Origin of the sequence: Geodermatophilus sabuli (assembly GCF_900215145.1) — a bacterium.
Taxonomy (GTDB): domain Bacteria; phylum Actinomycetota; class Actinomycetes; order Mycobacteriales; family Geodermatophilaceae; genus Geodermatophilus; species Geodermatophilus sabuli.
Map to the genome: position 1 here is coordinate 1 of NZ_OBDO01000012.1, position 57,399 is coordinate 57,399.

General features: G+C 69.2%; 51 protein-coding genes and 2 pseudogenes. 27 read left to right on the top strand and 26 right to left on the bottom strand.

Annotated elements, in window-relative coordinates:
• Positions 1-563: pseudogene (locus tag CRP39_RS22490) on the bottom strand (UDP-glucose/GDP-mannose dehydrogenase family protein); the annotation flags it as partial.
• 277 nt (positions 564-840) lie between these two features.
• Between CRP39_RS22490 and CRP39_RS22495 the strand changes: the two are divergent.
• Together CRP39_RS22495 and CRP39_RS22500 are read left to right on the top strand one after the other, a co-directional pair.
• Complete coding sequence (locus CRP39_RS22495) at positions 841-1,026, top strand: hypothetical protein (protein ID WP_097208634.1); 186 nt, start codon at positions 841-843, stop codon at positions 1,024-1,026.
• A 116-nt stretch (positions 1,027-1,142) separates the two neighbouring features.
• The gene (locus tag CRP39_RS22500) at positions 1,143-2,216 is read left to right on the top strand and encodes an LCP family protein (protein ID WP_097208635.1); all 1,074 of its coding nucleotides are present in this window, start codon (positions 1,143-1,145) and stop codon (positions 2,214-2,216) included.
• A 76-nt stretch (positions 2,217-2,292) separates the two neighbouring features.
• On the opposite strand, the gene CRP39_RS27055 is transcribed toward CRP39_RS22500, so the two are convergent.
• Positions 2,293-3,021 (bottom strand): PP2C family protein-serine/threonine phosphatase, encoded by a 729-nt coding sequence (locus CRP39_RS27055; protein WP_172442579.1) that lies wholly within the window; start codon positions 3,019-3,021, stop codon positions 2,293-2,295.
• Between the two features lie 264 nt (positions 3,022-3,285).
• Here CRP39_RS27055 and CRP39_RS27060 point away from each other — a divergent pair, with 264 nt between their 5' ends.
• Positions 3,286-3,498: a hypothetical protein gene (locus tag CRP39_RS27060; RefSeq protein WP_172442580.1), complete on the top strand. Its 213-nt coding sequence runs from the start codon at positions 3,286-3,288 to the stop codon at positions 3,496-3,498.
• A 388-nt stretch (positions 3,499-3,886) separates the two neighbouring features.
• Positions 3,887-4,492 carry an arsenate reductase/protein-tyrosine-phosphatase family protein gene (locus CRP39_RS22510; protein ID WP_172442581.1) on the top strand — a complete coding sequence of 202 codons (606 nt, stop codon included), beginning with the start codon at positions 3,887-3,889 and terminating at the stop codon, positions 4,490-4,492.
• Between the two features lie 68 nt (positions 4,493-4,560).
• Here the strand turns inward: CRP39_RS22510 and rfbG are convergent, their stop codons facing one another.
• The gene (rfbG, locus tag CRP39_RS22515) at positions 4,561-5,679 is read right to left on the bottom strand and encodes a CDP-glucose 4,6-dehydratase (RefSeq protein WP_097208808.1); all 1,119 of its coding nucleotides are present in this window, start codon (positions 5,677-5,679) and stop codon (positions 4,561-4,563) included.
• 54 nt (positions 5,680-5,733) lie between these two features.
• On the opposite strand from rfbG, the gene CRP39_RS22520 reads away from it, so the two are divergent.
• Both CRP39_RS22520 and CRP39_RS22525 read left to right on the top strand, forming a co-directional pair.
• The gene (locus CRP39_RS22520; RefSeq protein ID WP_245854044.1) at positions 5,734-6,954 is read left to right on the top strand and encodes a class I SAM-dependent methyltransferase; all 1,221 of its coding nucleotides are present in this window, start codon (positions 5,734-5,736) and stop codon (positions 6,952-6,954) included.
• A complete protein-coding gene (locus CRP39_RS22525) occupies positions 6,951-7,907 on the top strand; it encodes a TIGR03621 family F420-dependent LLM class oxidoreductase (protein WP_172442583.1) in 957 nt (318 codons plus the stop codon). Before CRP39_RS22520 ends, CRP39_RS22525 begins: the two co-directional genes overlap by 4 nt.
• On the opposite strand, the gene CRP39_RS22530 is transcribed toward CRP39_RS22525, so the two are convergent.
• The 7 genes from CRP39_RS22530 to CRP39_RS22565 all read right to left on the bottom strand — a co-directional run bounded on the left by CRP39_RS22530 (position 7,908) and on the right by CRP39_RS22565 (position 16,633).
• The gene (locus CRP39_RS22530) at positions 7,908-9,272 is read right to left on the bottom strand and encodes a protoporphyrinogen/coproporphyrinogen oxidase (protein WP_216359882.1); all 1,365 of its coding nucleotides are present in this window, start codon (positions 9,270-9,272) and stop codon (positions 7,908-7,910) included.
• Positions 9,269-10,291 (bottom strand): hypothetical protein, encoded by a 1,023-nt coding sequence (locus tag CRP39_RS22535; protein ID WP_097208641.1) that lies wholly within the window; start codon positions 10,289-10,291, stop codon positions 9,269-9,271. The genes CRP39_RS22530 and CRP39_RS22535 overlap by 4 nt, the downstream gene beginning before the upstream one ends.
• Positions 10,288-10,956, bottom strand: a complete 669-nt coding sequence (locus CRP39_RS22540) for a PIG-L deacetylase family protein (protein WP_216359883.1) — start codon at positions 10,954-10,956, stop codon at positions 10,288-10,290. Before CRP39_RS22540 ends, CRP39_RS22535 begins: the two co-directional genes overlap by 4 nt.
• Before the next feature lie 3 nt (positions 10,957-10,959).
• Positions 10,960-11,841 carry a sugar phosphate nucleotidyltransferase gene (locus CRP39_RS22545; protein WP_216359884.1) on the bottom strand — a complete coding sequence of 294 codons (882 nt, stop codon included), beginning with the start codon at positions 11,839-11,841 and terminating at the stop codon, positions 10,960-10,962.
• A gap of 9 nt (positions 11,842-11,850) precedes the next feature.
• Positions 11,851-13,089 carry a class I SAM-dependent methyltransferase gene (locus tag CRP39_RS22550; RefSeq protein ID WP_097208810.1) on the bottom strand — a complete coding sequence of 413 codons (1,239 nt, stop codon included), beginning with the start codon at positions 13,087-13,089 and terminating at the stop codon, positions 11,851-11,853.
• 65 nt (positions 13,090-13,154) lie between these two features.
• Positions 13,155-14,171 carry a glycosyltransferase family 2 protein gene (locus CRP39_RS22555; protein WP_097208642.1) on the bottom strand — a complete coding sequence of 339 codons (1,017 nt, stop codon included), beginning with the start codon at positions 14,169-14,171 and terminating at the stop codon, positions 13,155-13,157.
• 1,046 nt (positions 14,172-15,217) lie between these two features.
• A complete protein-coding gene (locus CRP39_RS22565; protein ID WP_097208644.1) occupies positions 15,218-16,633 on the bottom strand; it encodes a tyrosine-protein kinase domain-containing protein in 1,416 nt (471 codons plus the stop codon).
• A 313-nt stretch (positions 16,634-16,946) separates the two neighbouring features.
• Between CRP39_RS22565 and CRP39_RS22570 the strand changes: the two genes are divergently transcribed.
• Complete coding sequence (locus tag CRP39_RS22570) at positions 16,947-18,086, top strand: glycosyltransferase family 4 protein (RefSeq protein WP_097208645.1); 1,140 nt, start codon at positions 16,947-16,949, stop codon at positions 18,084-18,086.
• Between the two features lie 10 nt (positions 18,087-18,096).
• The gene (locus CRP39_RS22575; RefSeq protein WP_172442584.1) at positions 18,097-19,380 is read left to right on the top strand and encodes a lipopolysaccharide biosynthesis protein; all 1,284 of its coding nucleotides are present in this window, start codon (positions 18,097-18,099) and stop codon (positions 19,378-19,380) included.
• An 81-nt stretch (positions 19,381-19,461) separates the two neighbouring features.
• Here CRP39_RS22575 and CRP39_RS28170 read toward each other — a convergent pair whose 3' ends face one another.
• Positions 19,462-20,523, bottom strand: a complete 1,062-nt coding sequence (locus CRP39_RS28170; protein ID WP_097208647.1) for a glycosyltransferase — start codon at positions 20,521-20,523, stop codon at positions 19,462-19,464.
• Positions 20,524-20,840: 317 nt separating this feature from the next.
• Here CRP39_RS28170 and CRP39_RS22585 point away from each other — a divergent pair, with 317 nt between their 5' ends.
• Positions 20,841-22,292, top strand: coding sequence for an O-antigen ligase family protein (locus CRP39_RS22585; protein WP_172442586.1), 1,452 nt, complete (start codon positions 20,841-20,843; stop codon positions 22,290-22,292).
• On the opposite strand, the gene CRP39_RS22590 is transcribed toward CRP39_RS22585, so the two are convergent.
• The gene (locus tag CRP39_RS22590) at positions 22,267-23,373 is read right to left on the bottom strand and encodes a glycosyltransferase family 4 protein (RefSeq protein ID WP_097208649.1); all 1,107 of its coding nucleotides are present in this window, start codon (positions 23,371-23,373) and stop codon (positions 22,267-22,269) included. The genes CRP39_RS22585 and CRP39_RS22590 overlap by 26 nt on opposite strands.
• Positions 23,374-23,965: 592 nt before the next feature.
• On the opposite strand from CRP39_RS22590, the gene CRP39_RS28175 reads away from it, so the two are divergent.
• The 8 genes from CRP39_RS28175 to CRP39_RS22630 all read left to right on the top strand — a co-directional run bounded on the left by CRP39_RS28175 (position 23,966) and on the right by CRP39_RS22630 (position 32,306).
• On the top strand, positions 23,966-24,100 hold the full coding sequence (locus tag CRP39_RS28175) for a hypothetical protein (protein ID WP_260180712.1): 135 nt from the start codon (positions 23,966-23,968) through the stop codon (positions 24,098-24,100).
• Positions 24,101-24,336: 236 nt separating this feature from the next.
• Positions 24,337-25,560, top strand: a complete 1,224-nt coding sequence (locus CRP39_RS22600; RefSeq protein ID WP_097208651.1) for a right-handed parallel beta-helix repeat-containing protein — start codon at positions 24,337-24,339, stop codon at positions 25,558-25,560.
• A 505-nt stretch (positions 25,561-26,065) separates the two neighbouring features.
• The gene (locus CRP39_RS22605; RefSeq protein ID WP_172442587.1) at positions 26,066-27,253 is read left to right on the top strand and encodes a CDP-glycerol glycerophosphotransferase family protein; all 1,188 of its coding nucleotides are present in this window, start codon (positions 26,066-26,068) and stop codon (positions 27,251-27,253) included.
• A 97-nt stretch (positions 27,254-27,350) separates the two neighbouring features.
• Entirely contained in the window at positions 27,351-28,100 is a 750-nt protein-coding gene (locus CRP39_RS22610; RefSeq protein WP_143426732.1) for an IspD/TarI family cytidylyltransferase, read from the top strand.
• The gene (locus CRP39_RS22615; protein ID WP_097208654.1) at positions 28,097-29,167 is read left to right on the top strand and encodes an NAD-dependent epimerase/dehydratase family protein; all 1,071 of its coding nucleotides are present in this window, start codon (positions 28,097-28,099) and stop codon (positions 29,165-29,167) included. Before CRP39_RS22610 ends, CRP39_RS22615 begins: the two co-directional genes overlap by 4 nt.
• Before the next feature lie 919 nt (positions 29,168-30,086).
• On the top strand, positions 30,087-30,473 hold the full coding sequence (locus tag CRP39_RS26505; protein WP_143426733.1) for a nucleoside/nucleotide kinase family protein: 387 nt from the start codon (positions 30,087-30,089) through the stop codon (positions 30,471-30,473).
• Between the two features lie 107 nt (positions 30,474-30,580).
• On the top strand, positions 30,581-31,537 hold the full coding sequence (locus tag CRP39_RS22625) for a phosphotransferase (protein WP_143426734.1): 957 nt from the start codon (positions 30,581-30,583) through the stop codon (positions 31,535-31,537).
• A 25-nt stretch (positions 31,538-31,562) separates the two neighbouring features.
• Complete coding sequence (locus CRP39_RS22630; RefSeq protein WP_143426735.1) at positions 31,563-32,306, top strand: hypothetical protein; 744 nt, start codon at positions 31,563-31,565, stop codon at positions 32,304-32,306.
• A 15-nt stretch (positions 32,307-32,321) separates the two neighbouring features.
• On the opposite strand, the gene CRP39_RS22635 is transcribed toward CRP39_RS22630, so the two are convergent.
• Positions 32,322-33,500, bottom strand: a complete 1,179-nt coding sequence (locus CRP39_RS22635) for a glycosyltransferase (protein WP_143426736.1) — start codon at positions 33,498-33,500, stop codon at positions 32,322-32,324.
• 226 nt (positions 33,501-33,726) lie between these two features.
• On the opposite strand from CRP39_RS22635, the gene CRP39_RS22640 reads away from it, so the two are divergent.
• Positions 33,727-34,824, top strand: coding sequence for a glycosyltransferase family 4 protein (locus tag CRP39_RS22640; protein WP_143426737.1), 1,098 nt, complete (start codon positions 33,727-33,729; stop codon positions 34,822-34,824).
• A 199-nt stretch (positions 34,825-35,023) separates the two neighbouring features.
• Here CRP39_RS22640 and CRP39_RS22645 read toward each other — a convergent pair whose 3' ends face one another.
• Complete coding sequence (locus CRP39_RS22645; protein WP_097208660.1) at positions 35,024-35,221, bottom strand: hypothetical protein; 198 nt, start codon at positions 35,219-35,221, stop codon at positions 35,024-35,026.
• A 240-nt stretch (positions 35,222-35,461) separates the two neighbouring features.
• Between CRP39_RS22645 and CRP39_RS22650 the strand changes: the two genes are divergently transcribed.
• From CRP39_RS22650 to CRP39_RS22670, 6 genes are all read left to right on the top strand, one after another.
• Positions 35,462-36,454 (top strand): protein kinase family protein, encoded by a 993-nt coding sequence (locus CRP39_RS22650; protein ID WP_143426738.1) that lies wholly within the window; start codon positions 35,462-35,464, stop codon positions 36,452-36,454.
• Positions 36,455-36,757: 303 nt separating this feature from the next.
• Positions 36,758-37,288, top strand: a complete 531-nt coding sequence (locus CRP39_RS26510) for an IS110 family transposase (protein WP_143426739.1) — start codon at positions 36,758-36,760, stop codon at positions 37,286-37,288.
• 52 nt (positions 37,289-37,340) lie between these two features.
• Complete coding sequence (locus CRP39_RS28415; RefSeq protein WP_425432567.1) at positions 37,341-37,844, top strand: transposase; 504 nt, start codon at positions 37,341-37,343, stop codon at positions 37,842-37,844.
• A gap of 9 nt (positions 37,845-37,853) precedes the next feature.
• Positions 37,854-38,567 carry a class I SAM-dependent DNA methyltransferase gene (locus CRP39_RS22660; protein WP_097208663.1) on the top strand — a complete coding sequence of 238 codons (714 nt, stop codon included), beginning with the start codon at positions 37,854-37,856 and terminating at the stop codon, positions 38,565-38,567.
• Positions 38,564-39,571 (top strand): hypothetical protein, encoded by a 1,008-nt coding sequence (locus tag CRP39_RS22665; protein ID WP_143426740.1) that lies wholly within the window; start codon positions 38,564-38,566, stop codon positions 39,569-39,571. The genes CRP39_RS22660 and CRP39_RS22665 overlap by 4 nt, the downstream gene beginning before the upstream one ends.
• Before the next feature lie 140 nt (positions 39,572-39,711).
• Positions 39,712-40,407: a hypothetical protein gene (locus tag CRP39_RS22670; RefSeq protein WP_143426741.1), complete on the top strand. Its 696-nt coding sequence runs from the start codon at positions 39,712-39,714 to the stop codon at positions 40,405-40,407.
• A gap of 209 nt (positions 40,408-40,616) precedes the next feature.
• Here CRP39_RS22670 and CRP39_RS22675 read toward each other — a convergent pair whose 3' ends face one another.
• The 5 genes from CRP39_RS22675 to CRP39_RS22695 form a co-directional block, all read right to left on the bottom strand.
• A complete protein-coding gene (locus tag CRP39_RS22675; RefSeq protein ID WP_097208666.1) occupies positions 40,617-41,603 on the bottom strand; it encodes a glycosyltransferase in 987 nt (328 codons plus the stop codon).
• Entirely contained in the window at positions 41,600-42,895 is a 1,296-nt protein-coding gene (locus CRP39_RS22680) for a DegT/DnrJ/EryC1/StrS family aminotransferase (protein WP_216359885.1), read from the bottom strand. The genes CRP39_RS22675 and CRP39_RS22680 overlap by 4 nt, the downstream gene beginning before the upstream one ends.
• A complete protein-coding gene (locus tag CRP39_RS28420; RefSeq protein ID WP_097208667.1) occupies positions 42,892-43,257 on the bottom strand; it encodes a GNAT family N-acetyltransferase in 366 nt (121 codons plus the stop codon). Before CRP39_RS28420 ends, CRP39_RS22680 begins: the two co-directional genes overlap by 4 nt.
• A 493-nt stretch (positions 43,258-43,750) precedes the next feature.
• Positions 43,751-45,052, bottom strand: a complete 1,302-nt coding sequence (locus CRP39_RS22690; RefSeq protein ID WP_097208668.1) for an ABC transporter ATP-binding protein — start codon at positions 45,050-45,052, stop codon at positions 43,751-43,753.
• Positions 45,042-45,878, bottom strand: coding sequence for an ABC transporter permease (locus tag CRP39_RS22695; protein WP_097208669.1), 837 nt, complete (start codon positions 45,876-45,878; stop codon positions 45,042-45,044). The genes CRP39_RS22690 and CRP39_RS22695 overlap by 11 nt, the downstream gene beginning before the upstream one ends.
• Before the next feature lie 617 nt (positions 45,879-46,495).
• Here CRP39_RS22695 and CRP39_RS22700 point away from each other — a divergent pair.
• A complete protein-coding gene (locus CRP39_RS22700) occupies positions 46,496-48,001 on the top strand; it encodes a sugar transferase (RefSeq protein WP_097208670.1) in 1,506 nt (501 codons plus the stop codon).
• Positions 48,002-48,377: 376 nt separating this feature from the next.
• Positions 48,378-49,271, top strand: coding sequence for a glycosyltransferase family 2 protein (locus tag CRP39_RS22705; protein ID WP_172442588.1), 894 nt, complete (start codon positions 48,378-48,380; stop codon positions 49,269-49,271).
• Between the two features lie 40 nt (positions 49,272-49,311).
• On the opposite strand, the gene CRP39_RS22710 is transcribed toward CRP39_RS22705, so the two are convergent.
• Together CRP39_RS22710 and CRP39_RS22715 are read right to left on the bottom strand one after the other, a co-directional pair.
• The gene (locus CRP39_RS22710) at positions 49,312-49,650 is read right to left on the bottom strand and encodes a hypothetical protein (protein ID WP_097208672.1); all 339 of its coding nucleotides are present in this window, start codon (positions 49,648-49,650) and stop codon (positions 49,312-49,314) included.
• A 519-nt stretch (positions 49,651-50,169) separates the two neighbouring features.
• Positions 50,170-50,688, bottom strand: a complete 519-nt coding sequence (locus CRP39_RS22715; protein WP_097208673.1) for a hypothetical protein — start codon at positions 50,686-50,688, stop codon at positions 50,170-50,172.
• A gap of 194 nt (positions 50,689-50,882) precedes the next feature.
• Here CRP39_RS22715 and CRP39_RS22720 point away from each other — a divergent pair, with 194 nt between their 5' ends.
• Positions 50,883-51,377 (top strand): nucleotidyl cyclase domain-containing protein, encoded by a 495-nt coding sequence (locus tag CRP39_RS22720; RefSeq protein WP_097208674.1) that lies wholly within the window; start codon positions 50,883-50,885, stop codon positions 51,375-51,377.
• 36 nt (positions 51,378-51,413) lie between these two features.
• Here CRP39_RS22720 and CRP39_RS22725 read toward each other — a convergent pair whose 3' ends face one another.
• From CRP39_RS22725 to CRP39_RS28460, 5 genes and pseudogenes are all read right to left on the bottom strand, one after another.
• The gene (locus CRP39_RS22725; RefSeq protein WP_097208675.1) at positions 51,414-51,599 is read right to left on the bottom strand and encodes a hypothetical protein; all 186 of its coding nucleotides are present in this window, start codon (positions 51,597-51,599) and stop codon (positions 51,414-51,416) included.
• Positions 51,600-51,636: 37 nt separating this feature from the next.
• The gene (gene nrfD, locus CRP39_RS22730; RefSeq protein WP_097208676.1) at positions 51,637-52,668 is read right to left on the bottom strand and encodes an NrfD/PsrC family molybdoenzyme membrane anchor subunit; all 1,032 of its coding nucleotides are present in this window, start codon (positions 52,666-52,668) and stop codon (positions 51,637-51,639) included.
• 120 nt (positions 52,669-52,788) lie between these two features.
• Positions 52,789-53,877 carry a 4Fe-4S dicluster domain-containing protein gene (locus CRP39_RS22735; protein WP_097208677.1) on the bottom strand — a complete coding sequence of 363 codons (1,089 nt, stop codon included), beginning with the start codon at positions 53,875-53,877 and terminating at the stop codon, positions 52,789-52,791.
• A gap of 121 nt (positions 53,878-53,998) precedes the next feature.
• Positions 53,999-56,719 (bottom strand): annotated as a pseudogene (gene fdh, locus CRP39_RS22740) (formate dehydrogenase); the annotation flags it as partial.
• Between the two features lie 12 nt (positions 56,720-56,731).
• A complete protein-coding gene (locus CRP39_RS28460) occupies positions 56,732-57,292 on the bottom strand; it encodes a dehydrogenase (protein WP_097208679.1) in 561 nt (186 codons plus the stop codon).
• Positions 57,293-57,399 lie beyond the last annotated feature (107 nt).

Below are 57,399 nucleotides of genomic sequence, written 5' to 3' on the forward strand. Positions count from 1 at the left end.
GGCGCGTACACCTCGTCCAGCAGCCGCTGCGCGGTGCCGCCGTCCGGGCCGGCCGGCAGGCCGTACACCAGCCGGTCGGGGTGCAGGGTGTCGGCGACGGCGAACCCCTCGCGGAGGAACTCCGGGTTCCAGGCCAGCAGCGCGCCGGGCACCTTGTCCCCGAACATGGCTGCGAGGTCCGCAGCGGTCCCGACCGGCACGGTGGACTTCCCGACGACGAGCTCGCCTGCGCCGAGGACCTGCAGCAGTGACTCGGCAGCGACTTGGACGAAGTGCAGGTCGGCGCCGTACTCGCCGTGCCTCTGCGGCGTCCCGACACAGATGAAGTGGACCTGCGCGCCCGCTGCGTCGGCGATGTCGGTACTGAAGCCCAGGCGCCCCGAGGCGAGCGCGTGGCCGAGGAGGTCGCCGAAGTCCGGCTCGTAGAACGGTGCGCGTCCCTTGCAGAGGGACGCCACCTTGCGATCGTCCACGTCGATGCCGACGACCTCATGGCCCAGTTCCACCATGGAAGCGGCATGGACGGCCCCGAGGTACCCGCAGCCGATGACGGAGATCCGCATGACCGCTGTTCCCCTTCGCCATCCCGTCGAGCCTTCGATTCGAAGTGGATCACGCGGAACGCGGCAGCGCCTGCCGAGGTGTCGACCGGCCGGCCGGCAGTCCTGACCGACGCGGGGCCAGGGGTCGCCGCCGCGGCGCGGACTCGCGCTGCCCCCCAGCAATGGGGGTGGGGACCGGCGAGCGCCCGTGGTTCAGTGGGCTCCGGGAAGGGCGCTCGGTGCGCCCGTCGCCCGCCGGGGGCTACGAGTCGTGCCGGACAGCTCGCCGGGAGGGCACATGAGCTGGGTGTGGGGCCTCGGGGCCGCCTGGCTGCTGGTCGCCGTCACCGGAGCCGTCGGCATCGGCCGGTCGATCCGTCTGGCCGAGCGTCGCGAGGTCAGGTCTGCCCCGTCCCGCACCGTCTTGCACGACGTCACGCCGAGCCGCCGGTGGCCTCAGTCGCGGGAGGCCGGGACCACGTGAGCCATCGGGGGCGACCCCGACCTGGGTCGATGCCTCACTCGCAGGAGTGGTGAGGAATCGTCTCCGCAGGCCTGTGCCCCTAGCGTCGGCCCTGTTGCCTGTCCGACGGGGGTCCCATGAGCGCTGACACGACTACCGAACCAGAGCAGCACACCGACGGGGACGTCGAGCCGGCGCCGCGGCGGCGTCGTCCGCTGCACCGTGCGCTCATCGGCCTGGGCGTCCTCGCTCTGGTGCTGGCGCTGCTCATCGGCGGCGGCCTGTGGTTCCTCACCGAGCGGTACGCCGGGAACATCGATCGCCTCTCCGACGTCTTCGCCGGCCTCGACGAGGAGGCGCGCCCGGCGCCGGCGACGCCGGCCCAGGAGGCCGCCGGCGCACCCGTGACCTTCCTGCTCGTCGGCTCCGACACCCGGGCGACGGCGGAGGTGGGCGTGGCCGCGGGCGGGCGCTCCGACGCGATCATGGTCGCCCGCCTGTCCGCCGACCGGCAGCACGCCCAGGTGATCTCCATCCCGCGCGACTCGTGGGTGGAGATCCCCGGCCACGGCAGGAACAAGATCAACGCGGCCTACGCGTTCGGCGGGCCGACCCTGCTCATCCAGACCGTGGAGCAGCTCACCGACGTCCGCATCGACCACTACGTGGCCATCGACTTCCAGGGGATCATCCAGGTCACCGACGACCTGGGCGGCGTGGACGTCGTCGTCGCCGAGACGACGAGCAACGGTCCGCACACCTTCCCGGCCGGCATGAACCACCTCGACGGCGACCAGGCCCGCTGGTACCTGGGCCAGCGCTACGGCCTCCCCGGCGGCGACTTCGACCGGGTGCGCCGGCAGCAGCAGTACCTGCAGGCTGTGTTCGGCAAGCTGTTCAGCTCCGACACCTTCACCGACCCGGCCCGGCTCGACGCCGCGCTCCTGGCGGTCACCAGCGCCGTGGCCGTGGACGACGGCCTGGGCAACGGCGAGATGCTGTCGCTGGCCTACTCCCTGCGTGGGCTGACGCCGGACAGCGTCGACTTCTTCACCACGCCGGTGCTCGGCACGGGCATGGAGGGGCCGGCGAGCGTGGTCTACCTCGACACGGTGTCCTGCGAGCGCATGTGGGCGTACCTGCAGAGCGACTCGCTGTCGCAGAACGCCGGGGAGTTCGCGGACGAGGCGCTGCCCGACGTCCCCCGCTGACCCGCTCCCCGGGTGGACCACCCTGTGGAGTCGGACAGCCCCTCAACTCTGCGGAGCACACCGCGTGGACGGGCGCTCAGGGGCGCTGCGGCTCCACGGTCACCAGGACGACCGTCGAGTTGTCGCGGGCTCCAGTCGTGTCCGCTGCAGCGACGAGGCCCTCGGCGAGGTCAGCCGGCCTCCCTGCCACGGCCACCAGCTCCGCGATGCGCTCGTCGCCGAGTTCCCCGGTCAGCCCGTCGGAACAGGCCAGGAGCCGGTCCCCGGGGAGCACGGGCAACAGCGCGATGTCTGCCTCGTTGCGGGCGCCCACGCCCAGGGCGCGGGTGATGATGTGCCGCTGCGGGTGGGTGGCGGCGATCTCGTCGGAGATGTACCCGGCGTCGATGAGCTCCTGCACGACCGAGTGATCCGTGCTGATCTGCTCCAGCTGGCCGTCGTGCCAGCGGTAGACCCGCGAGTCCCCCACGTGGAAGACCGCCCACTGCGGCCCGTTCCCCTCGTCAACGAGGGCCACGCCAGCCACCGTCGTCCCGGCGCCGCCGAGCCCCGGGCCCTTGAAGGCCCGGATCTCACCGTCGGCTCGCTGCAGGGCCAGCCGGATCCGCTGCACGGTCGTGGTCTTGCTACCGGTCAGGGCCTTGAGCGCCTGCACCACGACCTCCGCGGCGGCGGCACCGCCGGCGTGCCCGCCCATGCCGTCGGCCACGGCGAAGATCGGCGGCTCGGCCAGAAACCGATCCTGGTTGTCCTCGCGTTGACCTGTCGCGGTCGCCGCACCCCACGTCAGCTCGACCGGCGCCATCCACTCTCCACAACACGCATCGACGACAGGGCAACCCGCGGGGAAGGCAGGCGCGACGAGCGTAGAAGGTGTCCGGCCCGGCGGCAGGTTTCGCACAGACGGACGGAGACGCGTCGCCTCCGACTCGAGGCCGTCATTGCTCGCGAGGCGGAGGATCCGACGTTCGCTGCCCGGGTCGACGCCGCGATCCGCACGGCGCTGACGGCGAAGGCGTAGGCCGGGCTCCTCCCCCGGCGTGACCGGCACCCCCGCTACGGTCCCCTCGTGATCCGCTGGGGCTGCGCGCTCGTCGTCGCCGGGGTGCTGTCGGCGTTCGCGTTCCTGCTCGTGACGGGGGAGTACATCACCGACGGTCCGGTGCTCATCCAGTTCAGCGAGAGCCACGGGGTCCACCGCGGCGACGTCTTCGTCCTGTGCGGCTGGGTTGCAGCCATCCTGTCGGAGGTCGCCCTCCTGGGCACCTCTCGGAGACGCTGAGCTCAGCGGCGTCGCAGACGATCCGGAGGGACCGGCCCGACGGAAGTTCCCGGGGGTGCACAGCGCGCAGTCCGTGCCGCGCCGGTGGTGCTCGTGCGCCGTCCGCCCCTGACCGCAGCGGGCGTCACCATGTCGTCCACGCCCGGACGGAGGCGACCGCTCGGGCCGCGAGTTGGCGACGACGACCGGGGGGTGGTCCGAACGTCGACCCACGCTGCTGGACATGCGCGGCGGTGTCGGGCGCCGGGTGAGCAGCATGACGTCGACGTCAGTGGACCCGGTCGTCCAGTTCTCCGCACTCTGCGACGGGCGTCGATGAGTCCTCCCACGGAGTGACTGTGAGGGCTCAAGAAAATACGTTCCGTATGAGAATCCGTACCTTGTGTACGTGCACCTTCTCTTCGTATGCACCGGCAACGTCTGCCGCTCGCCGATCGCGGAGCGGCTGGCGACCACGTGGCTCGGCGAGACCACTGGGTGTCCCCGTCACGGTGACGAGGTGCGCATCTCCAGCGCAGGCGTGCGTGCGACAGATGGTGACCCGATGGACCCTCGGTCGGCCGCCGCTCTGGTCGAACTCGGTGGTGCTCCGCGTGACTTTCGTTCACAGCGGTTGACCCCCGAGTTGGCGGTCTCGGCCGACCTGGTCCTCACCATGACCCGGCGACACCGGCGGTCGACACTGGAGCTGACGCCGCGCGGCCTGCGGCGGACGTTCACCGTGAACGAGGCGGCCGATCTCCTCAGGAGCGCCGACCTGAGTGGACTGGACCGGCTGCCTCCTGAGGCGCGGACGCGCGAGCTGGGGATCCGCCTCGATGCCCAGCGCAAGTGGCGCGCCTCTTCCGGCGACGACGACATCGAGGACCCGATCGGTCGCCGCCTGCCGGTGCACCAGCAGGTGGCGAACACGATCGCCGCGGCCCTGCGCCCGCTGACCGACGTCCTCTTCGGCTGCGCTCACACCGGACCCAGCTTGCTGGCCAGGGACTGACCGGGAGAGCACCGCCCGTCCTCACAGCGCACGAGCACGCCACTGCCTCCGGATCGCCGCCGGCCCCGTCAGGGGTCGCCGCGTTCCCGGCCGTACGCGCGGATGTCCACCAGGCAGCCGGCACGGGCACTGTCCGGATCGGATTCATAGGCCCGATACCACCGGGCCGTCCGCGCGACCGCCTCGTCGAGGCGCCACCGCGGCCGCCAGCACAGGTCCGTGGCCGCTCTGCCGATGCCGAGCCTGAGCACCCCGGCCTCCGGCGCATGCCCCGTGCTGACCTCACCGCGCCAGCGTCCCTCACGCGGGGACTCGGGATCCCAGGCGCTCAGGAGACTGTCGACGAGCTGTCCCACCGTGGCGTCATCCGCCGGGTCGGGGCCGAAGTTGTACGCCGAGCCGACGTCGTCACCGGCCGGACCAGCAAGATGAGCGGCCAGCGTCAGATAGCCCGACAGCGGCTCGAGCACGTGCTGCCATGGGCGGACAGCGGAGGGATGACGCAGCACGGTCGGCTCACGCCGCGCTCGTGCCCTCGCCAGATCGGCGACCAAGCCGTCAGCGGTCCAGTCTCCACCTCCGATGACGTTGCCCGCGCGTCCAGTCGCCAAGCGACGTACCGGACCTCCTTCATCCCGAGCGGTGCGGTCGAAGAACGAACACCGGTAGGACTGGGCGACCATTTCCTGCGCCGCCTTGCTGGCACTGTAGGGATCGCGTCCGCCGAGCCGGTCGTCCTCGATGAACGGACGCCCCGACTCGTCGTTGGCGTAGCACTTGTCGCTCGTCACCACGACGACTGCGCAGTCACGGTCCAAGGTCCTGACGGCGTCCAACAGCGCCGTCGTGCCATCGACGTTCACCGCGAACGTCTCAGCGGGACGCATGTACCCCTCGCGCACGACCGTCCTGGCAGCGAGGTGCAGCACGACGTCGGGTGCGGCCTGCTGGAGGGCGTCAGCGACCGATTCACGGTCTCGGATGTCGCCCACCACGTGTCGCTCGAGGTCCCTGACCACATCAGCCACCTCGAACAGGGAGGGCTCGGTCTCCGGCGACAGCGCATAGCCCGTGACGCGGGCGCCCATGTCTGCCAACCACAGCGACAGCCACGACCCCTTGAAGCCGGTGTGGCCAGTGACGAACACCGATCGGCCGGCGAACGCGGCAGCCAGGTCCTCCGTCATGGTCCCTGCCTGCCCCATGCTGCCACGATAGGGCCGTAGGGGATGAGGTGGCGGATGAGGAACTCGCGGTCGAGCGGTTGCCGTGCCTGTGGGACCGCCTCCGTGGTCACGGTGCTCGACCTCGGGACTCAACCCGTCGCCGACGACCTGTTCGACGACGCCGGTCAGGCTGCAGCGGCGCCGCGGCACCGGTTGGCTCTCGGATGTTGCCAGGAGTGTGGCCTGGTCCAGCTGGATGCCTCGACCCCCGTACTCGCCAACGCCGCGCACGGACACGGGAGCGTGTACTCGGGAACCGTCCTGCAGCACGAGCGGGCGTGGGTCGCAGAGCTGCTGGAGGTGTCATCCCTACGCGACGGAGGATCGGTCCTCGATGTGAGCAGCGGAGCCGGAGGCCTGTTGCGCGTGTTCGCGGACGCCGGCCACGTGGTGAGGGGGTGGGAGCGGGACGCCGCACTCGCCCGACAGGCCTCAGCGGCAGGCCTGCCGACCGACCACGACGACGGCATGGACCTGGGGCCGGGTGAGACGTTCGACCTCGTGGTGGTCAACCACAGCCTCAGTCACGCCGACGACCTGGATGCGGCGGTGGAGCGATGTGTCGGCGCCGTCGCGCCCACGGGCACCTTGGCCGTCGAGTTCCACTCGGTGTCGGGCGTCCTCGGCGGCGGACAGTTCGACGTCATCTGTCACGCCCACCGCAGCTATCTGTCTCTGGGTGTGCTGGCCGGCGTGCTCGCCCGCCATGGCATGACCATCACCGATGCGCGGTCCCTACCCCTGCACGGCGGGGTGGTGCGCCTCCAGGCGCGTCACACCACACCTGGTCTCACCCCCGCTCCTGGCGCAGTCGAGATCATGGCCGCTGAGGCCACCCAGAGGAGCGACCGACCGGAAGCCTGGGCTTCGGCAGCGATACATGCCGACCGGGTCCGCAGCCGACTCCGCACCTTCATCGCTGAGAGCCGTTCAGCCGGTCACACCGTGGCTGCCTACGGCGCGCCCAGCCGGGGAGCCACCCTGCTCAACTTCTGTGGTCTGCGAGCCGACCAGATCCCCTGGACGGCTGACCGCGCACCGGCCAAGCAGGGCCGTTTCCTGCCAGGTGTCGCCACCGCGGTGATCCCACCAGAGGAGCTCCTGGCGCGACGGCCGGACGTCGTCGTCGTGCTGGTGTGGCCGCTGCGCTCGGAGGTGCTCGCTCAGCTCGACGACCTCCGCCGGGCCGGGACACGGTTCGTGTTCCCGCTGCCGGAGCCCGAGGTGGTCGCGTGACCCGGCCCTTCCGCTTCATCGCCCCCGCACCTCGGCTCACCGGCGACCCGGCTCGGTGGAGAGCCGAGGTGCGCCGCATCGAGGATCTCGGCTTCTCCACGCTGTCGATCGGGGACCACGTCAGCCGGGGATGGGCTCTCGAACCGGTCACCGCGATGACCGTGGCCGCCGAGGCCACGAGCCGGCTACGGGTGCTGTCCCTGGCTCTGGCGAACGACTACCGCCATCCGGTCATCCTCCACAAGGCCCTCGCCACCCTGGACGTGTTCAGCAGCGGGCGGGTCGAGCTGGGCATCGGCGCTGGGTGGATGCAGTCCGACTACGACTCTGCGGGCATCCCGATGGACCCCGCTGCGACGAGGATCGAACGGCTCGAGGAGTCCCTACGCATCCTGACCGGGCTGTTCGGCCCCGCACCAGTGAACGTCACCGGCCGGTACTACCGGATCCGCGATCTCGACGGACTGCCGAAACCGGTGCAACGACCTCGGCCTCCCCTACTGGTCGGCGGAGGTGGCCGACGGATGCTGTCGCTGGCGGCCCGGGTGGCCGACATCGTCGGTGTCCACTGCACCCTGCCCTCTGGCGTGCAGGACGCGGCGGCCGTGGCCGACCTGGCTGCCGATCGCATCGCCGAGAAGGTGCGCTGGGTACAGGAGGCGGCGGAGGCGGTAGGACGCCGCGTCTCCGACCTCGAGCTGCAGTTCAGCGTCTACCACTGTCTCATCACGCGGCCCGGACACATCGGCGCGCCCAACCGCTCGAGCTTCGCCGCCTTGATCGCCGCCGCGCCGGAGCTGCTCGCGGACTCACCGGCGGTTCTCGTCGGTGACGTAGAGAGGTGCGTCGACACGCTCATCGAGCGACGGGAGCGTTATGGCTTCAGCTACCTCAACCTCGGAGGCGACGTGGAATCCGTGGCGCCGATCGTCGCACGACTCGCCGGCACCTGATCATCCCGCTCCCGCGACCAGTGCCTCCGCCGCCGCCCCCAGACGGACTCCGGCCAGGACGTGCCGTCCGGCGCGCTCGCCGCTGAGGAAGGCCTCGTCCGTCCACGAGTGGTCCCAGTCGCCGTAGCGACCGCACCAGACCACGCCGACACTCGCCAGGAAGCTGTGCACCATGTCGACGGCATCAGCTCGTTGGTGGTCCCAGATCACGTTGGCGTAGCGGATGGGACGTGCTTCCGCGACGAGTAACCGATCGTCGCTCCGCAGCACACCGCACCGACGGAGGTCGGTGAGCACTCGCTCGACGAGTTGTGCCGAGGTCATCCCCAGCGGTCGATAGCGATCCGAGTGGTAGACCTCGGCCTGGATGGACCCAGCACCGGCCGGTGCCACGTGCGGAGTGAACATGTGCGGGAAGTTCAAACGGGCGAAGAGGACGTCCGGGTCGTAGTAGTAGGTGATGTGCGCCGGGGACAGGTCATCCCGCTCGACGCCTATGTTCACCACTGTGGCGGAGCTGTAGGACAACGCTCGTGCCGCGGCCAACACGTCGGGGGGCGCTCCCTCGATCATGGGTACGAGATCCGGGAGCGGTATCGAGGAGATGACCGCTTCCGCCTGCGTCTCCTTGCCATCGGCGAAGCGCAGGAGCCGACGCTCCGGGTCCAACCCCACCACCCGGCGACCCACCCGCACGTCGAGGCCACGTCTCAGACCGACCAGATAGGCACCGAAGCCGCCACGCTCGGGGTAGCGGAACTCCGTCACGTAGTGCTTGTGCGGGCGGGTGGCATCGAGCGCCCCTCTCAGCATCTCCTCGAGGTCCGGGCGGTACATGCGGGGGCCGAGCCATTCGGTCGTCAGGTTCTCCGGCTCGGTGGTGTGGTACTTCCGGCCGTACACCATGGGGAAGGCCTCAGCGAACGTGCGGCCGTAGGCGGCGACGAGCCAGTCGGCGTAGTTGTTCACCGCTCGGGGCGGTGCGGACGTCTCCGCCACGAAATCGGTGAGAACGGACACCGCCAGGTCCTTCGGGAGACCGTGCAGGTTCAACTGCACCGGGTGCCGGACACGGTGGCCCTGCCACACGTTGTCGATGACCGCCTCCACCGTCCGGTAACGGCCGTCGACGGCGTCGGCCAGCAGAGCCGCGATGCGCTCGTGCTTGGTGAACGAGACATGGGGTCCGTCGTCGAACAGGAAGCCGCTGCCGACCTCGAACGTCGTCGTGTGGCCACCAGCCCGGTCCCGCGCCTCGAGGCACACAGCTGGGATGCCGGCGTCGCGCAGCACATGAGCTGCCCCCATCGCCGCCATACCGGACCCGAGAACGGCGACCGGCAGTGGTCCTCCTGTCTCCGTCATCCGTGGGCCTCGGCTTCGTCGACCCGACCCCCGTCACGCGCGAGCCACGCCTCACGCCAGTAGGTCTCGGTCTGGCGAGTACAGAGACCGTGGTAAAGGCCGCGGCACACCGCTCCCTCGAGCACGAGACAATCCGCGCCCATCGTCAGCATGCGACCGGTCACATCATCGATGATCTTGTGGATCCGCCGGTCCACCCGCCGACTCGTTCCGCAGTACGGCAGCATCTCCGGGTCGAAGGAGAGGCCACGGTTGTAGCCACGGCGATCCAGAGTGGCTCGGATCTCCTTGCGGGTGCGCACCCGGACCCGCTCCCCGGGCTGGAGGTCGAGAGTGACCTTGGGCGTCCGATCCAGTTTCCCGTGCACCCAGGGGAAAGGCGCCCCCCCGTGGACCAGGAGCCACGACGGCAGGCGACGACTGTGCCCCTGGTAGGTGTTGAAGAGGTACGGGAGGAGGTGGCGCAACACGGTTCGCCAACCGAGGTTCCCGTTGCGGACGTCCTGAGCGAAGTGCCGCAGGTCCCAGTGATGGACCTTGCTCGTGGCGGCGACGACCTCCGTGGCTTGACACGACCAGCGCTCTTCGCCGTCCTCGGCCGCCGGCGCGTGCGTGGCACGCAGGAGATCCTCAGAGGAGGCCCCTCCCCGCTGTCTTGGCGGAGTCGCCTGGACGACCGCTCCATCGCTCGACTCATCGACCGGCTTGAGCCACTCCTCCTTCCAGAAGATCAGACAGCCGGCCTGGCAACCCCCGTGGGCAGAGCCGTCACAGCGAACCCCGTCCAGGTGGACGCTGTCCTCGAGCTTGCGCAGTCCCCCCCAGAAGCAGGTGGTGTCGGCGCGACTGACCACGGTGAACCGGGACCCGCACGACGCCAGCATCTCGGGCATGAACGGCATCCGGTCGAGCGTGCCGTCCCTCTCGAGGGTCGCGAGCACCTCCGCCTCACTCCGCACCTCGACGACGTCCCCCGTGCGGAGGCGCCGGAGCGGCGGAGCGGCATTCGATCGGGTCATGTCGGGCCTCCAGCCGTGAACGTCATGACGGACTTCGAGCAGGTGAACGCCTCGGCGTATCGGGACCCGCACTCGGCGCCGCGTAATCGGGCCAGTCCCAGGAAGACGTCGCGGTCGAACCAGTGCCGTCCTCGCTGGGACGGGAAATGGCGCATCAGGAGTTCGGCTTTGCGGTCGGCCACCTCGTCGGTCATCGGGACGTAGAGGGTCCGCCGGATCAGATCCCCGTCCCACTTCGGGATCTCGTAGCAGAGGGTGAGGACGTCGCGGAACACGGTCGGCAGGATCTCAGCGACGACCCGGTGGTCCTGGTGCGCCTCGTCCCGGCTCGGGCCGATGAGCAGGTCCGGTGCCGGGCCGGTCAGGGCGCGGCTCTCCAACAACTCCTTCACCTCAGCCCATGCGGCCGGGAGGCGCCCGTCCGGCAGGTCATGGACGAAGACGGCGTGCTCGGCGCCAGCCAGGAAGTCGTCCGCGCTGGCGCGCGCCTCGTCGGCCCGCGTGGGCGTACCGGTGAGCACCAGGACGTCGACGCACAGGTCGGGCACCGCCCGGACCAGTTCCAGCAACGCGCCCCCGGCCCCGATCTCCACGTCGTCCGGATGCGCACCGACGGCGAGCACGCGCAACTGACGCGACGGAACTCGCGGCACGAGGGGCAGCACGCGCTAACTCCGCCCCTGGACGGCAGGCGCCGGCTCGAATCGGGGATTGGGCAGAGAGCCCATCAGGTCCTCCGCCGGTGCGAGCACGGGGGTCGGACCGAGGGCGGCGCTCGCTTCCCAGACCGCCCAGGGACGGACACCGGACTGGTAGAGCTCCTCGAGTCGTACCCGTTCCTTGATGGTGTCGGCCGGCACCCAGAAACCCTCGTGCCGGTAGGCGGCCAGTTGCCCCTTCTCCGCCAGGCGGACCAGAGCGCCGTCGACCAGGTCCTCCCCCGGCAGCAGCACGTCGAAGATGTCCCGGCGGAACACGAAGAACCCGCCGTTCTCCCAGATCGGGAACTGGCTGACCGGACGGATGCCGGCAACCCTCTCGCACTCGTCGATCTCGAGGACGTGGAAGGACGATTGAGGCGGAACGGCCGTCAGCGACGCGACAGCCCCGCTGGCACGGAAACGGTCGATCACCTCGGGAAGTGGGATGTCGCTCAGCACGTCGGCGTAGTTGGCCAGGAAGTAGTCCTCGCCCTCCAGATGCGGACGGACGCGACGGAGCCGCTCCCCGATGCTGCTGTGCAACCCGGTGTCCAGGAAGGTGATGCGCCAGTCCGCGAGGTCGCTCCTCAGCAGGTTCACCTCCTGCCCGCCGCCGGTCAGCACGAAGTCGTTCGTGGCGGTCTCGTCGTAGTGCAGGAAGTAGTCCTTGATGTCTCTGGCGCCGTATCCCAGACAGAGGATGAAGTCGGTGTGGCCGTAGTGTGCGTAGTAGCGCATGACGTGCCAGAGCAGGGGACGGTCACCGATCATGACCATCGGCTTCGGCGCGGCGGACGAGCCATCCCGCATGCGCATGCCGTGGCCTCCGCAGAAGAGGACGACCTTCATCTCTGCTCCTCAGTCGATGTCCAGTGAGGGGATGGGGACGACCAGGCGGCAGCCCCACTCGCGGACGTAGTCCAGTTGGGTGGCGATCTCGCGCCGCAGGTTCCACGGCAGGAGCAGGATGAAATCCGGCCGGTCCCTGGCTATCTCCTCGGGCGCGAGGATCGGGATGTGCGTGCCGGGGAGGTACTTCCCCTGCTTGAACGGGTTCCTGTCGACGGTGTAAGGGAGCAGGTCCGCCCGTATCCCGCAGTGGTTGAGGAGCGTGTTGCCCTTGCCCGGAGCACCGTAGCCGACCACACGCTTGCCGTCGTTGGCTGCTGAAGCGAGAAAGGTGAGCAAGTCGCGCTTGACCCTCGAGACGGCCTCGGCGAAGCCGAGGTGTCCCGCGAGTGTGTGCAGCCCTCGACGCGCCTCCTCTGCGAGGAGGTCGTCCACCGCCCTGGTCCGTGTCGTCGCGTGCCGGCCCTGACGTGCCCAGATGCGCAGGGACCCGCCGTGCGAGGCCAACTCCTCGACGTCCACCACGTCCAGCCCCGCAGTCGCCAGCACTCGCTGCGCGGTCAGCAGCGTGTAGTACGAGAAGTGCTCGTGGTAGATCGTGTCGTACTGCGACCTCTCGATCAGGCGCATGAGGTGCGGGACCTCGATGCTCAACCAGCCGTCGTCGGCGAGGAGGGCGGCGAGTCCTCGGCTGAAGTCCTGGACGTCGGGTACGTGGGCGAAGACGTTGTTGGCGACGACGAGGCGAGCCGGCCCGTACCGCGAACGCAGGCGGTGTCCCTCCTCCTCGCCGAGGAAGGCGATGTGCGTCGGCACGCCTCTCTCCCGGGCGACGGTGGCGATGTTGGCCGCCGGTTCCACCCCGAGTACCGGGATCCCCCGCGCCACGAGGTGCTGGAGCAGGTAGCCATCGTTGCTGGCGACCTCCACCACGAGGCTCGAGGCGTCCAGGGCCAGCCGCTCGACCGCGTCGTCGGTGAACACCCGCGCGTGTTCGACCCAGGACGACGAGTACGAGGAGAAGTAGGCGTAGTCCGAGAAGATGTCCTCGGCGGGGATGTGCGGGGGCAACTGCACGAGGAGACAGTCGGCGCAGATCCACACACGCAAGGGGTAGAAGACCTCCGGCGCCTCGAGCCGCTCACGTGGGACGTAGCTCTCGCACGGCGGGGACATCCCCAGGTCCACGAAGACATCGGTGAGCCGCCTCCCGCAGAGGCGACACGGACCACCACCCTGAGGCGCCAGCGCCGCCGGACCGCCGTCGGATGGGAGCTGGCGCGTGCGGCCTCCTCGGTCGGCCGCCCCGATGCTCACGCGGCGCCCCGGGAGGACGAGCTCTTGAGAGAGCGCCGCCGCGCACGAGCTGCTCTGAGCCTGTCGATGCTCGAAGCGCGGGCCCGCGGGGGCAGCAGGGAGAGCGCCAGCCCGACGGAGGCACTCAGGCGGGCGCCGTGCGTCAGCGCTCTCAGCAGGTGACGCCGCGCCTCGTCGGCACTCCCGTCAGCGAGGAGGCTCAATCCGAGGCTCGCCCTGAAGGGAGCGCTGGAGCGGAGGAGTTCCTCCCTCAGATCGCTCACCCGGGGGTCGGCGAGGATGCGGTCATAGGTGTAGACGTGCGCTCTCTCGAGTCGGCTGGACCGCGTGGCCGTCTCGTCGTGCAGCCGGTAGCGCATGAGCCGCTGCGGCACGTAGTAGGCGGCCCCCCCGTCACGACAAGCGAGATACGTCATCCACACCTCATAGGGTGGCGCCACTTCTGGGGGCACCTCATCCCAGTCGATGAGGCCGTTGCGGAAGACCGTTGCGGCCACGAAGAACACGGCACGGTGCACGAGGGCGAGGCGGGTGAAGGGCTCGTATCGGCCTTCTGGAAGGCCGGCCCTTCCCCGCTCCCGCGTGTTGGACTCGGTCCACTCCGGGAGGACGGCCCCGCCGGCGTCCATCACCCAGTGGTCAGCGAACGTGAGCACGATGCTCGGATCGGCCCTGAGGGGTTCGACCATCACCTCGAGGAACCGAGGTTCCCACTCGTCGTCGTCGTGCAGGGTCGCCACGAGTTCGCCGCGCGCATGCCGGTACATCGCGAGGGCGTTCTCGAGACCGTTCGTCTCCCTCTCGTTGCGCCTGTACCGCAGCCGACGGTCGCCGTAGCACTCCACCAAGGCCGCGACCTCGTCAGAGCCCTCGCTGTCCGAGACGAGGATCTCGGTGTTCGTGTAGGTCTGGGCGAGAGCGCTCTCGATGGCCCCGCGCAACATCTTCGGTCGCCGGTACGTGGGTATGGCGACCGTGACCAGGGGATGAGTCACCTCGTCGGGGATCTCCATTCCTCGACCGCTCGTCACGAGAGCGCCGTCATATCACCGAGGCATCCGAGTGCGGCCGACGGCTGGGGTGATCGGCGACCTGCGGCTCGGTGCCCGACCACCTGACAGCCATCCCGCCACCTCCCGCATGGGGTGCCTCGGCCAGGCACGGAGCACGACGCACTCCTGAACTCCCGTCGGAGCAGACATTCAGCCGTGCGCGTTCCGGAGTAGTCAAGGCCTTCCCCGCCCGTCCGGACGGCTTGAGACTCAAGAATGCGGAGTGTCGCCGGAATTGAGCGGACCGTGCCCAACTGAAACGCCGAACCCGCGCAGTACTCGAAGACCTGAGGCCGTCCGACGTCCCGACCCGAGGTCCCTGGCGTCGCTGAGGCCGCGCGTCAGGGACTCATCACTCGGTTCTTCCTCGCTCACGTGCGCTGTGCCCTCGTCCCGGTGGAGCACCACGACGGCCGCGAGCACCGTGAGGAGGCATGCGCGCTGGTGTCGCCCACCTCCTGGTGGACCTCGACGGGGCGCCCGATCGGATCGAGGACGTCGTCGTTCTCGCTCGCACGCCGGCGCCCACGCGCCTCGGCCATCTGCCTGACGAGTGCGCGGGTCCGGAGCATGAGCGTCTCCTCCGGGACGTGGAGCCCGGCCCCCCGCCTGCAGCACCGCGCACCGCTGGGCACGGGTCATGCCGAGCACCAGGCCCGCAGGGCGGCCGTGGTCCCGGGGAACTGCCGCGCGCGGAAGCCCCCGGGCTCGCCGCCGGACCACTGAGGACCACGACGCGGTGGGGATGCATCTCCGAGCCGACGAGCGCTGCCGTCCCCGCGCTGCCCCACCGGACCCTGCCGACATGAGCGCCACAACGCCGCTTCCTTGTACGCCGTCCGCAGTCGCTCAGCGAGCGCCGACCGGCAGACGCTGCGGGTGCAGACCAACAGCGCGGCGAAGAACCCCATGCCCCGACCAAGGACAACGCACTCGACCATGCTGCGCTCACGCGGCGGTCTCGCCGCTGTGGCTTGCCCCTGAGTGGATTCCGTAAAGCGAGCAGGTCACTCGGGGGCAGTGCCTGTCCTCTCACGGCGCCAGCGATGTCTCGCGGCGCGCGCCGTGGAGCCGGGGTCGTAGCGGTAGCCGTAGCCCGAACTGACCTCGGCTCGGGGCGGGACGACGTTCAGGACCACGCCGAGGGTCTTTGCTCCGACCTGCTCGAGCGCAGCGGCGGTGCGCCGCACCAGGTCCTTCCGCGTGAAGCCGTACCGCACGGACAGGAGGACCCCGTCGGTGAACACCGCCAGACTCGTGGCGTCCGCGACCGGTAGAACCGGCGGGGCGTCGACGAGCACGAAGTCGTTCTTGGTGGCCAGCTCCTCCATCAGCGACTTCATCTGTGTCGACGAGAGCAGCTGGCTGGGGTTGGGCGGCAGTGGGCCGGCAGCCAGGATGCTGAGAGACCCGTCCCCGTAATCCTGCAGCACCTCATTGAGCTCCGCCGTCCCGGCCAAGACGTTGGTGAGCCCCACTCCGCTCACCATGCCGAGGTATCGCGTGACTCGGGGGCGGCGCAGGTCCGCCTCCACCACTGCCACCTGCCGGCCGGCCTCCGCGAGGGCTATGGCGAGGTTGAGGGTGAGCGTCGTCTTGCCCTCCCCCGGAATCGCGCTCGAGATCATGATCGTCCGTGGCGGCTCGTCCACGTCGATGAACTGCAGGTTGGTCGTCAGGCGCCGGTAGCCCTCAGCAGCGGGGCTGGTGGAGGTGCGGTCGAACACGTGCTGTTTGTCGAGGACCGGGTCCTGCATGATCATGCCGATGACCGGAGCCCCCGCGAGGTCTCCGACGGTCTCCGGGTCTCGGACGGAGCGGTCGAGGCGAGTTCGCGCCACGACGAGGCCGAGTCCCAAGGGCAACCCCAGCGCCATTCCGAGGGCGATGTTGCGTCGCGTGTTGGGAAAGCTCGGCGCCGTGTGGAAGCTGGGCCCCTCTACGACCGTCACCCTGACGGGAGCCGACGCTCCCGGCGTGGTCTCGAGGACTCTGACCATCTCGATGAAATCGGAGCCGAGTTGGCCGGCGATGTCCCTGGCTCTGGACCCCGACGTGTCTGTCACCTCCACGTCGATGAGCACCGTACTGGGGACCGGGGTAGCCGTTATCTTGCCCGCCAGCACCGCCGGTTCCATGTCGAGGCCCAGGTTCTCGTTGACTCGGCTGGCCAGTTCCTCGCCCATGAGGAGCTGGGCATAGGAGGCAACCCGCTCCTGGGAGAACTGGGATCCCTGGACGAAGTCCGTCGCCGTCCTGGCTTCGGTCGTGGAGACGAACAGTTGCATGCTCGACGTGTACAGGGGCGTCGATGCGGCACTGAACGCATAGCCCGCCAGGCCGCCGAGGAAGAGGGTGAGGAGTGGGAGCCACCACAGCCTCCTCAGCGCGGTGAGGATGTCCCTGTACGGCACCGGCACCATCCATCCGTAGCATCCCCGACCGTCGCATCGCCCCCAGTCCGGGGGCGTCGGGGGATGCTAACCCGCGGCACGGCAGAACTGGCCGCGGCGAGGGACGGCCCAGGCGCTCACCTCACCCGGAACGACCTCAGCCGCCGCCTCGACCTCAGTCACGACGGCCTGCGCGCGCGGAACACCCACCACCGACCGGCCAGGCTCTGCGCCAGGCCGCGGGGATGAAGAAGGTCGCCCGCGACCTCTCACGGTCACCGGGACGCGGCTACGCTCGCGCGCCGACCCTGCACCGATTCGGGAATGTGAGGCCACACCGAGCATGGCTACTCGGATCACCGCTGTCATCCCGGCCAACACGTTCGGCGGCGCCCACAACCAGGTCCTGCAGTTGCGAGAGCACCTCCAGGTACTGGGCTACGAGACCACCGTGGTCCTGCCCCGGGAACCAGGAAACGCAGAGCGTCGGCTCTCGTCGGCCGGCGTGCGGACAGTTCTGCTTCCTCTTCGCCGACCGCGAGCCGGTGCGCCGGCGTCGTGGGTCAGATATCTGTGGGGCTTTCCCAACCAGGTCCGGCGACTGGCGCGTCTCTTCCGCACCCAGGAAAGCGACTTGGTTCAAGCTCACGGACTCCTGCAACTCGATGTCGCTCTGGCCGCGCGCATCGCAGGCAAGCCCCTGGTGTGGCAACTGCTCGACACGCGCCCTCCTGTGACCCTTCGCGTTGTCCTGGTTCCTCTGATGTATCTGCTCTCATCCGTCGTCATGACGACCGGGACAACAACCGCACGATCCTACGGATTGTCACGGAAGTCGCGCTCCATGCGACTGGTGATCCCCTTCTTCCCTCCCGTTCCCACCGCAGCACTCGATCAGTTGCCACAGCCCCCGGTAGGCCGTGTGACCTTCGGATGCCTGGCGAACATGAATCCACAGAAGGGGCTACCGCTGCTGATCCAGGCGTTTGAGAAGTCGGGCGTGACGCATCATGCCCGACTTCTGCTGCAAGGACCTGTACCGCCGGGGCACGAGAGGATTCCCGGACAACTCGCAGCACTTCGCTCCGGCCTCGCCGTAGAGAACGTCGAAATTCGAACGCAACAAGCAGACATCGTGGAGTTCCTGTCGGAGACGCACGTCCTTGTCATGGGATCGGAACCCCGATCCGAAGGAACGCCGACGGTGATCCTCGAGGCGATGTGGGCGGGACGACCGGTGATCGCGACCCGGGTCGGCGGTATCCCCGAACTGATCCAACACGGCACGACGGGCTTCCTGGTCGACCCGGGCGATGCCGGCTCGATGGGCCGCTACATGGCGCAACTGGTCGAACAGGACTCGCGCCGCGAGGGCATGGGCGCGGCAGCCCGTCGAGAGGCGGGGCTTCGCTTTTCTACAGAAGCCACCTCGGCGGCCTACGCCGATGCGTACCAGGAAGCCCTCCGAAGAGTGCACACCTGACGTGCGACGCATGAACCTGCCGGAGTCGTTGAGGGATCTCGCGGCCGGCGCAGCCGCAAGCGCCGCATATCCGCTCGTGTCCCTTGCGACAGGCCCCATCCTCGCTCGCGGACTGGGACCGGAAGGCCGCGGTGAGCTGGCGGCATTGCTCACTCCTCTGACCGTGGCGGATGCGTTCGCGGCGGTCGGCACACCCCTGGCTGCGGCCTTCTACGTCCGCGCGGGGGCAGACGTGCGCAAGGTTCGACGAATCGGCCTCTTGATAGTAAGTGTCTCAGGCACGCTCACAGCCGCCACACTCATCATCCTGGCCGATTTCATCCTCAGTTCCTACGCCGACCTCGTCCCACTGTTTCGATGGCTGTGCATCGGCGTCGCCCTGGGTGCGGTCATCGAGTTCTACAGAGGAATCCGGGCCGGTCAAGAAGCCTACGGACGCTTGAACCTCAATCTGTGGCTCGGGGCACTTGGCCGACTCGTCGGGGTGGTGGCACTGGCCTACATGGATGAGCTGACGCCTGGGCGCGTCGCTTTCCTGTCCATAGCGACTGGCCTGCTTGCTGCACTCGCACTGATCAAACGCAAGCCGCCGGGGACTGCTCCGCCCACCCGGTTCGTCGATCTCCGCGAGATGACCAGGTTCTCCCTACGGACATGGTTCGGAGTCCTTGCCAGCAGCTTCGCCGCACGACTGGACCAATTCCTACTCATAACCATCGTGACCCGGGACGAGTTGGGGTACTACGCGGTCGCGGTGACTGCGGCCCAAGTCCCCATGGCGGTGTTCCCGGTACTGCAGCGGCAACTGCTCAACCGTGCAGTCACGGTGTCCGACCCGCGCGAACTTGCGTTGAGCAGTCGCCTCGCCGTTGCACTCGCCCTCGGCCTGTGCATCCCGTGCGCCCTGCTCATGCCGATACTCGTCCCCCTGCTGTTCGGTGACGAGTTCACACCGTCAGTCCACTTGGCGCAGATTCTGATCATCGCCGCGGCGCTGTGGGGAGTCGGCCAGTCCTTGACGGGTCTGCTGGTCGGCTCGGGGCGGCCTGGTCGGGCGTCATGGGGAGATGGACTGGGCGTCATTGCGCTCTTCGTCCTGATCCTCCCCTTGGCACATTGGTTTGGGCCGATTGGAGCTGCCGGGGCCGTGGTGGCGAGCAATGCGCTCTCCGTGATGTTCAAAGCCTCTCAGTTGCGCCGGGCGATACCGGGAGGGAGACTCCTCGACATCGTCGTCCCCCGAATGAGAGACATGGGAGAAGTCCGGCGGCGCATACGGCCTCGCAAGCCGTGATTTGCATCCACGACTTCGGGATGTCAGCCGACCCGGAGCTCGTCGCGTCGTCTCGTTCACCGCGACCACGCTGACAGCAGCTCAGAGAAAAGGGCTCAGCTGGCGCAGGAAGACGTCCGGCTGGTGACGCGCCGCCGATGCTGCCACGCAATCCCGTGGAAGCCGCTCAGCTTGATCCAAGGACGTGAGCAGGCTACTGGGCTCCAAGTCGTCGAAGTAGACACCGTTGACACCTTCCCGGACGGTCTCGAGGAACCCACCGGCTCGGATCGTCACGGCCGGGGTACCGAACTGGTTCGCCTCGATCGGCGTGAGTCCGAAGTCCTCCTTGGAGGCGCTGACCAGAGCACTGGCGCGGGTGTAGAGCCAACGGAGTTGCGCGTCCGAGACCCGGCCGAGGAACGTGACGTTCGGCGGCGCAGCGGGTTGCCCCGGGGACTCATCACCGATCACCATCAACCTGCGGGATGGCGCGTGGCGAAAGGCCTCGACGACTGCGCCAACACGCTTGTATCCCCGGTTCCGGGCGATCGTGAGCACAAAACCAGCCTCGACCCCCTCGATCGGTTGGACTTCGCCGTCGATCGTCAACCCGACCGGAGGGGGGACGACGGGGGCGTCGATGCCGTACACGTCTCGTATCCGCTCGCGGACGACCCCCGAGTTGGCGATGTACTGGTCAGCGGTCTGAGCCTGGCGAAGGTCCCAGGACTTGAGGGGCTGGGACATGAGCCGCAGTGCTGTTCGACCCCCTCGGCCCAGCCCCCGCCTGTAGTCGTCCGGTTGCCAGAGCCACCGCGGGGTGTTGTGGCAGTAGACGACCTTTCGGGTCGCTGCGCGACGACTGAGCCCGTGACTCCACCCTGAGCTGCTACAGAGGAGGACATCGGCGGCAGGAGGTTCGAGACTGGACCAGACCGGGGCGAGGAGGGGGAAGGCACGGCGGGGGTCGCGCCGAAAGGCCGCGACGCGCTGTAGTACCGAGGTCTGCACCTCGTGGTGGGCGAAGCCGGGAAAGGTCGTATCGGCGTTGTACACGCTGGTGACCAGACGATCGGGTCCCAGGCCATCGAGCATCTGGAGCGCCACCCTTTCCGCTCCGCCCCTCTGTGTGACGTAATCGTGCGCCACCACTAGAGACATCTGCCCACCCCTTCCGGCCCCCCCCCTCGGATCACTGCACGAGTACTCACCCGCGCGCCGGCCGAAACCCTCACCCTGGGGGCCTGCCGATGCCGTCGTCCGCCTGGTGGTCAACCGACCGACCCAGTGAGCAGGCGCTGGACCCCGACCACCTCGGAGGGGGAGACCGCAGTCTCCACGTCGGCCGCTACGGTGCCCGTCGGGTCAACACAGCGACGTTCCGGATCGCCCCCCATCCGGGCGAGTGGCCGCAATCCTCACAGGCGGTGCTTCGAGGTCCCCTAGGATCTGGTGTCAGCCCCGCTCGAGGAGTCACCTTGACGCTCAGCATCCATGCGCGCCCCGGCGTCCGGCGTCTCCGTGGTCTGGTGGGGGAGGCGCCGCTCTTGACGCTGACTGTGGCCTTTCTGCCGTTCGCCTTCATCCCTCACGAACTCATCCCCTCGGGGCCGCAGACCCCGAAACTACTGCTCTGCTTGATATTCGCCTGCGGGTGGCTGTACAGATCACGATCGCATCAGGCTCGCCTGACATCCGTGGAATGGTGGACACTAGGGCTTGCCGCATGGGTGGCATGCCGCATGATATGGCTGGAGTACTTCGAGGCTGGGCTCTCGCTACCCCTGGCTCAAGCGGAGTTGGCTCCGCTCGTGGGCGGACTGGTGCTCTTCAGGCTGGCAACCCAACACCGCCTGCGGGCCAGCATCCGTCTCGGGTTGACGTACTCACTGGTGCTCATGTGCGCAGTCGAAGCCTGGCAGTTGGTTGCAGGGTTACCGGAACTGCTCGCGCTGGGTTACACGACTCCGCCGTTCTCGTACAACACTGCAACGGGTGAGTACAGGCCCTTCGGCACTGCGTACAGTCCCGTCACGTTCGGAATCCTCCTGTCACTGGTCCTACTGGCGGTCGTCCTGACGAACAGACGTCGCACGGCCGCGGCAATGGCGTGCCTGGGCGGGACCTTCCTCCTGCTGACCTACACGCGTAGCGCCTGGCTGGGCGTCATCGTGAGCGCCGGCGTGATCCTCCTGAACAGCCCGCTGTGGCGTCGGCGCTTCCTCCACGGGTTGGTGTTCGCGACACTCCTCGTACCGACGCTCGTGCTCATCCTGCCGGGGGATCTCGGCGTCTTGGAACGTCTCACCACGCTGACCGACCGCAATTACTCAAGCAATACGATCCGCATCGACCTCTGGGCGGGGACACTTCGTACCGTCTCTGACAACTGGCTCATCGGATATGGGGGCGAGCCCTTCAGTCAAGCCACTGCCCGCCACCTCGGCGCCCTGGGCGACTTCGCACACCCCCACAACAACTACCTACAGGTACTCTTCCAGTACGGCCTCATCGGACTCGTGTTGTTCGGCGGCCTCCTGTGGGCCGCGGGGGGGGCCATGTGGCGGCGTCGCGCCACTGACGAGACCTGGCGGCTGGCCGGACTCGCCGGCCTCGTGGCGTTCGCGTGGACTTCGCTCTTCGAGACCACCTGGGGCAGCTTCAACCTGCTGGTGACGCTGTTCCTCATCTTTGGCCTCGGCATGCCGCCGAGACATCAGGAGAGAACGACCGCGGGCTCGGGCGGGCTACGAGCGCTCGGCGGCCATCCGCTTTCTGCGGCTGCTATTCGGAACCACGCCCAAGGGGCGATGCCTGGGAGCACTCGAACAAGACGGTCGGGAACAAGCACAGGTGTCGACACGACCCCGAGCGATCACGGCGCCGCCTCGGCGTGCGGCAGGACTACGAGTCGGTCACGACACGCCTGAACTGCTGCAACTGGTGCCGCCAACTGAGTTCCCTGGCCCGGGTGAGGGCCATGTCCGCGTAATGGCGGCGCTCTCGGTCATCACTGATCAGGTGTTCGAGGTGCTCGGCCAGCTCTCGTTCGTTCCCGGGCTCGTGCAGCAGAGCCGAGCCTGAGGCCACCTCCGGCAGGCCTCCCGCTCGGGAGGCCAGGCATGCGAGACCGCTCGCCGCGCCCTCGGCGAGGGTGAGCGAGCACGGCTCGGGCCAGACGGATGGAACGACGATGACGTGATGACGCCGCAGCATCTCCGGTACGCGTGATCGCTCGACTCTGCCGTGGAAGAGAACTCGGTCCTCCATACCGTGACAGGTGACCAGACGCCTGAGCTGGCGCTCGTATCGCGTGAGCTCTCGACCAGGCTTCGAGCCGCCCATGATGACCACCTGAAAATCGAGGTGGCCGAGGAGGGCTGCTGCGCGGATCAAGACGTGAACGCCCTTCTCGCGTATGACTCGACCGACATAGACGATGCTCGGTCGATCGACCTGCCGGCCCGGAGTGAACTCGTCGGTGTCCACGCCATTGAGCAAGGGGAACACCCTCGTCCCCGACGTGGACCGGGGCATCCGGTCCGCCAGGTACTCACTGACGGCGATGACCGCTTCGCAACGCCTGAGGATGCGTTCCGTCTCCCGCCGTCCATATGTCCCGAAGACGTCGTTGTGGCAGTACAGGAAGCGACGTGCAGCAGGCACGGGGGCCAGGACCGCGCCAGGCCGGTTGTGGACGATCAGTCGCTCGATCGGCGGTACGGGCGCAAGGGGCTCATAGACGTGCGCGGTGACCAAGCGCCGACCGAGTACTCGTCCCGTGACCACGTCCGCGGTTCGGGCAGGCAGGCTCACAACTCGACCGCCACGGAGACAAGGGACCACGGTGAGCGGGAGATCGTGACGCGTGCCCAAGCCAGTGAGGATGGCCTGAGAGCCGTCGGCGTCGCCGGCGGCCGTCATGAGGCCCCGGATGACGGTCATCACGGCGCTGCCGTTGTCGATGGCTGGCGGGTCCTCGGGATACGGCAGGTGAGCCAAACTGAACATGCGTCCCCTCTAGGCATCCGGCCGGACTCGACGAACAAGATGATGCTTGCTGGCAAGAGGCCACCGTGCAGGACGGGACGCCTGGGTCCTGATGACGCCTGGAATCGAGGGCACTCGTGACGTCGATGCAGGCATCCGGCTCCCTCGTTCTCGGGTATCGGCTGTCGGGACGTCGACGCGACTCGGTTTTCCGTCGGCAGGGCCACGACCCTGCTCGCGATGGGTGTGGCTCCTCGGCGCGCTGCCTCGACCGGGGCGCTCCGCTTCGATCCGCCCAAGACGATCCGCGCCTACGTTGTCGCCGTAACAGCGACGTCGACACCGGCCACCCACCACCCGGCCACCTCGCGGCACCGCCATAGGAAACGGAGACGTGCCCGTGCCCAAGCCCCTGGCACACCGGACGCCGCCATGGGGAGCATCCATGACCTCGGGGCTGTCCTCCGGTGGTGACCTTCGGGATCACGTGGCCGCCGACGTCCTCGACGACACCATGGGAGCGGTCGACCCACGTCCGCCTTCCGGGAGGCAGCACCGGTCGACGCCTGTGGCGCCTGGCACCAGCCACGTCATGTCAGCACCCTGGTCTGCCATGCCGATGCACGCGACGCCCCCCACCCTCGCTCGCCTGGCCGCGGGTGGCCTGTCCTCGACCAACGCCGCGCCGAACGCCCACCGCATGCGTGGGACCGGGTTCAGCATGCGTGCCTGGTCGGTGGAGGCGTGACCATCACGCGGCGCCGGTTCCTCACCGCCACGGGGGTGGCACTCGTGGGACTGGTCTGCTGCAGCCCGCCGGTGAGACACACAGCGACACCGCCACGCGAATGGCTGCCTGCCGGCCGCTGGACCCCCACCGACCCGTGGGGACGCCACGACTGAGGGGACCACTACATGGCCTGGCCTCCTGCCACCCATCAAGACGTAGAGGACGCAGTCACCGCACTCCGCGCGGGGTTGACGGTGGCGCCAGCCCCCAGCGGCAACGACGACTACGCCACCATCCGGGCGGCTTACGATGCGGCGCCGAACGGCGGAACTCTCGTCTTCCGCCCAGGGACGTACCGGCTGTCGCGGACCCTCGATCTCGACCGCAACGTCCACCTCCAAGGCTCATGGAGTCGTGACAAGGACGCCAACGCGAAGTACGGGACCGTCATCCGACCAACGACCTCTACCACGCAGGAGTCGTTGATCGCCCTCATCAAGGTGTCCGCCAGCTACGTCGGCGTCCGAGGGCTTGCCCTGTACGGACACAGCACCGCAAGCGGTGTCGGCGTGTTGTTCGGAGCCGCCCCCGGCGCTTCACGTGGTCCGAACACACATCAGTCGTTCGCCGAGGACCTCTACGCGGAGGGGTTCGCCAGCGGGTCCTGCTTCGGTGTCGACGCTGACCACGTCTCGTTCACACGTTGCACCTTCAGCGGGAACTACGACGGACTGGTCATCGCCAGGGGAAACAAGAACGACCTGTCGTTGTTGGACTGCGCGCTCGACGGTAACGCTCGCTCCTCCGTCTTCCTGGAAGCCGATGGCGGCACGACAAACTGCAGCTTGATCCGCACGCATCTCGGGTTCTCCCGGTACGGCATCCTCCAGGACCCCGCCACGACCCTGAACGTCGGATTCAACCAGTTGACGATGATCGCTTCGCCCATCGAGTACGTCACGGAGCAGATGCTCGCGCTGAAGTCCTGCGGCGGCATACGGATCCTCGGCGGGTACTGGGCGTGGGCCACCTGGGCGCAGGGTCCGGACCTGGGGCCGGTCGCCGCGTTGCCGGCCGCGACGATCGGCCCTGTCACCCTGGGCCCTGTGGAGATCTCGAGCGAGTTCGTTGCCGTGGCGCCGAATCCGAACAGCCCGGCCCTCGTCCAGGTCACCGGCTTCACGAACCACCCCATCAAGGTCACCCAACCCCTGAACGGCTTCTGTCAGACGTGCTTCTCCGGCAACTGGGTCCAAGACATCCCGGCCCCAGCCGTTCCCGCCTCTGCGACCGCCCTGACCAATTCATTCAGTTCTCCGGTGCAGGTCTTCGTCAATGGCGGCATCGTCAGCGCCGTCCACTTGAACGGAATAGCGACAGGAGTCACCGGTGGCACCTTTCGCGTCCCACCCGGGGGGACGATCAGCATCACGTACACCGAGGCCCCCTCCTGGGTGTGGGTTGCTGATGTTTCGTAGGTGAGCCACGTCCCGGCGGCCGCCACTCGTCGTCACCCCTACCCGGGTGATCCCTCGGGATCCGGGCCCGTGGGGCTGAAGGCCGCTCGCCAGCCCGTAGTGACGCGGACAACCGGTGCGACCGGGTTGGCGGAGTGATGTGGATCCCACCACTCGACTGCCCTGCCGGGCACCTCGCCCCGGCGTCGGGCTGAACCGCCCGACGCCCCTCAGTGCCGAGTGGCCGGTCAGTCCCCGGCCAGGCGTGATGAGACGTCGAGTCGCCGACGGTGGCCTGCTCCCACAGCGGTGACCGTCAACAACAGCGCACTCTCGTCATATCCTCCGGACCGGACAAACCCCGCTCAAGTCATCACTGGCCCGCTGACCGGGAGGCTCGGTGAAGTGACCGGACGGGGTCTCGCCCCGAGCAAGGCAGGTCTCCTGGATGGCGCGTACGCGGTGTGCATCTGAAGTGTCCTCACCCCGCCAGCCATCAACAGCTTCTCGCCGTGGGGCGGGGTCTGTGAGGGCGCAGGTCGTGCGCTGGCTGTCGAGAGAAGTGCATCGCGTCCTTGGCTCCCGCCTGACGCCGAGAGAGGCTGCTTGTGTCTATGGCTGGCCGGACCACGAGGAGAACAGCCTGTTCGCCGCGGTCGAACTTGCCGAGAGGACGCCGCTGCGTGTGACCCTCCTCGCCGGGGACCCCTTGGCGGCGGCGAGGTACCTGGCCGTCGCCGATCCCCGCGGAGCCCCGGTTGAGATCGTCGGCAAGAACTCCGCCCGCGGGATCTGGCGAGCCAGCAGAGCAAGCGTGCTGTTGTTCACCCACGGCCTCTACGGTTCGCCGGACCTGACGCGGCGCAAGCTCGTCGTCAACCTGTGGCACGGTTTTGGTCCGAAGGCGAACGACAACGTCGTTTTCTCCGCCAGCATCCCCTTCAACTTGATGACCTGCGATACGCCCCTGTGGGCCCACGCAGCGGCGATCTCTCTCGGTGTCCCCCACGCCCGCCTCGTACAGACCGGCAATCCCCGGCAGGTCGCGTTGCGAACGCCCCCTCCTCCAGCCGCCCTGGAGCGCCTGGACCTGACCTCGTCCTTCGTCCTGTGGATGCCGACGTATCGGTCCTCCAACGGCAGGTCCGGGCCGGTCTGGCAGGACGCTCCGGCACTGTCCGACCAGGCTGGGAACGGCCGTGACGCCGTGTCCACCCTCGCAGAGCTCGCCGCGGCGGCAGGGGTACGTCTGGTGGTGAAGCCGCACCCACTGGATGCAGACCGATACGAGGCCAGTGGCCTCCGAGTCATCACCACCGACGACGTCTTCGCCGCCGGAATGACGCTCTATCAGTTCATCGGCGCGAGCAGTGCCATGATCAGCGACTACTCCAGCGTCTGGGTGGAGTACCTCGGTCTCGATCGACCTCTGCTGTTGTTCTGCCCCGACATCGCCGACTACGTCGACGGGCGCGGACTGAGCGAGCCGTACATGACGGACATCGCCGCCGATCTGATCGTGGAGCAGATGGACGACATCCCGCCCTTCCTGGAAGCCGTACGGAGCGGCGCGGACTGGCGACCAGGCGGCCGGGCGGCCGTACGGGAGGCACTGCAGCTGGCGCCGGACGACGAGGAACTACCTTGTCTGGCCGAGGTCGTGATGGAGGAGTTGCGACAACGTCGGGTGCAGCGGCACAGCTCCGCGCGTTAGCGCTCCTGGGGAGCTCGCTCTCTCGGACGACGACACCGTCCACGCTCGCGGCTACCCTGCGCGACGAGGCGCACCGGAACGGCGGGAGGTGGGGCAGATGGCAGCGCAGGATGCCGTTGCCATCGTCTTCGCCGGCGGTCTCGGGTCGCGGATGGTCAAGGCGCAGTTGCCGAAACAATTCATCACCATTCGCGACAAGCCGGTACTGGTGCACACGCTGGAGCACTTCCAGTCCCATCCCGAGGTCGGCGCCATCTACCTGTCCTGCCTCACCGGCTACATCGAGCACGCGTGGGACCTGGTGAGGGAGTTCGGAGTCACAAAGGTGCGTGCGATCGTTGCCGGCGGCGTCACGGCACAGAACTCGATCCTCAACGCCGTGCAAGCCGCCCTGGCCGACAACGTGCCCGAGGACGCCACAGCCCTCGTGCACGACGGCGTGCGTCCAGTCATCAACGCCGATCTCATCACTCGCAACATCGCCACGGCACGGGAACGCGGCAGCGCCATCACGGCGATCCCCTGCTTCGAGACCATCGCCATGTCCCTCGATGAGGCGCAGACGGTGGAGTCAGTCACTCAGCGCGACCTCATGTACGTCCTGCAAGCACCGCAAACTTTTCCGCTGGGCGAGGTGTTCCAGGTCAACACCCGCTCGCTCGAGGATGGGCTCCTGGGCAAGTTCGTCGACCAGGCACACCTCATGCGGCACTACGGCGCCGAGCTTCACCTCGTCCCCGGCCTGCGGGGCAACGTGAAGCTGACGACCGACTTCGACCTGCTCCAATTCCGGCTGCTCGTCGAGTCCGGAGCGCTCTCGAGCGTTGTAGGAGCGGAGCTGTCGTGACCACCGCGGTGGTGCAGGAGGACATCGCGATCGTCCTGTCGGCACCCGTGGACTGGTCCCGGCTGGCGGGTGCAACGGTCCTGGTCACGGGAGCGACCGGGATGATCGGGCAGTACGTCGTCCACACGCTCGCAGAGCTGGGGCAGCGGGACGGTTCGCGGGTCCTGGCGCTCAGCCGACGGGCGGAGCGTGGCCGAGCACTGTTCGGCAGGTCCATCGACGCCGGTGTCGTCGACCTCCTCGTCCAGGACGTGACAACACCGATCGAGGTCCCCGTCCCCGTCGACATCGTCGTGCACGCAGCCAGCCCGGCTGACCCGGTGGCCTACCGGACCGATCCCGTGGGGGTCATCCGGGCGAACGTGACCGGCACCGACAACGTCCTCTCCCTCGCGGCTGCGCACGGCGCCACGGTCTGCCTGCTGTCGACCATGGAGGTGTACGGCCGGCCGCCGCAGACGGGGGTCGGCTCCCTCATCCGGCTCACCGAGGACGCACTCGGCGCCATGGACAGCCTCGATCTGCGGAGCGCCTACCCCCTGAGCAAACGCATGGCCGAGAACCTGTGCGTCGCGTACCGAGCGCAACACGGCGTTCCCTACCGCATCGCGCGCCTGTCGCACACATACGGGCCGGGCATGGAGCTCAGCGACCCGCGGGTGCAGGCCTACTTCCTGCGGCAGGCGCTGGACGGGGCCGACATCGTCCTCAACTCCGACGGCACCCTCCGCCGCACGTACACCTACGTCAGTGACGCGGTGAGTGCGTTGTTCCACCTGCTGTGCGGGGATGACGACCTCACCTGCAACGTCGCCGACGAGTCGGCGCAGGTGTCGATCCGGGAGCTGGCCGAGCTCGTGCTGCGGCACGGTGACTCCTCCGGGCGTGCCGCGGTCCGGGTTGCTCAAGGTGACGCAGCACCGCCGCCCCCAGCCAGCGGTGTCGTCCTCGACTGCACGCGTCTGCGAGCCATGGGCTGGACGGCTCGCGTGGACCTGCCAAGCGGCGTCGCCCGCACGGTGGCCCATCATCGATCGGCGAGAGAAGCGCCGACGGCGGGAGCGTGACGTGCGCGAGCTGAGCTCTGTGTCGCAGGTGGCACACGCGATCGACGACGTGCTGGACGCCCCTGTCCTCGTCACCGGGTCGCCGCCGCCACACGGCCGCGACCTCGACCTCCTGGCCCGGTGCGCGCAGTCGGAACTCGTGCGCTCGTTCCTGGAGCAGCAGGGGTTCCTCGCATGGCACACCACCTGGGCGAGGTTCGACGGGCACGGCGCCCTCACGGTGGAACTCATGCTGGGCGACGACTGGGCGTCGGCCCGGGGCCACGACGGCGCGGAACTGATGGTCGGAGCCGTTCCACTGCCCGGTTTCCGCCACCTGTCCCGACCGGCCCCGCACGTACAACTCGTGCTGACGGCGCAGAGTCTGCTGCTCCGCCGCGGCAGGCTCACGCCGGGTGGTCGGCGCCGGGCAACCGACGCCGCCGCGTCCGGTCCGCGCGTGTGGGACGACGCCGCCGACCTCGCGCGGCGGCTGGGTCTCACGGCTCCCGTGGAGATGCTCAGGCGGAGTCTGGCGACACCGGAGGCCTGGGCGTCCCCGCGCCGGACGGCCGAGTTGCTGCTCGCGGTGGGCTCTGGTCCGCGCGGGGTGCGGAGCGCCAGGGCCCGCGGTCTGGTCCCGCGTCGATGGCGTCCGACGCTCGTGTCCCTGTCCGGTCCTGATGGCAGTGGGAAGTCGACCCAGCGTGCCCGGCTGCGGAAGTCGCTCGAGGACGCCGGCGTCCCCACGGCAGGAGCCTGGGTGCGGACCACGGAGCGCCCTCCCCTGCCCGGACCTCTCCGGGCGTTCGCCGACCGGTGGCGGCGTCCGGTCGTGACGGACGGAGCCACGCCGGAGCCGGTCCCCGCTCTTCCGGGTCGCACGCGTCGTTCGGTTCCCGTCCACGTCCGGCTGGCCGAGCGCCTGTGGATCACGTCTGTGGTCCTGAGCAACGCCACGCTCGTCTGGCGCGGGGTCTGGCAGGGACGGACTGCGCGCGTGCTCGTGCTGGACCGTTTCGTCCTCGACGCCGAGGTGAAGCTCGTCTACTGGTACGCACTCCGCCGGGGCGCGGACATCACGCTCGAACGACGCCTGTTCCGAGCCATCTGCCCTGAGCCCGACGTCGCCGTCCTGCTCGCCGTCGCCCCGGAGACCAACAGCGCCCGTCGTGCCGACGAGTGGCAGCTGCACGATTTCCGCGACTTCCGTCGGCTGTACACCGCTGCCGCGGACGAACTCGGCGCCGTGGTCGTCGACGGCGAGCGGCCGCCGGAGGTCGTCGCGCGGGAGGTCGCCGAGGTCGTGTGGAGCCGCCTGCCGTGACCGCTGCGCATCCCGACCCGTTGCTGGAGAGGGTCCTCGAGTCCTTGACTCGGGAGCTGCACCGGACAGAACGCACAGGCCAGCGGTTGACCCTCCTGTCGGAGCCGATGCGCACCGCTCGGTCCTCGCTCTACACCGTGCAGGCGTCCCCCTCGGGGACGACCTATGTCATCAAGGTGCCCGCTCGCGGCGACGACGCCGTCGACACCGAGCCCCCGCTGGACGCGGAGACCCAGTTCGCGGCGCTCCGACGAGCGCACGGCTGGTACCGCGACGATGGCGACGCCTCGGTCTCGCGTCCGGTGGCCCTGCTCGAGGACGTCGGTGCCGTTGTGATGGAGCATGTACCGGGCCCCACCGTGGGACAGGCCGTCCACCGGGCGCCTGTGCACCCGAGGGCGGCGGCCCGGGCGGTCGCGGCCGCCGGCCGGTTCCTGCGGGAGTTCCACCGGCACGCCGAGCACCCCGGGGGGACGGTGTCCCTGGGCGGCCTCGCGCAGGACGTGGTGACGGCGGACCGAGCACTCCTGAGCCCGGTGGGCGTACGGCTGCCGACGGCGGTCCGCAGAACACTGCTGGAGATCCCGGACGTCGCCGTACCAGCGGGGCGGGTGCTCCTGCACGGCGACTACGTGCCGAACAACCTCGTCGTCACGGACCCGGACCGTGTCACCATGCTGGATCCACTCCTGGTGCGCGTCGGACTGCCGGAGGACGACGCCGCGCGCTTCCTCGCGATCGTCTCCTCGGACACCGCTTTCGTCGCCGGAGTGGCGGGGCCTCCGATCAGGTGGCTGCGGCGGCACCTGGAGTCACAGTTCCGACTCGCCTACGGGGAGACCGCGGCGCACCCAGCGATCCTGGAACTGCGCCTGCTGCAACAGCACGTCCTGCGCTGGCGACGCCGTCGCGAGTTCTCCACACTGACGCAGTACCCCACCCTGATGAACGCCCGCGCACGCGTCATCGACAGCCACATGCGGACAGTTCTCCGGGAGAGCGGGCATCGATTGGCGCGGTCACTCCGGACTTCCCGACCCCGTGGGCGGGTGGCGGCCGGATGACCAGATGGGACGAAGGACCACGAAGGTGAAGATCCTGCTCACGGCTACCGTGACGCCACAGGCGATGCGTGTCCTGTACCTCCGCGACCCGGCGGAGCGACGCGAGCAGTACGTGGAGAGTCTGCGCCACTGGATGCCCATCGCTCGTGCGAACGGGGCAACCGTGGTGCTCTACGAGAACAGCGGCGAGGACCTCGAACAGCTGGCGCGCGATGCACTCGGCTCCGTGCCGGAGGACCTCCACCTGAGGCCCGCCCCCGTGCCCGATCCCTCATTGGTCGCGCTGGGCAAGGGTGCCACCGAGGCAGCCATGATGGACGAGTTCGCCGCGACCTACAGGGACGACGCCGGGGAAGAAGTCTGGGTCAAGTGCACCGGCCGGCTCGTCGTCCGCAACTTCGGCCGCTGCCTGCCCCCGACGCTGCCACCCTGCTCGTTCGCGGCACGCCTCGCCATGGGTCTCGACCACATGGACACCCGCTTCTTCGCGGCCACGGCGGCAGCCTGGCGGGACTACCTGACCGGCGCGGGGCCGGAGGTGGACGGGCCCGGCGGAGTCCTCCTCGAACACGTCCTGGCACGTCGCGTCCTGGCCGGCCTCGGGGACGGCGCGACCCTGGTCCGCCTCCGCGCCCAGCCGGACGTCTCGGGGCGTTCCGGCAGCCACGCCGAGCGTCGGTACAACAGCGCGCGCAGCCGGCTACAGCGCGTCGTCGCGGAGGCGATCGAGTGGACGCTGCGAGGCCCGTTGAAGGGCAAGCACTTCTGACCGCTCCGGCGTCCGTCAGTCGTACAAGCGCTTGAGTGTGCGCCGGTACGCCTGCGACGAGTAGGTGCGGTGCGCCCAGTCGTGAGCGCGCGCCCGCACCTCGGCCGCAGAGGCCGGATCCCCCAAGACCTTGACGACGGCGTCAGCGAGGCAGCGCACGTCGTCCTCGACGGCCAAGAACACCCCAGGACCGTCGACTCCCTCGGCCCCCACCCGCGTGGCCACGACCGGAACGCCCCACAACATGGCAGTGACGCACTTGAGCTTGACGCCCGCTCCCATGCGCAACGGCGCCACCACCACGGACGCCTGGCGGTAGTAGGGACCGAGGCTGTCAACGTATCCGGTGACCTCGACGCCGTCGTGCCGGGCGGCCTGCTCGACGAGGGACGGACGCGCTCCTGCACCGGCCAGGGTCAACCGGGCCTCAGCGACGGATGACCGGATGCGCGGCCAGATGTCCCTGAGGAACCACATCGCGGCGTCGTGGTTCTCCGGCCGACCCAGCGCGCCGACGAACAGCACCCGCGGTTCGATCGACCGGTCCTGCTCCAGTCGATCCGGCATGTCGTCCGAGTCCAGGGGTGGTGACACGACCAGTACACGGGCGGAGCCCCCGCGCCGCCTCAGCAACATCTCGTCCTTGTCACTGAGCACGACTGCGGTCTGCAGTGCCCGCATGGCACGCCACTCCAAGGGGATCGCGACCAGCCACCTGAGCAGCGCCACTGTTCGCGATCGCCACGGGAGGTGTCCGCTGATCGCTCTCCGCTGGTGGCCCTGCGAGACCACGTCGTGGAAGACCCCGACCAGCGGTGTGTCCGGCACGGCGCGTCTGATCCGTGCTGCGAGAATCACGGAGCTGAACCACTGGAGCTCCACCCGGTCGGCGGCCCGCAACGCGGCGGTCACCCGCTCGTCGGTCAGGCAGGCGTGGGCGAAGGCCCGGGCGGCCAGGAAAGGGACCGCTCTGGCGGCCAGCGCTGCCAGCGGACGACGACGTGCCCGCGGCTCGACGAGGAGCCGCTGGTAGGGCACCTCGGGGGCGCGCTCGAAGGCGAGTTCGTTGTCCGGGACCCGAGGCGAGACCACGACGAGGTCGTGGTCCTCGGACAGCAGCTCGGCATGCCTGCGAAAGAACTCGCCGCCCGCGTGCGGGATCCCGGGGAAGGGCAGGAACGGCGAGACGCTCACGATCCGCACGTCCTCGTGCCTTCCGCCTCGTGCTCGATCTCATCCACCCCGGCGCTTCCTGCGAGCGCTCGGGACCAGCCGCAGCCGTTGCCACCCGGGCAGGGCTGAGGCTACGCGCCGAGACCGGCAACCTCACGTGGACCGCGACGCGTTCCGCCCTGTTCGGGTGTGGGTTCCCGATGGCGAGCAGGCGCCACCGGGGAGGCGACCTGTAACAGTGGCCGCCATGCGGGTCACCTATGTGTTGCACACGGCTGTCTGGGGTGGAGCGGAGACCTACGTGGCCCGGCTGATCCAGGAACTCCTGGGCCGGATGACGCCCACCGTGGTGGCCCCCCGCCCGGTGCCCGAGCGACTCCTGAGAGCGCTACCGAGCGGAGTCGAGGTCCGCACCGTCGACGGCGTCGGCCGCAAGGGCGACCTGGGTGCTCTCGTACGGCTGGTCAGGACGGTCAGGTCCACCCGGCCCGACCTCGTCCACGTCAACCAGTCGACGCCGGCGAACAACCGCTACGGCCTGCTGGCGGCGCGGCTGAGCGGGGCTCCCTTCCTCAGCACCGTCCACTCGCCCGAGCCCGCGCGAAGCCGACCGCAGAAACTGCTCCTACCCTTGCTGTTCCGCGATGTGCGCACGGTGATCACCGTCTCGGACGAGACGCAGGAGCTGCTGGTGCGGACGCTGAGAGTGCCGTCAGCGCGGATACGCGTGGTACCGAACGGGGTGCCGCTGCCGGATCGGCCAGCAAGGCGGCGGACCGGCGGAGGGCAACCAGTCGTCGCCGGGAGTGTCGGCCGCCTCGTCCGGGAGAAGGGGTTCGACGTCCTCCTGGACGCACTCGACCTCGTCGTCCGTGAGAGACCCGGGGTCTGCCTCCGAATCGCAGGTGAAGGTCCGCAGCGAGCCACGCTGGAGGCGCGTGCTCACGACCTCCCCGTCTCCCTGGTCGGCGAGGTCACGGACACCGCATCCTTCCTCGACGATCTGGACGTCTTCTGCCTCTCCTCCCGTCGTGAGGGACTGCCCTTCGCTCTCCTGGAAGCAATGGCAATGGGTGTCCCGTGCATCGCCACCGACGTGGGCCAGGTGCGCACCGCACTGGGTGCCGCGGTCCTCGTGGTGCCGCCGGAGCAGCCGTCCGCTCTCGCCCAGGCTCTCCGGCAGCTCGCCGATGCACCTTCCGTTCGGGCCTCCCTCGGTGAGAAGGGGCGCGCGCTGGTCGAGAACCGGTACGACGTCCGGTTGATGGCCGCCAGGACGATGGAGCTGTACGAACAGGCCGTAACTCGGGCCACGGACGGTCGCCGGGAACCGGAGCGGACATGACGCCGCGCCAGCGGCGAGGTCGTCGGCCTCGGACGCAGGGCGCCAGCCTGCCCGGCGCCGGACCGCGAGGGCGGCGCACCCACCACCACCTCCTTCCGGGGGCCGCAGTGCAGCAGCGAGAGCGCGGCCCGGCGGACAGAGGCAGAGCCGCTAGATTGGCCGGACCATGACCCTCCGCAGTGCGGACCTCCGGTTCGTCCTACCGCATCAGGTCCGACATGCGGTGGTCGTCGGGACCGACCAGCGGCCGCAGCTGTCGGCGATGGCCGCCGGCCTCGAGGAGGCCGGCATCGAGGTCGAGAGGCAGCCGGCAGGCCACAGGGGAGAACCCGGAGATCTCGTCATCGCTGGAACCGGCGACGCCGCGGAGGCGCTGCGGCTTCCGGGACGAGCCCACCTCCTCGTGGGACGGCCTCCTCGAATGCGGGGGTTCACGCGGACGTCGCTACCGCTGCTCGTCCGCGGCGATCCCACGGCACCTCGACTGGTCCTGCCGCTCACCCCCACCACAGCGCTCCGGCACTATCTCCGACAGGCGGCTCCTCGTGATCCCCTGGCCCGTGCCTTCAGCCGGAGCATGGCCCAGCTCACCCGGCTACCCGTGCCCACCCGGGCTCTCGTCCCCTCCAGTGCGCTGGTGACCCTGATCCTCCCCCGCAATGACAGGTCGCGGCCGCCGGCGATCCTCCAGGCTGCCGAGCGCGTAGGGGTTAGACCAGGGAGGAACTGGATCCTCCGACTCGGCACAGGGGACGTCCTGCAGCGAGCCGTGTTCTACGTCCTAGAGGGGCAGCAACCGGCCTGGGTGGTCAAGTTCAGCCGTGTCCAGGGGTATGACCGATCGTTCGTCGACGACGCCGCAGGGCTGGCGCTGGCACAGACGTCGGGTGGGCCGGTGGCTGACCACGCTCCCTCTCACCTGGGCCAGTTCGACGTGGACGGCCTGACAGCGTCCGTCGAAACTGCAGCTGTTGGCACTCAGCTCGTGCATCTGCTCCGTCGGCGTCCGTGGCAACTGCTCGACGAGATCGCCGACTGGATCGTGCGGGTGGGCCGCCACACGGCTCGGTCACCTCAGTTACTGGAGCCAGAACGCGCACGACTGCGAGCTCTGGTGGTGGAGACGGGTGGTCCTCTGGGTGTTCCCGAGGACGTGGTCGACCGAGTGCCCGAGACTCCCTCCGTGCTCCAGCACAACGACCTCGGCACCTGGAACATCATCTCCGACGGTCGCTCCTTCACCGCCGTGGATTGGGAGGCGGCTCGGCATTCGGGCCTTCCGCTGTGGGACCTGTTCTACTTCGCGGCCGACGTCTTCGCCCACATCGACGGACCAGCTGACGTCTCCACCCGGATCGAGCGCACGCTGCGCGTCTTCGCCGGTGAATCAGCGCACTCACCGCGACTCTTCCGCTGGATCCGCGCGGCCGCGACCGCACTCGACGTGCCGAACTCGGCCTTGGGTGCACTTGCCACCCTCTGCTGGCTGCACCACGGACAGTCCCCTGCACGCCGCGAGATGGACCTCCGCGGGGCGGCTCATGCGCCCCTCGGCCACCACCCCCTCCTCGCACCGGCCTGGCTTGGACACCCGGGATTGGGCGTGTCGTGGGCGGCGCTGAACGGCTGATCGGCTCGCGAGTCGGAGACCTTCCTGGCACCAACGGACTGTGGGTACGAGCACGAGGGTCAGATCCACGACACGCAGAGGCCCCATGGGCGGTTTCCGTCGGACCGCCCGCAAGGAGCCTTCGAGGTGGATGTGCACGTGGATCCATGCGGGCCTGAACGTGCACAAGGACATCGTGCGGGCGGCCGTCCGGCGACCCGCCGCGGACGGGGCGAGCGAGAGCAGGAGATGCGCCCAGTACCGAACCTCCACCGCGGCGCTCCGCGAGCTGCGTGCCTGGCCGGCCGTCGAGGGAGTGACGCAGTGGCGCTGGCGGCGACCGGGGCGTACCGGAGACCCGTCTGGCACGTGCTGACGGCCGAGCCGGGCTATGAGCTGTTGCACTGCAACGCCCAGCACGTGAACAACCTGCCGGGGCGCGAGACCGACGTCTCCGACGCGGCCTGGCTGGATTGGTGCGGGCTGCTGGGCGGCAGCTTCGCGCCCACCCCGACGAAGGCGCCGGCGCGCGACCTGACCCGCGATGTCAAGAAAGCTCATCGAAGAGCGGCTCGAGAGACGCAGCAGGTTCAGTGGTGCTCAACGACGCCGGGATCGAGCTGGACTCGGTCGTCTCCGACGTGCTGGGCAAGGCCACCCGGCGATGATCGAGGCGCTGATCGCCGGCGAGCGCGACCGCACGTGCTCGTGGAGCTGACGCGGATGCGCCCGAACATCTCCGAGCTGCGGCTGGCGCTCGAAGGCCGGTTCAGCGCCCATCGCGCCCTGCCATTTCGCACCCACCTGGACCACGTCGACCCCCTCACCGCCACGATCGACCGCCTCGACGCCTAGGTGGAGGGCCGAGGCGGCTCCCTCCGCCGCGGCGATTGACCTGCTGGGCACGATCCCCGGGATCGAGCCGCGCACGGCCCGGGTGGTCCTCGCCGCGATCGGCGTGGAAGCAAACCGCTCACCCACCGCCGCGCGTCTGGACAAGTGGGCCGGGCTGTGCCCGGGCAACCACGAGTCCATCGGCAACGCCGCGCTGCGCACTGCCCTGGTCGAGGCGGCCTGGGCCGCGACTCGCACCCGCAGCACCTGCCCCGGCGCCCCAGTACCAGCGATTCCGCCGCCGCTTGGGCAGCAACGGCGAGGGCAAGGCGATCTTCCCCGTCGCCGAAACTCTGATCGTCTGGCACGTGCTCACCCAGCGCACGCCCTACGCCGACCTGGGGGCCAACTACTCCACCCGGCGGACCGACGCCGAGGCCAATCTGAGCTGGACAACCATTACACCGACAACTCGTCTTCTCAGTTGGATGTCAAGATCTCCATCCTGACGATCGCCGCGCCTGCGAGCTCCCGGACGAGTGTCGAGCAGGTCGTGGACCTCCCCCTGGCGCCGTAGGGTCCGGGCATGTATTCGCAGTCGGCCCGACTCTACGACGTGATGTACGCCGGCAAGGACTACGCAGCGGCAGCCCGGTATGTGCGTGGCGCGATCGAGGCGGTCAACCCCAAGGCCGCGACGCTGCTGGATGTCGCCTGCGGAACTGGCCAGCACCTGGAGCACCTGCGCGCGTCCTACGACGTGGAGGGACTCGACCTCAACCCGGATCTCCTCGCTGCGGCGCACACCCGCTGTCCAGGCGTGCCCCTCCATCACGCGGACATGTCCTCCTTCAGCTTGCCGAGGCGCTTCGATGTGATCACGTGCCTTTTTGGTTCGGTCGCCTATCTCAAGACGGCCGACCGGCTGACTGCAACGGTCAAGCGCATGGCCTCGCACCTCACAGATGACGGCGTACTGCTCATCGAGCCTTGGTTCACGCCGACCGCATTCTGGTCCGATCACCTCGTAGCGAACTTCTACGACAGCCCAGATCTGAAGCTCGCGTGGATGTACCGGCACGAACGCGATGGCGACATGGCCATCCTCGATCAGCATTTCCTGGTAGGTGAACCGCACGGTATAGAGTCGTTCACCGAACGTCACGAGCTCGGTCTGTTCTCCGAGGAGGACTGGGACGCCGCTTTCGCCGCGGGAGGCCTCCTGGCAGATTTCGACGACGGCGGGCCGTTCGGGCGCGGGTTGTACAAGGCGCTACGACTCCCCGGCACGCGAGCATGACGCACGAAGAGGTGATCGGCCTCGATGATGTAGGCCGCTGGAAGGAGGCCCTGGAGACACTCCCCCACGGCTGGGCTCACACCTGGGAGAGTTGCCATGCAAACTACCTCAGTACGAACCAGCGGACGTTTCTGTACCGGGGCGAAACACAAGGATCCCGCGTGGTGTGCCCGATCGCCGAACGTCTTATCGACGAGCACGTCGACATCGTCACGCCTTCGGGGTTCTCCGGCTTCGTCGGCACGGGAGAATGGCACGACTTCCCGCAGCGCTTCCGCGATTTCGCTCGAAGCCGGGGCTACGTCTGCGGCTACATCGCACTCAACCCGTTGTACGGTGACGCATCGTACGTCGATCCTGACGAGATCTATCCCAACACCTACGTCTACGTCCTCGACATGACCGTCGGATTGGACGTCCTGCATGATCGCCTGTCTCGGAATCGGCGGCGCGAGCTCCGGGCGTGGTCGCCGGGGATGCATGACCTCGATCGGGCTCGGCTGCGCGAGTTCCTGTTCACCCACTACGGGGCGTTTATGGAACGCCGCGGCGCGGCGCCCCAGTACCGCTACGACGCGCGGACGCTGGAGGCGATCTGCGCTTCAGGCAACGTGCTGATGTTCGGCGCCGAATCGAACGGATGCGTCGAAGCGGTGCGGGTGGTGGGTTACACCCCGTATGGCGCGGACGACCTGTTTCTCGTCTCGACGGACGAAGGATCGCGTCACGCAGCCGGGTTGGCATGGTCCGCAATGCACCGGCTCACCGAGCTGGGTGTGCCGACGTACAATCTCGGTGGAGGCGTCACTCCGGGCGACGCGGTCGCGCAGGCGAAGGAGCGCTTCCGGCCGGCCCGCCTCCCCCTGAACGGGCTCAAGCAGGTGTACGACCGACAGGCGTATGACGAGCTCTGTCGCCGTTACGGTCAGCGTCGAGATGTTCACCCGGGATACTTCCCGCCCTACCGTACGACTCATGGCGCGCCCGTCAGAGCAATCCCGTGACGCTTCTCGAGTGTCGGGGCAACGGGCCCTTCGAGGAGGCAGGCTACATCGAGGCAAGCGCGACTCATGAGGGCTCGGTTCCGGTTGTCGTCGACGTTGGACCCGCACGCCTCACGCTCTTGAGGGCGAATGACGGCAGCATGCACACCGTCTACGGCTATCCTCACCCGGTCGGCCAGGTTTCGGAGCGCGACCTCATCGAACTCGCGGAGGTGCTGGCCCTTAGCCCGCGACCGCTCCGGGTTGCACTCTCACCGGAAGGATGCGGCGCGTTGCTGGCGCAATGCCTCAGGCATCGAGTCCCGGTGGTGGATGAGCGGCTGATCGGCATTGCGGACCTAGACGGCGACCCGCTCGACACCTTCCAGCCAAAGGCACGGGCGATGGTGCGGCGTGCACTGCGCCATGGCGTCAGCGCCCAAGTAGGTCCGGTGACGCCGGACTTCGGTGTCTTCTACCGTCGGGCGATGCGGGTGGTGCGAGCTGGACCGCTGTACCACTTCGGCGACCCGTACTTCGCCGTGCTCGCACGGGCGGGCGCCTTTCAGGTCACCGCTCGGGACGCACATGGAGTGAGTGCGGCAGCGATCTTCCTCGCCCGCGGCGCCGATGCCAGCTACCACCTCAGCGCAAGCCGAGCTGAACCCAGGCCCGAGGCTGGATCAGTCAACCTCGTCGTGCTCGAGGGCCTCCGTGAGTGCGCGAGACGCGGAGCGGTCATCTGCATGCTAGGCGGCGGCACGACAGCAGCACCCGATGACACGCTCCTGCGCTTCAAGGCGAGCATGGCGACTCGCACGTTGCGACGACCTACGTTCCAGCGCGGCGCGGTTTAGCGGAACCGCTCTATCGCTGAGCCAGCCGTGGCCGACGAACGGCCAGCTGCCGGTCCGGATACCGCGATGAGCATCCGCCGCCTCCAAGGCTGCGTACTCGACTCATGGACGCGAGCACGCAGCGCGACAAGCACATCGAACCCGCTCACTCGAAGGCCGCGGCATGCTCGGATGAGCACTGCGTTCGGGTACCGCACCAGCCGATCGCGTCAACGGACGTCCTCCACGGGCCGGACCGGAGGCTGTAAGGGCAACCTGGTCAGTGCCCACAACGCGAGACGTGCGCGCTCACCCTGGCCACGGAGCAGCAGTCGCGGATCCAACGGCCACGTGCGGAAGCTCTCGGCGAGACGGACTCGCGCGGCGTCGCGTCGCCCCGCTCGGAGCTGTGCTCGAGCAAGCCGGCTCAGGGCGAGTGCCAGCCGTCGTCGCAGATGCTCCTCCTGCGGAGGAGGCAACACCCCGACGAGACGACTGAAGAACTCGACCTCGTTCTCTCGTCGTGCGACGTCGGACAGCCCCGAGTGCATGCCCCTGCCGTGGAGGCGGAAGACCCCCATCACATCCGGCAGGTAGTGCACTTCCCCCTTCTCCATCGCCATGAAGTAGAGGGGCCAGTCCCCCCAGGGAAGGTGGAAGTACCAGGCCGGGAGCGGATCGAGGGCCGCCCGCCTGAACAGAGGGCTACAGGCTGGCACCGGGTTGGATCCGAAGAGGTCTCGCCATTCGAGCTGCCGCCGGCCCCCTTGTGACAGATAGAGCTCATCCGGCCGCTCATCGTCCTCGAAGTGGCGGACGACGTTGTGGAACACCATCGAACACTCGGGATGCTCGTCAAGGTAGGCCGTCTGGACGAGGAGCTTCGTGGGAGAGGTCCAGTAGTCGTCGCCGTCCAACCCCGCGATGTACTCGCCCTGGGAGCGTCGGATGAGCTCATCGAAGATGACCTTCCCGCCGCCGCCCAGGTTCTCTTCCGGGTAGTGAACGCGGATGAGGTCCGGATTCCGGTGGACATAGCTGTCGATCACTGATCTCGTCCCGTCGGTCGAGCAGTCATCGCCGACGAGCAGCTCGAACGACACGCCGGTCTGCTTGAGGATGCCTTCCAGTGCACGACCGATGTAGGCCTCGTGGTTGTATGCGGTGACTATGACGCTGACCCGAACGGAGGCCGCTGCACGTGGGCCGCCGTTCATCCGCCGTCCGGCTGCTCGTCCGGGGGGACGGGAACGGCGGCCGGAGGGGTTCCAGGCCGACGCGGCAGAGCGGCAGCGAGCGCGGGTCCTGCCGACACCGCGCGCCGCACGAGGCCAGTGATGACCTCGATGTCCGCAGTCGAGACCCCCGTGCCGGTCGGCAAGGTCAGGACCTGCGCCGCCAGGCGATCGGTCATCGGCATCCGAAGTTGGTCGGGCCCCTGTTCGGAGACGTAGGGCTCGGCCCGGTGGCAGCCGGGATAGAAGTACCGCCGGGCGAGGACGTTCTCTGCCCACAGCACCTGGCAGAGGTCGTCCCGGGACAGACCCGCCGACTCGTCGACCTCGACCACGATGTACTGACGGGTCGTGGCCTCCTCGTCGTCGTAGAAGATGAGTTCCACTCCTGGGACGCCGTCGAGGCCGCGGCGGTAGGCGTCGTAGTTCTGGTGGTTCACGGCGATGAACCGGTCTCGCGCCTCCAGCGACGTGAGTCCCATGGCCGCTGCCACTTCTGACATCTTGCCGTTGGTCCCCAGGCTGCGGACTTGGTCGTAGTCCGCGAACCCGAAGTTCCGGATCAGCCGGGCGCGCTCTGCGAGGTCGTCGTCGTCGGTCACGATCGCCCCGCCCTCGAACGCGTTCACGAACTTCGTGGCATGGAAGCTGAAGGTCTCCGCCGCTCCGAAGCTTCCGATCATGCGTCCCCCGCTGGAGCAACCCAGACCGTGGGAAGCATCGAACAGAAGGGGCAGCCCGTGGCGGTCCGCGATTGCCTGGAGGTCGTCCACCGCACAGGGCCTGCCCCAGACGTGGACGCCGAGGATCCCGGTGGTGCGCGGGGTGATCAACCGCTCGACCTGGGCAGGGTCGATGTTGTGCGTTCGTGGGTCGATGTCAGCGAAGACCGGTGTGATCCCCTGCCACCGCAGGGAGTGGGGCGTGGCGACGAAGGTGAAGGGCGTGGTGATGACCTCATCGGTCAGTCCAACCGCGCGGATGAGGATCTCCAACGCCAAGGTGCCGTTGCACGTGGCGACGCAGTGACGAACGCCGGCGATCGAGGCCACCGCCTCCTCGAACTCCTGGACCAGCGGCCCCCCGTTGGTGAACCAGAGTCGGTCCAGCATCCCGTCGATGCGAGCCAGCAGACGGTCGCGGTCCCCGAGGTTGGGTCTCCCCACATGGCGCGGCCGATCGAACGCCGGGGCGCCGCCGAGGACCGCAAGGCCGGTCAGTCGAGCATCCGTCAGCGGCTCGGCTCCTGACGACATGTCCTCCGCAGACCTCATCGCTCCCCCGCTCCGTGAACCAATACTGTGACGTTCCGGTTGACCGCGCGGCACGCCGGTGACCACTCGCCGGGCGCTCGAGTCGCAGATGTCAGCGCCACGTGCATGGGCTGGCCGAGGACCAGCCCGCACAGGTACGCTGGCCGTTTGTCATTGGCCCGGCCGCTCCTGGTGCACGCGAGGCCGTCCTCGTGTCCGCCGCCAGCGAGACCACCGAAGTCGACCAACCGGACGCCCTTGTCGCGGAGGCGCTCCAGTCCAGCGGCGAACGACGCATAGCCGGCGCTCACCGGCCGGCCCGCGTCGGAGGACGCGCCGAGGTGGTAGCAGGCCCGTTCCCCGTCCACCAACCACAGCGTCATGGCGACGGTCGCCCTCCCCGGTCAGCGCGGAGTGCCACTATGCCGCGCAGCTCGAGTTCTTGCCTGAGGGACTCCCGTGAGCAGGCTTGGATTCCCCCAAGTCCGTGCCGAGCCACGAGGCCAGAGCGGAGCGTCACCCGGTCATCCAGGTGCCTCGAGGGGCACTGAGAGGACTTCCACATCGAGCGAAGGGCCGGTGCGTCGCAGCTGCCGTCGATGGTGTGGGGACAACGGCACCTCGTGGAGCGGGGTGGCCACGAGGACGACGCTGATGGCCTTGCCCTCCAGAGCTGCCAGAGCGTCCGAGAGCTGTACCAGTCTCGACAGCTGAAGAGCGGATGCGGCCCCATGAGGTAATGGCGATTCGTCACCCCGACCCGCCGCTCGAGGAGCCCGCCCTCGGAGCGCGGGATGGGGAAGGGTGCGCGGACCCCGGACGAGGAGGCCACACAGGCGGGTTGGGCGTAGGCAGCGCTTGTACCCGTCGACCTGGTCAACGATGCTCACCCACGGCGGCATCGCTGTCGACGAGCTGCTCGGTCTCCCAGCCCAGCTGTGGCCGTACCGTTCCCTCCCACGCCCCGAACCAGCCGTCACGACTACGCGGGTCGTCCCTCACCTCGAAGACGAGCACCTCGTCCTGCTTGTAGATCGTTCGTGAATCAGAGATGACGAGGAGTTCGACTCGGTACGTGCCGTCGTTGAGCAGATCTCCAGGGATGTGACAGGTGTCACGGTACAGACCTCGGGGAAAGGGCCGCCCCTGCCACTCCTTCTCGAGGTAGGGCAGGGCATTGAAGACCATGACCCCCTGCGCGTTGTAGACGTGCAGGCTCAGGTTGAGCAGCGCCCCCGGTCGGAGGTTCCAGTACTCGAACTCCATGGCCACCGGCGTGCGCACGTCGATGGGGTCGGACGGGTCGCCGAACTCGGGCCGGACGGCCGCCCGGCGGATCCGGACAGCGTCGGTGCCGGGAGCTGACTCGAGGTCCGGCCACGTGCGCTCGCTGAGCGCTGAGAAGGATGTCGACAGGTACCGGCCGACGACGTCGGGCGTCGGCCCGTCAGCGACCACGCGCCCTCCGTCGAGCCACACCGCCCGTCGGCAGAGGGACTCCACAGCGGTCATGTTGTGGCTGACGAAGAGCACGGTGCGTCCCCCGTGGGCCGCATCACCCATCTTGCCCATGCACTTCTTCTGGAACTCGGCGTCACCGACCGCGAGGACCTCGTCGACGACGAGGATGTCCGTCTCGAGGAAGGCTGCGACCGCGAAGGCCAGTCGCGCTCGCATGCCGCTGGAGTAGCGCTTGACCGGAGTGTCCACGAATCGCTCGACGCCGGCGAAGTCGACGATCTCGTCGAACTTGGACTGTATCTCCCGCCGTCGCATGCCGAGGATCGCGCCGTTGAGCGCCACGTTCTCCCGTCCTGTCAGTTCAGGGTGGAACCCCGTCCCCACTTCGAGGAGCGCGCCCACGCGGCCTGCGACGACGGCCTGCCCCTCCGTCGGCTCCGTGATCCGGCTGAGGATCTTCAGCAAGGTGCTCTTGCCGGCACCGTTGCGACCGACGATCGCGATGGCCTCCCCCGAAGGGACCTCGAAGCTGACGTCACGCAGCGCCCAGAAGCTCGAGTCCGCAGCGCGGTCACGGCGACGAGACCTGCGAAGTGATGCAGACACCCCCCGGGAGAGGACGTCGCGCAGGGCGAGGTACGACTCACGCTCCCCCAACTGGTACCGCTTCCCCAGGCCGTCCACCCGCAGTGCGACGTTGCTGACCTCAGACGGCATCCGCGAACGACCTCTCCATACGGCGGAAATAGGCGAGTCCCCCAACGAGGAGCGCGATGACGACGCCAACAGACACGAGGAAACTCCATCCCGGCGCCTCCACGTCTCCGAGCAGCGCCCAGCGGAAACCGTCGATGACACCGACCATCGGGTTGATCCCGTAAAGAGGTCGTAGTGCCTCCGGCACGAGGGACGAGGGATAGGCCACCGGGGAGGCGAAGAGCCACACCTGGACGATGAAGGGAAGTGTGTACCGGACGTCGCGGTAACGGACGTTCAGGGCAGAGAGCCAGAGGCCCACCGCAAATGCGGTCATGGCGGCGAAGGCCACGAGCAGCGGCAAGGTCATGACGGCTACCGTCGGTACGATCCCGAACGCGAGCATCATGGCCACCAGCACCGAGAAGGCGACGGTGATGTCAACCAGGCCAGCGAGGACCGCCGCGGAAGGCACGATGACGCGTGGGAAGTAGACCTTTGTGAGGATCGACTCCTGCTGGACCAGGCTATTGCTGGCCTGCGTCACCGCGTTCGCGAAGAACGTCCAGGGGACCAACGCCGTGTAGGCGAAGACCGGGTAGGGCACATTCCCCGAATCGATCCCCGCAAGCCTCCCGAAGAAGATGCTGAAGACCACCATGGTGAGAAAGGGCTGCAGCACTGCCCACGCGGCCCCCAGCGCTGTCTGCTTGTACCGAACCTTGATGTCACGCCAGGTCAAGAAGTAGACGAGGTCGCGGTAGGCCCACAGTTCCGACCAGTCCACCAGGCCCTTGGTCCGCCGGGCGCGGATCACCGTGACCGGCAGAGCCGGGGACGTCGTCATGCGCGAGTCACGTCAGGGACACCGCACCGGCAGTGCGGGGTCTTGCGACGGTGGTTGAAGGGCACGAGCCACGTCTCCTCACGAGGTCCCACCGCACCGATGGAGGCCCGATTGTGCAACACGCGACGCCACCTGCACCGACTTTCGCTCCAGTGGGTGCGCTATCGGCAAGAGCTCCGTACGCGGTGACCGGAGTCCTGCGAGGCGTGCGGAGATCCTCTTGCAACCGTTCCACAGCCGCCGGGAACGGCCCAGTGGTGGGCGAGCCCGCGGGCTCGACGAGAGGCCGACTGCGACGACGACCGCGCAGATCCGTTGTGCGCGCCCGCTGCACCGACGACTGCAGCCCGGGATGCACCGCCTGTGCCCGCCCGCCTACGACAGGACTTCGGGCTCGCGCGTCCAGGCGCGCGTGAAAGCGCACAGCCGATACGGAACGTCGTAGTCCATTCACGACAGGCTAGTTCACTCTGGGTGATCACTCACCGGGACATCAACTTGTGAGCGGTGTGTAACTGCAGGTCATGAGCACGGTCGTCCCTTCCGTTCGACTTTGGGGAATGTCCGACATCACGTATCGTCACGACGCTGCGGATCCCTGAGTAGGAGGGGCACCGATGTCGGTGGTGCGGTTGCAGGGTGCTTCACCACCGCGGCATGCCCGTAATGGCTGGTCCAACTTCGCCGCCGATCTCCGCGGAGAAGGCACCGAGGCTCGCCGAGCCTGGCAAGCCAGCTACGTCCGACGAGCTGTGGTGCTGGACGCCCTGTGTGCAGCGGTCGCTGCCGTGGCGGGTCACCTGCTCTGGTTCGACCTCATCGCCCCCGGAGACCCCCGGCCTCCCTGGTGGAGCCTGGGGTCGCTGCCGGCGTTGTGGCTACCGACGATGCTCATCGCACGCACCTACGAGGCGCGCTTCCTGTGGGTCGGAGTAGAGGAGTACCGCCGGGTCTTCGCCGCAGCCGTGGGTCTGCTCGCCGCAGTGGCGACCCTGTCCTTCACGCTCTATCTGGACATCGCACGCGGCTTCGTGGTCTTCGCGCTGCCGCTGTCCACGGTGCTGACGCTCGGACAGCGCTTCGGGCATCGCCACTGGATCTACCGGCAGCGCTGTCGCGGCAGGCTGCAGCAGACGACGCTCCTGGTCGGTCACCGCCTGGCCGTTGCGAACCTCGATGAGGAGTTGCAACGGAACAAGCACCAGGGGTACCGGGTCATCGGCTGCTGCCTCCCCTCCAATGAACAGGCAGCGCACGCAGACGCGTTCAACGGCCTCCCGGTTCTCGGCGGGGTCGACGAGGTCGCTGACGTGGTCTCCCGCTTCGAGGTCGACACCGTGGCCGTCCTTCCCAGCCAGGAACTGGACGGTCCCACCCTCCGACGCCTGGGCTGGCAGCTCGAGAACACCGAAGCAGAACTGCTGGTGGCGCCTGCCATCACAGACGTGGTGGGCCCTCGTGTGCACATCCGCCCCGTCGCGGGCCTCCCCTTGCTGCACATGGAGCGCCCTGAGCTCACAGGGGTCCGCCGGTTCACCAAGGAACTCTTCGACCGGACCGCAGCCGGCCTTGCGTTGTTGCTCCTATCCCCGGCCCTCCTGGGCATCGCTGTGGCCATTCGCTTCACCAGTCCCGGCCCGGTGTTCTTCCGTCAGGAACGGATCGGCCTGTCCGGGGAACCCTTCATCATGTTGAAGTTCCGCAGCATGGTCCCGGGGGCCCATCGGATGGTGGCGGGCCTCGCCGACCGAAACGAGGGGAACGGCGTCCTCTTCAAGATGAAGGGAGACCCCAGGGTCACCCGGGTGGGCAGGATTCTTCGCCGTTACTCCCTCGACGAACTGCCACAGCTCCTCAACGTGGTGTGGGGAGACATGTCCCTCGTGGGTCCACGCCCGCCGCTGGCCTCCGAGGTGAAGCGTTACGGCGAGGCCATGCGTCGCCGCTTCCTGGTCAAGCCGGGCCTCACCGGTCTGTGGCAGGTGAGCGGCCGGTCAGATCTCTCCTGGGACGACTCGGTGCGGCTCGACGTCCGCTATGTCGAGAACTGGTCGTTGGCTCTCGACATCATGATCCTCGCTAAGACGGTTCGGGCGATCCTGCGGGGTTCCGGGGCGTACTGACGACCAGCAGCGGGGCAGGGCGACGACGAGGACGGAACACACGCGACCTTCGCTGTCCCACCTCGTGGGCGTGTCGTGAGCGGACGATCGAGCCGGCGTACTCCCGAGCCTTGATCCGCTCCCCGCTGAAGTCCCCCGACGGGTAGCCTAGGACGCCGTTCGCTCCACCGCCACCGGCCGGACGCCGATGCGCCCCCTCATGCAGACGTCCAGCGTGCGCCGAGGGCGTCATCGTTCGCCGCGGGCGCTCGCGGGCGGTCCGCGGGCCGTACCGCCCGCCGAGCCGGTCCGGAGGCGCCCCCGGCCGCGGGGCGAGCTCCCTGAGCCCGAGAGCCCCGCCCGCCGCGCGCTCCTGCACGCGGTCGCCGTCGGCGCCGTGGTCTGCACGCTGGTCTACCTGGTCTGGCGGATCGGCTGGACCATGCCCGACGGCGCCGCCCGCTGGCTGGGCGTCCCGTTCCTCGTCCTGGAACTGCACGGCTTCCTCGCCCTCGTGCTCTTCGTGATCACGACCTGGGACGTGGAACCCACCCGCGAGCGGCTGCGCACCGCACCGATCACGGGCCCGCAGCCCCGCGTCACCGTGCTCGTCGCGACCTACGACGAGCGCCTCGAGAGGCTGCTGCCGACCGTCGCCGCGGTCCTGGCCATGCACGGCGACCACGAGACCTGGATCCTCGACGACGGCGACCGCCCCGAGGTGGCCGAGATGGCCGCCGCGCTCGGCGCCCGCTACGTCACCCGTCCGGTGCACGACCACGCCAAGGCCGGCGACCTGAACTCCGCGCTGCGCCTGGTGACCACCGAGCTGATCGCGGTCTTCGACGCCGACCACGTGCCCGAGCCCGACTTCCTCACCCGCACCGTCCCCTACTTCGCCGACGAGCGGCTGGCACTGGTCCAGACCCCACAGGACTTCTACAACACCGCCTCCTTCGAGCACCACCACCCGGGCTCGTCGCTGCACGAGGAGTCGCTGTTCTACCGGGTGATCCAGGCCGGCAAGCACACCGCCGGCGCCGCCTTCTGGTGCGGCACCAACGCCGTGCTGCGGGTCTCGGCGCTGCGCGAGGTCGGTGGCGTGGCCACCGAGACACTCACCGAGGACTTCCACACCACGATGCGCCTGCACCGTGCCGGCTGGCGGACGGCGTACCACAACGAGGTGCTGGCCAGCGGCCTGGCCGCGGGCACCCCCGCAGCGTTCTACGCCCAGCGCCGCCGCTGGGGGCCGGTGCCATGCAGGTGCTGCGCACCGACAACCCCCTGACCACCCGGGGCCTGACACTCGGCCAGCGGCTGGGCTACGCCTACTCCCTGTCGGCCTGGTTCGACTCGTGGCGCACCCTCGGGCTGGCGCTGGTGCCCGTCGCCGTCCTCGCCACCGGACTGTTCCCCGTCGCCGCCGACCCGTGGCAGTTCGCGCTCTTCGCCGGTTCGGCGTTCGTGCTGCAGCAGACGGCCATCACGCTGCTCGGGCGTGGCTTCCCCCGCGCCGCCTTCTCGCTGCTGTTCGACATGGTGCGGTTGCCGTCCAACCTCTCGGCGACCTTCTCCCTGCTGCGGCGTGACAGCGGCACCTTCGCCGTCACGGCCAAGGGCCGCACCGGCGACGAGCGGGCCCGCGCGCGCGTGCCGTGGGTGCTCACCGCCCTCGGCCTCCTGCTCCTCGCCGCCGTCGTCTACGCCGGGCTCTCCCTCGGCGGCCTCACCGCGACCGAGTACCCGGCCAGCGGCACCGCCATGGTCCCGCTGATGTGGCTGCTGGTCACCGCGGGGTTCGTCGGCCCCGCGCTCGCCGTGAAGCAGGCCTGGTGGCAGCAGGTCCACGACCGGCACTGGGCGGGCGACTGCCCGACTGGCGATGGTCAACTGGTTCGAGTGGGCCAAGGACGAGCCCGAGGTCCACGGCCGGGTCGACTGGCGGGGCCACCGCCTCACCCGCGATCCGCGCCGCCTACCGGTCCGACCTGCCGGGGTGGGCGCTGTGGGCCGACGCCGTGCCCACGTGCGGCGAGGGCTGAGCACCACACCGTCACGATCGGACCGCGGCCTCCGCCCCACGGCGCCGCTGCCGGCGTCGGCCGCCCGGGACACCGTCCCGCCGAGACCCCGGCGGTCGGGCCAGCGCCCGGGTGCCCTCACCCACCGCGCGCGGAACGAGCTCGTCAGGTCCACGTCGAGGTCTGCCGCACCGGCACCCCGTGCCGCGGCGGCCCGTCGAGGACCATGCTGCGCAGCTCGCGCGCCGGCGGCCCGGGGTCCGGCAGAGACGCCGCGGGCTCCTCCCGCGCCCCGGCCGGCCGCACCCGCCCGGTCAGCTCGGCCCGCAGCGCGGCGGCGAACCGGCGGGCCGACGCCAGCGCCGGCACCGTCCCCCGCCCCACCGGGATGCCCAGCACGCGGGGGCGCTCGACCAGGTAGTCCCCGACCGTCAGGCGCACCCGACGCCGCCCCCCGCCGATCTCCTCCCACGCCACCTGCAGCGCCATCTGCCGCTCGAACCCGCCCGGCCCCTGCGCCAGGTAGCGGAGCCCGGCCGCGCTCGCCCGCGTCTCGCTGATCGTCGTCTGCAGGTAGCGGCGGGCGGCCTCGGCGGCCCGCCGTCCGGCCGCGCGGATCGCCGTCGGTCCCAGCTCCGTCTCCGCGGTGAACGCCAACGCCGCGACGTCGTCCTCGACTGCCATCCGAGCCCCCGTCGCCCCCGTGCCGGCGTCGCAGCCGCCGCCCTCCGCGGGAGAGCGTAGGTGCTGCCGCCACGGAACCACGGCGTTCCGTTCCGGAGTGCTACCGAGTCGTGACCTGTCGCTCTCATCCCCGAGGGTGGGGCGGTCGGGTGGAGCCCTGTCCCGGGACGGCCGCGGCGCCGATGTCCCGTCCCATGACCATCGCGCACAACCCCCTGGGCGTCTCGCTGCCCGTCTCCGACCTCCTGCCGCCCGAGGAGGACGTGACGAGCCTGCTGCCGGGGCCCATCTCCCTGCACACCCAGCTCACCGAGCGCCTGGCCGCGGACACCCCGGGCGCCCTGCTCGTGATCGGCCTGCTGCACGGCGACGGGGCCGAGACCACCACGGCCGGCAACCGGGCCGTCGTCACCACGATCGTCGCCCGCTCGGTGCGCGGTGACGACTGGCTCGGCCGGTCCGGTCCCGACCAGCTCGCCCTGGTGCTCGGTGGGGGCATCTCCGGCGCCGTGACCGCCGCGGCCCGTGTCATCGGGGAGATCAGCGCCCTGGGGCGTCCCGGTCTCGGCGTGTGTGCCGGGGTCTCCCTGCTGGAGGCCGGCGTCCCTGCCCGGGAGGTGCTGCGTCGCGCCCGGACCGCCCTCGAGGCCGCCTGTGCCGCCGGATCCGGAGCGGTCTCCGTCCGCTGACCCGGCGGGCGGCCGCAACGGCGCGGACCGCCCCCGTCAGCCTCGACTCCTCCGCAGCCACCGCCACGCGAGAGCGGTGACGACGCCGAGCAGCACCAGCCCGGTGACCCAGCCGACGACCTCGGGCGCCGGACCACCCACCGCTGTCCACACCGCGTGGCCGACGACGTAGCCGAGAACCACGACCAGCAGCGCCGGCACCGCCAGGACGAGGACGAACACATCCGCCCTTCGCCCCGGACACCCCGCCCGGACGCGCTCAGCGGGTGATCGAGCCGGCGTCCTCCCGGGCCTTGATCCGCTCCCGCTGCGGGATGACGGTGTACTTCGGGTCCCGGGCGCTGGCCATGCCGGCGTCGAAGACCCCGAAGCGGGTCAGCAGCGACCCGGCCGCCAGCAGCGCCCCGGAGACCGTCGCCCCGACCCGGGTGCGCCCGCCGAGGACGGCCAGCCCGAGCCCGGCCGCGCTGCAGGCCTTCGCCGCCCGCATGAACCTCCCGGCCCGGCCCACGTGGTACGGCTCGGAGACGACGCTCTCGTCGTTCTCCACGCCGTGGACGGCGACCAGTTCGATGCCCGCGCCGATGATCGCCATCTTCCGGGCCGGCGCGGACTCCGACAGCGGCGTGAGCGCCATGCAGATCCCGCCGCCGGCGGCCATCGCCGAGCCGCCGAACACGAACGGCAGCTTCGTGTGGAACGCGTGCCACGACGGGACGGCAGTGTTGGCCAGCAGCACCGCGGTGTAGGTCGCCATCGGGCCGCCGAACACCCCCGACACGATCCCACCGAAGCGCTTGAGCCGCGGGAACCAGCCCAGCAGCTCCACCGCCGCCGTCGCCCCGGCCGCCGCGCTGAACGGCGACAGGATGTAGGTGCCCACTGACAGCGGCGAGGTCGGCTTGATCACCCGCAGCATGTGCAGGAACCGCTCCGGGCGGCCGAGGTCGTGGATCAGGAAGCCGACCGAGGCGATCGACCCGCCGCCGGCGACCAGCCGCGCCACCCGGGTCAGCTGCGGACCGCCGCTGAGGTCCGAGAGCGCACCCAGGATCGCCGAGGATCCGGCCGCCCCGCCGAGGAACAAGTACAGGGGCACGTCCGGCGTCTTCCACACCGGCGGCTTGATGATCGGCCGGCCGTAGTACGAGGTGAACTCGGCCTCGTCGACCATGGGCACCTCGCCGCCGCGGCGGCCGTTGCCACGGCGCCGGCGCTTCTGGCGCTGCTGCGCCGGCGGCCCGTCGGCGCGGCGCCAGCCGGCGCCCGGGGTGGTGAGGCCCTCGGTCACAGCTCCTCCTCGCTGGCGCTCGTCAGAGCTGTGCCGAGCGGTGCTCTGCCCATGCGTGACCTCGCAAGCTCGGTCACTGGTAGTCCCCCTCCAGGGGCGCAAATGGCCATTTCTGCCCCGTCAACGGGCCCTCCGCGAGCCGAGGACGGCGGTCAGCGCCACGCCGACGATCATCGCCGCGCCCTTGGCCGCGGCCCGCCACATCGCCGGGAGGTCCCGGGTGGTGACGATCGGGTCCGGCGGCAGGCCGTAGACCTCCGGCTCGTCGAGCAGCAGGAAGAACGCCCCCGCGCCGCCGACGCCGTCGTCCTCGTCCCGGCCGTAGAGCCGCGCGGTCTCGACCCCCTGCGCCTTGAGCGTGGCCAGCCGCGCGTCGGCGCGGGCCTGCAGCTCGTCGAGGTTGCCGAACTGGATCGACTGGGTGGGGCAGGCGGTGGCGCAGGCCGGCTGCAGCCCGTCGGTCAGCCGGTCGTAGCAGAGGGTGCACTTGAATACCCGGCCGTCGTCCTTGCGCTGGTTGATCACGCCGTACGGGCAGGACGGCACGCAGTAGCCGCAGCCGTTGCAGATGTCGCCCTGGACGACGACGGTGCCGAACTCGGTGCGGAACAGCGCACCGGTCGGGCAGACGTCGAGGCACCCGGCGTGCGTGCAGTGCTTGCAGACGTCGGAGCTCATCAGCCAGCGGACCTGCTTGTCCGCGCCGGACTGCCCGGTCTGCGGGTCGAACTCGCTCAGCGCCTCGGCGTTGAGCACGCTGGTCTGCGCCGACAGCACCTCGTCGGCGCCCAGGCCCAGCGCGTCGGCCGGCGGCGCCCCGGTGTGCCCGGTGCCGCGCGGCGCGTCGACGTGGGACGGCGGCCCCATCGTCGGCATCGGCAGGTCGACGGTGCGCACCTGCTCGATGAACGCCACGTGCCGCCAGGAGTTGGCGCCCAGCTGCCCGGTGTTGTCGTAGGACATCCCCGACAGCCCGATGACGTCGCGGGTGCCGTGCGAGTCGTCCATCGGCAGGAGGTTCCACTCCTTGCACGCCACCTCGCAGGCCTTGCAGCCGATGCACACCGAGGTGTCGGTGAAGAAGCCCACCCGCGCCGGGTGGTCGTCGTCGTAGCCCGCCTCGCCCTGGACGTCGGGCAGCGGACCGTACAGCCGGTTCTGCGGGTCGTTCCCGGTGAAGGCCGGGCTCGCCGAGCTGATCGAGGTCACGCCGGCCTCCTCCCTGCGTCGTTGCCGTCCTGGCTCACCCTGGCGCCTCCTGGCTCACCGCCGACCGTGAGCCAGGACGCCGCACGATCAGCTGAGCTGATCATGCGCACCTCACTCCCCGTCACGATTGCGTGGACCCCTCCCCCGCCGAGGCCTCGACCGGGTCGCGGCCGTTGAGCCCCACCCGGCCGGAGGCCACCCCGGCCCGCCGCCGGTAGGACTCCACGAGGTCCAGCAGCTCCGGCCCATGCGGACGGCGTCCCGGCCGGATGTCGCAGGTGCTCGCCTTGGACTCCTGGATGTGCGTGTTCGGGTCGAGCACGATGCCGAGCAGGTCGTTGGCGGCGTCGCCGGTGGAGATGCCGCTGTAGGACCAGTGGTACGGCATCCCGATCTGGTGCACCACCGTGCCGTCTCGCAGCCGGATCGGCCGCACCCGCTCGGTGACCAGCACCTTCGCCTCGATCGCCGTCCGAGCGCTGACCAGCGTGGCGTACTCGCCGTTGGCCAGCCCGCGCAGCTCGGCCAGCTCCGGGCTCACCTCGACGAAGAACTCCGGCTGGAGCTCGGCGAGGTAGGGCAGCGTGCGGCTCATCCCACCGGCGGTGTGGTGCTCGGTCAGCCGGTAGGTGGTGACCTGGAACGGGAAGACGTCGCTGCGCGAGGGGTTGGCCCGGTTCCACGGGCCCTCGATGAACTCCACCGTCGGGTTGGCCTGCTGCTTGTACAGCCCGTTCTCGACGACGGACTCCGCCGGCTCGTAGTGCGTCGGCAGCGGCCCGTCGACCAGCCCCGCGGGGGCGAACAGCCAGGCCTTGCCGTCGCCCTGCATGACGAACGGATCGGTGCCGGCGATCGCGTCCTGCGCCCGCGCGCCGTCCGGCGGCACGTAGTCCGGCCGCTTCTCCGCCTCGAAGTCGGGGACGTCGTCGCCGGTCCAGCGGCCGGCCTCCTCGTCCCACCAGACGTACTTCTTGCGCTCGCTCCACGGCCGGCCCCCGGGGTCGGCCGAGGCGCGGTTGTAGAGCACCCGACGGTTCAGCGGCCAGGCCCAGCCCCACTCCGAGGGGACCTGCCCCTGCTCGCGGTGCGGCTTCTTGCGCGCGGCCTGGTTGATCTCGTCGGCGTAGACGCCGCAGTAGATCCAGCAGCCGCCGGTGGTCGACCCGTCGTCCCTCATCTGCACGTAGGACGACAGCGCCCGCCCGTCCGGGCCGGTGCCGTTGATCTCCCGCAGCACCGCCGCGGCGCTCGGGTCCTGCGTCTCACCCTCGAGCGGGTAGTCCCAGGTGAGGTCGAGCAGCGGCCGGTCCCGGGGGTCGGTGGAGTCCGCGAGGCGCTCCCGGAGGATGCGGCCCAGGTGGTAGTAGAACCACAGGTCGCTGCGGGCGTCGCCCGGCGGCTCGACCGCCTTGTGCCGCCACTGCAGCACCCGCTGGGTCTGGGTGAAGGTGCCCTCCTTCTCCGCGTGCGTGGCCGCGGGCACGAAGAACACCTCGGTCGCGATCGACTCCGGCGCCAGCTCCCCGGTCTCGATCTCCGGGGACTCCTTCCAGAACGTCGCCGACTCGATCATCTGCAGGTCGCGGACGACCAGCCAGTCGAGGTTGGCCAGGCCGAACCGGTTCATCCGGCTGTTCGGGTGCCCCACCGTGGGGTTCTCCCCGACCAGGAAGTAGCCGGAGACCTCGCCGCGGATCATGGCCGCGATCGTCTGGTACGAGCTGTGGTCGCCGGTGATCTTGGGCAGGTGGTCGAAGCAGAAGTCGTTCTCCGCCGTCGCCGCGTCGCCGAACCAGGCCTTGAGCAGGCTGACCGTGTAGGCCCGCTTGTTGCCCCAGAAGCCGGCCTTGCCGGCGGCGTCGCCCACGTAGTCGTCCAGCGTCTGGTGCTGGAGGGCGTGCGGCATCGGCAGGTAGCCGGGCAGCAGGTTGAACAGCGTCGGGACGTCGGTCGAGCCCTGGATGCTGGCGTGCCCGCGCAGCGCCATGATCCCGCCGCCGGGACGGCCGATGTTGCCCAGCAGCGTCTGCAGGATCGAGGCGGTGCGGATGTACTGCGCGCCGACGCTGTGCTGCGTCCAGCCCACCGAGTACACCCACGCCGTCGTCCGCTCGCGGCCGCTGTTCTCCGTCACCCACTCGGCGACCTGGAGGAACACCTCCGGCTCGATGCCGCACACCTCGGACACCATCTCCGGCGTGTACCGGGCGTAGTGCCGCTTGAGGATCTGGAACACCGACCGCGGGTGCTGCAGCGTCTCGTCCCGCTTGGGCTTGCTCGGGATCGGCGGCCCGCCGCTGCCGGCGGCCTGCGCGCGGTCGGCGTGCCGGACGTCGGGGTGCTGCTCCGAGCGCTCCTGCTCGGCGGCCTCGGGCGGGTCGTCGGAGGAGGAGTGCGGCGGCTCCTCGGGCTCGTACTGCCAGCTGGCCTCGTCGTAGGTGCGGGTCTCCGGGTCGAACCCGGAGAACAGCCCGTCGAGGTCCTCGGAGTCGACGTACTCCTCGCCCACGATCGCCGCGGCGTTGGTGTACGCCCGCACGTACTCGTCGAAGTACAGCTCGTTGTCGAGCACGTACCTGATCAGCCCGCCGAGGAAGGCGATGTCGCTGCCGATGCGCAGCGGCACGTGCAGGTCGGCGATCGCGCTGGTCCGGGTGAACCGCGGGTCGATGTGCACGACCTTCGCACCGCGCGCCTTGGCCTCGGTGACCCACTGGAAGCCCACCGGGTGGCACTCGGCCATGTTCGAACCCTCGATGACGATGCAGTCGGAGTTCGCGAGGTCTTCCAGGGTGTTCGTGGCACCGCCACGTCCGAACGAGGCCCCCAGACCGGGGACCGTGGCGGAGTGCTATATGCGGGCCTGGTTCTCGATCTGGATCGCGCCCAGGGCGCTGTAGAGCTTCTTCATGAGGTAGTTCTCCTCGTTGTCGAGGGTCGCCCCTCCGAGGCTCGCTACTCCCATGGTGCGGTTGACCCGCGTGCCCTCGTGCTCGTCCTGCCAGCCCTTGCGGCGGGCCTCGAGGACGCGGTCGGCGATCATCTCCATCGCCGTGTCGAGGTCGAGGTCCTCCCACTCCGTCCCGTACGGACGGCGGTACTTGACCGTGGTGACCCGGGTCGGGCTGGTGACCAGCTGCTTGCTCGCGCTGCCCTTCGGGCACAGCCGTCCGCGGCTGATCGGCGAGTCCGGGTCGCCCTCGATCTGGACGATCTGCTCGTCCTTGACGTAGATCCGCTGGGCGCAGCCGACGGCGCAGTACGGGCACACGCTCTGTACGACCCGGTCGGCGGTGGCCGTGCGGCTCACCACGTTCTCCGTCGCCCTGCTGCGGGCGGCCCTGCCGCGTCCGAGCGGGTCCGGGCCGGTCAGCTGCCGGAACACCGGCCACGCGTCTAGCCAGGTCTTCACGCCGCTGACTCTGCCATCCCCCCGGCGATCCGGCCCCTCGGGAGTCGCCTCGCCTGCCTGGTCAGCGGCCGGACGCGCCCCTTCAGGGTGACCCGGGGCACAGCCCA

Excerpts from the sequence above, each read along its gene's own strand:
- CRP39_RS22570 (WP_097208645.1), top strand. The coding sequence starts at position 16,947 with ATGGCTACTCGGATCACCGCTGTCATCCCGGCCAACACGTTCGGCGGC.
- CRP39_RS22530 (WP_216359882.1), bottom strand. The coding sequence starts at position 9,272 with ATGACGGAGACAGGAGGACCACTGCCGGTCGCCGTTCTCGGGTCCGGT.
- CRP39_RS28420 (WP_097208667.1), bottom strand. The coding sequence starts at position 43,257 with ATGACGCTGTGGTTGGTGGACGGGGAACGGGCCTGCTACCACCTCGGC.
- CRP39_RS22520 (WP_245854044.1), top strand. The coding sequence starts at position 5,734 with ATGAGGAACTCGCGGTCGAGCGGTTGCCGTGCCTGTGGGACCGCCTCC.
- CRP39_RS22715 (WP_097208673.1), bottom strand. The coding sequence starts at position 50,688 with ATGGCAGTCGAGGACGACGTCGCGGCGTTGGCGTTCACCGCGGAGACG.
- rfbG (WP_097208808.1), bottom strand. The coding sequence starts at position 5,679 with ATGACGGAGGACCTGGCTGCCGCGTTCGCCGGCCGATCGGTGTTCGTC.
- CRP39_RS22625 (WP_143426734.1), top strand. The coding sequence starts at position 30,581 with ATGCGCACCGCTCGGTCCTCGCTCTACACCGTGCAGGCGTCCCCCTCG.
- CRP39_RS22675 (WP_097208666.1), bottom strand. The coding sequence starts at position 41,603 with ATGAACGGCGGCCCACGTGCAGCGGCCTCCGTTCGGGTCAGCGTCATA.
- CRP39_RS22670 (WP_143426741.1), top strand. The coding sequence starts at position 39,712 with ATGCACACCGTCTACGGCTATCCTCACCCGGTCGGCCAGGTTTCGGAG.
- CRP39_RS27055 (WP_172442579.1), bottom strand. The coding sequence starts at position 3,021 with ATGGCGCCGGTCGAGCTGACGTGGGGTGCGGCGACCGCGACAGGTCAA.
- CRP39_RS22720 (WP_097208674.1), top strand. The coding sequence starts at position 50,883 with ATGACCATCGCGCACAACCCCCTGGGCGTCTCGCTGCCCGTCTCCGAC.
- CRP39_RS22680 (WP_216359885.1), bottom strand. The coding sequence starts at position 42,895 with ATGAGGTCTGCGGAGGACATGTCGTCAGGAGCCGAGCCGCTGACGGAT.
- CRP39_RS22575 (WP_172442584.1), top strand. The coding sequence starts at position 18,097 with ATGAACCTGCCGGAGTCGTTGAGGGATCTCGCGGCCGGCGCAGCCGCA.
- CRP39_RS22565 (WP_097208644.1), bottom strand. The coding sequence starts at position 16,633 with ATGGTGCCGGTGCCGTACAGGGACATCCTCACCGCGCTGAGGAGGCTG.
- CRP39_RS22695 (WP_097208669.1), bottom strand. The coding sequence starts at position 45,878 with ATGACGACGTCCCCGGCTCTGCCGGTCACGGTGATCCGCGCCCGGCGG.
- CRP39_RS22555 (WP_097208642.1), bottom strand. The coding sequence starts at position 14,171 with ATGGAGATCCCCGACGAGGTGACTCATCCCCTGGTCACGGTCGCCATA.
- CRP39_RS22500 (WP_097208635.1), top strand. The coding sequence starts at position 1,143 with ATGAGCGCTGACACGACTACCGAACCAGAGCAGCACACCGACGGGGAC.
- CRP39_RS22660 (WP_097208663.1), top strand. The coding sequence starts at position 37,854 with ATGTATTCGCAGTCGGCCCGACTCTACGACGTGATGTACGCCGGCAAG.
- CRP39_RS28170 (WP_097208647.1), bottom strand. The coding sequence starts at position 20,523 with ATGTCTCTAGTGGTGGCGCACGATTACGTCACACAGAGGGGCGGAGCG.
- CRP39_RS22545 (WP_216359884.1), bottom strand. The coding sequence starts at position 11,841 with ATGAAGGTCGTCCTCTTCTGCGGAGGCCACGGCATGCGCATGCGGGAT.
- CRP39_RS22610 (WP_143426732.1), top strand. The coding sequence starts at position 27,351 with ATGGCAGCGCAGGATGCCGTTGCCATCGTCTTCGCCGGCGGTCTCGGG.
- CRP39_RS22700 (WP_097208670.1), top strand. The coding sequence starts at position 46,496 with ATGTCGGTGGTGCGGTTGCAGGGTGCTTCACCACCGCGGCATGCCCGT.
- CRP39_RS22690 (WP_097208668.1), bottom strand. The coding sequence starts at position 45,052 with ATGCCGTCTGAGGTCAGCAACGTCGCACTGCGGGTGGACGGCCTGGGG.
- CRP39_RS28175 (WP_260180712.1), top strand. The coding sequence starts at position 23,966 with ATGCCGATGCACGCGACGCCCCCCACCCTCGCTCGCCTGGCCGCGGGT.
- CRP39_RS22665 (WP_143426740.1), top strand. The coding sequence starts at position 38,564 with ATGACGCACGAAGAGGTGATCGGCCTCGATGATGTAGGCCGCTGGAAG.
- CRP39_RS22535 (WP_097208641.1), bottom strand. The coding sequence starts at position 10,291 with ATGACCCGATCGAATGCCGCTCCGCCGCTCCGGCGCCTCCGCACGGGG.
- CRP39_RS22590 (WP_097208649.1), bottom strand. The coding sequence starts at position 23,373 with ATGTTCAGTTTGGCTCACCTGCCGTATCCCGAGGACCCGCCAGCCATC.
- CRP39_RS22495 (WP_097208634.1), top strand. The coding sequence starts at position 841 with ATGAGCTGGGTGTGGGGCCTCGGGGCCGCCTGGCTGCTGGTCGCCGTC.
- CRP39_RS22640 (WP_143426737.1), top strand. The coding sequence starts at position 33,727 with ATGCGGGTCACCTATGTGTTGCACACGGCTGTCTGGGGTGGAGCGGAG.